This is a genomic window from Streptomyces sp. NPDC004435, assembly GCF_042873895.1.
GTDB lineage: Bacteria > Actinomycetota > Actinomycetes > Streptomycetales > Streptomycetaceae > Streptomyces.
Genome location: NZ_JBIAMB010000025.1, coordinates 59522 through 116730 on the forward strand (window position 1 = coordinate 59522; position 57209 = coordinate 116730).

Here is a 57209-nt window from a genome sequence, read left to right on the forward strand (position 1 = left end):
CCTGGAGGGGGGCCTCCTCGTCGTACACCGGGGCCGGGACGTGCTCCAGGATCGTGGAGAAGAACGGCTCCAGGTTCTCGGAGTCCTGCGGGACCGTGCCGTCCTCCGGCTTGGTCAGCGAGGCGACGCCGTCGCGGCCGCAGGCGTAGACGATCGGGAACTCGATCTGGTCCTCGTCGGCGTCCAGGTCGAGGAAGAGGTCGTAGGTCTCGTTGACGACCTCGTCGATCCGGGAGTCAGGGCGGTCCGTCTTGTTGATGCAGAGGATGACCGGCTTGCGCTGCTGGAGGGCCTTGCGCAGCACGAAGCGGGTCTGCGGGAGCGGACCCTCGGAGGCGTCCACCAGGAGGACGACGGCGTCGACCATCGACAGACCGCGCTCGACCTCGCCACCGAAGTCGGCGTGGCCGGGGGTGTCGATGATGTTGATCGTGATCGGGGCCCCGCCGTCCTTGGGGTGATACTTCACCGCCGTGTTCTTGGCGAGGATCGTGATGCCCTTCTCACGCTCCAGGTCGTTCGAGTCCATCATGCGGTCGTCGAGCTGCTGGTGGGCGGCGAAGGCACCGGCCTGCTTGAGCATGGCGTCGACGATGGTCGTCTTGCCGTGGTCGACGTGGGCGACGATGGCGACGTTACGGATGTCGTGGCGCGTGGGCATGGGTGGCTTGCGCTTCTCTCGGATCGTGGGAATCGGCGTCAGTTCCTCTTACGCCCGCCGGGCGGACGCGCCACGGCTATGTCCTATGGTACGGGGCTGCCGCGCAAGGGGCTTCCCCGGATCGATCCGAGAGGGTCTACTGGGACGTTTCAGGGTGGGTCACAGGGTGTGGGGAAAGTCATGCGGTCCGGGTCAAGGGGCCGACGCGATCCTGCCCGCCGGGGTCACCGGCGGGCAAGGAACTTGAGCTGCTTCTGAGGTTGTGACCTGTTGTTTCAGCGGTTCGACGGGCTACCCTTGGTCGTTTCGCTCTTCTTGAAACCGATGTCCTGGTACTGGGGGGCGGCGAAGCCCCAGGCGCCGGCGTTCACCACGTCCTCCCTGGCGGCCACCAGCTGGGGGCGCTGGTAGAGCGGGATGGATCCGGCCGCGGCCCAGATCCGGGCGTCGGCCTGGCGGATCAGATCACCCGCCTCCTCCTCGTCGAGGGTGCCCGCGGCCTGGTCGAAGAGCTGGTCGATCCGGTCCGTGCCGACGCGCGAGTAGTTCTGCTCGACCAGCAGGGAGCCGTCCGAGGCGGGCTCGGGCTTGGCGAAGATCGGCCGGGCGTCGGTCGCCGGGTAGGCGGAGGCGGGCCAGGAGTAGAGGGCCAGGTCGTAGTCGCCGGAGGCGATGTGGTCCTTGAAGAAGCTCTCGTCGGAGACCTTGGTGACCTCGGTACGGATCCCGACCGCGTCGAGCATCCGGACGATCTTGTCGCCGACCGCGCGCAGCGTCTCCGAGCCGGGCCCCGAGGGCAGGACGAAGCGGAGGCTGAGGGCCTTGCCGTCCTTGCCGAGGGCCTGCGAGGCGGCGGGTACGGCGGCCGGGGCGGCGCTGCCCATGGGGGCGTAGGCGCCGGCGACGCCCTGGTCCGGCTTGGTGTTGCCGGGGCGGGCGGCGCGGGCGCCGGTGTCGAGGGCCTCGGCGCGGGCGAGGAGGGCGGCGCTCTCCCGGGCCGCGGCGGGAGCCGGGGCGAGCACCCGGGTGCCGCTCTCGGGGCCGCCGGGGGCGGCGGGGACCTCGCCGGGCTTGTCGTCGCCGACGATGTAGAGGCCCTCGTCGGACGCCTTGTCCTCGGTGCCGGCGGTCTTCTTCGCGGTGTCGGCCTGCTTCTCGGCCGCCGCGTCCTCCTCCGGCTTCTTCTTTCCGGTCCCGGAGCCGGTTTCGGCGTCGGAGCCGGTCCCGGAGTCCTTGCCGGCCTCGGAGCCGGCCTTCTCCGCCTCGGAGCCGGCCTTCTTCTCCGCCTCGGAGCCGGCCTTGGTGCCGGCCGGCTTCTTCTGGGCGCCGCCGGGGACCCAGCCGGCGTCGGCGAGGAGGGCGCGGGCCTCCTTGGTGTCCTGGTCGCCGAGGGCGTCGCTGCTGTCGGCGTAGGCGGCCTGTCCGGCCAGGGCGAGGTGGCTGCCGGGCGGCTCGGCCGGGAGTCCGAGCGGCTTGAGCACGGATTCGGCCAGTTCCCTGCGGTCGATGGCGCGGGCGACCGCGCGCCGGACCCGCTCGTCGGCGAGCGGCCCGGACTCGCCGTTCAGGGAGAGCTGGGTGTAGGCGGGCTCCAGGGACTTGCGGACGTCATAGCCGGCGAGGGTGTCCTGGTCCTTGGCGTAGCGGGCGACGGCGGCCTTGTTCTCGGCGCGGGCGGCCCGGACCTCCTCGGCCAGCTCCTCGTCCTCGCCGTGGGCCAGCGCCCAGGAGCCGAGGGCCTTGCCGGGGGTGATCGAGGAGCCGGGGCCGTGCAGCCGGGCGGCCTCGGCGCCGCTGCGGCCGGCGTCGGCGTCCTTGACCGCGAGGGCGATGCGCTCGGCGGTGGAGCGGTCGATCTCGGCGAGGTCGAGCTTCCCGCCGGCCAGGGCGGCCTCGCGGCCGGCGCGGGGCACCGCCCGCAGGACGAGGCTGTCGAGCTTGGCGGCCCGGCCCCACCAGCGGGGGTTGCGGGTGAGGGTGAGGTCGCCGGTCTTCCGGTCCGTCTTGCCGAGGAGGAACGGTCCGGCGGTGGCCTTGAGGGTGGTGCGGGCCCCGTCGTTGAAGGAGTTCGGGGAGCCCATCACCTGCTTCGGGTAGAGCGGGGTGAAGAGGGAGCGCCAGTCGGCGTAGGGCTTGGCGAAGGTGACCCGCACCTCCAGGTCGTTCTTGCCCTTCTCGATCTTCTCGATCCGCTCGTACCCGGCGTTCCTGGCCGTCCAGTAGGCGGTGTCCCGCCCGCTGAGGGCCCGCCACTGGGCGACGAAGTCGGCGGCGCCGATCTCGCGCCCGTCGCTCCACACGGCCTGCTGGTTGAGCTTGTAGAGGACGACCTGCCGGGGCTCGGTGTCGACGACCTCGGCGCTCTCCAGGTAGTCGGGGTTGATCCGGGGCCTGCCGCGCTCGTCCAGGGTGTAGAGGGCGGGCAGGACGGCGCCCGCGACGCGGCCCGTGGTGGCGTCGGCGTCGGCCTGGAAGGCGTTGAGGGTGGAGGGCAGCGCGTCCACCGCCCAGCGCAGGGTGCCTCCGTCGTCGACCAGGGCGCGCGCGGTGGGCGCGTTGTCCTGGGCGGCGGCCGGGGCGGCGTCGTCCTCGTCGGAGCTGCATCCGGCGAGGACGGTGACGGCGAGGACCGCGCTGGTGAGGGTGGCGACGGAGCGGAGTGTCCGGGAGCGGGGACTCCTGGACGGACCGGCCCATGTCCTCCCCCGGGGGGCGCCGACCTGGGACATGACTTTTACCCCTTCGTCCGGTTTCGTGCCATGTGGAGATGATCAGACTCTCTTACTCATCCCACTGAACGGCACCCGGCGGACGCGGCCCTTCCGACACGGCGGCGGAGCCCGGCAAACCCACTCGTGCGGCCCAACAGACCCGCGCCGGAGCGGTCTTGCGCGGCTCCCCGCGCCCGCCGCCTCAGCCGGTGCGGGCCCAGCCGGCGCGGTAGGCGGCCCAGTCGCCCGGTTCCTCCGCGAAGTCCACGTAGAGGGCGACGCCGAAGCGCTCGCGGCCGGGGTCGGTGCGGCCGAGGCCGAGCCGGACGCCCCGCACGCCGGCGGCGACGGTCTCGGCGCTCTCGTGGTGGCCCAGGTCGTCCTCGTGGAAGAAGGGCAGCCCCATGAGCAGGTCGGTGCTCTCCGGGGTCACCTCCAGGGCGAGCGCGGTCTGCTGGGCGACGTAGCCGCCGTACAGGGACTCCAGCGGCATCCAGGTGTCGTACGACATCACGGCGATCTGGTCCACCCGCCGGGCCACCTCGCCGAAGTACTCCTGCGACCACCACTTGCCGTTGTCCCCGAAGAGCAGCAGCGCGGAGTGGGCCCCCGGGAGCGGGTCGATCTGGTGGGCGGCGACGGAGAGCAGGGCCTTGCGGGCCGTCGTCGTACGCCGCAGGTCGTCGAGGAGCGTCAGGTAGTCGGCGTCGCCGGACTGGAGCGGCTCCAGGTCGAAGTGGACCCCGTCGAAGCCGGCGTCGAGGATCTGCCCGGCGGAGGCCGTGACGGCCGCGCGGGAGGCGGCGTCGGAGAGCCGCAGGCCGACCGGGCCGTCGTTGGCGAGGATGTCGCCGAGCCACGCCTGGACCCGGACGCCGGGCAGCGTCCGGTGGACGCCGTCGATCAGCCACTTCGCGCGCGGGTACCGGGCGGTCGGCAGGGTGCCGTCGTGTTCGAGCGGGCCCGCGTGGACGTAGAGGTCCTTGATCCCGGTGCCCTTCAGCCGTTCGGCGAGGGCCTTCAGGTCGGCGTCCCGCTTCCTGCCGTCCACCCACGCGTGCCCGATCCAGTACGCGTCCTTGCCGCGCGTGCGGGCGTCGTCGCGCAGGTCGCCCGCGTAGCTGACGCGCAGGGCGAGCGCGCCGAAGAGCGGCGGCACGATCAGCACCAGCACCAGGCCCAGCACCCACCAGCGCCCCTTGCGCCACATCCGTTTCAGTCGTCCGTCCACCCGTGCCCCCCGGAGCGTCGTGGGTCTCCCCGTCGCGCGGAGACCACCGTAGAGATCAGCTCTGACAGGGACGCCCGCGCCTCGGTGATCGGTTTCCGAAGCCCCTCCCTCCGGTCGCGCGGAGGTTCCGTCCGGTCGCGAGGGTGCATACCAGTACATAACCTCCCCTTTGTGACCGGAATAGCCACCCGAGCCCTGCTCGCGATGCTGGTGGCGGCGTGGTGGCTCGTGGCGCCCGCCGCGGCCGGCGCCCGCGCCGACGACCCCGTCGTCCTCCCCTCCGACGGGCAGATCCTCGACCGCGTGGGCGCCCTGCGCGACCGCAGGCCCGAGGTCGAGGCGGCCCTCGACCGGCTCTACGAGGACCGGCGGATCCAGCTCTTCGTGGTCTACGTACGGGACTTCTCCGGCCGGGACGGGCAGGACTGGGCCGACGCGACCGCCGAGCGCAACGGGCTCGGCCTGGACGACGTGCTGCTCGCCGTCGCCACCCACGACCGGCGGTACGGCTACTCCGCCGACCCCGACTCGCGCCTCGGCCAGGCCCAGCTCGACGACGTGGCCCGGACGGCGATCGAGCCGGCGCTCCGGGAGGACGACTGGGCCGGCGCGGCGATCGGCGCCGCCGACGGCTACTCCGCCGTCCTCGCCGGGCTGCCCGTGCCCGTCCCGTCGATCACCCCGGGACCGGCGGACCCGGGCGGACCCGGCGCCGTCTCCGGGACCGACCTGATCCTTCCGGTGGCTCTCGTCGGCGGCGCCGGGGTGGCGGCGGTGTGGGCGTACACCCGCCGGCGCCGGCGGGCCACCACCCGCACCACGCCCGGCGGCGGCCAGGGCTGGGGCCGGCCCGCACCGCCCTCCCTGGAGGAGCTGGACGGCGAGGCCCGACGGGCCCTGGTCGCCACCGACGACGCCGTCCGCACCAGCCAGGAGGAACTGGGCTTCGCCACCGCCCAGTTCGGCGAGGAGGCGGCCCGCCCCTTCGAGGAGGCGGTGGCCTTCGCCAAGGAGCGGCTGACCGCCTCCTTCAGGCTGCGGCAGAAGCTCGACGACTCCTTTCCCGAGGACGACGCCACCCGGCGCGCGATGCTCGACGAGATCCTGCGGCACTGCGCCGAGGCCGACGCGCGGCTCGACGCGGAGACCGAGGACTTCGACCGGCTGCGGGCGCTGGAGCGGACCGCCCCAGAGGCGCTGGCCGCGGTGGAGAGCGCCTTCCGCGAGCAGACCGGCCGGGTCTCCGGTGCCGAGGCGGCGCTGGCCGAGATGCGCGAGCGGTACGCCGGGACGGCGGCCTCGCCGGTCGCCGGCGACGTCGAGCAGGCCAAGGACCGGCTGGTCTTCGCCACCACCCACGTCAACCAGGCCCGCCAGTCCGTCGACGCCGGCGACACCGGCTCTGCGGCCGTCCACGTACGGGCCGCAGAGGGCGCGGTGGACCAGGCGGCCCGGCTGATCGAGGCGGTGGACCGGCGGGCGCGGGAGCTGGCCGAGGCGGCGGGCAGGCTGCCGGGCGCGCTCACCGAGACCGACGCCGACCTGGCCGAGGCGCGGGGGCTCCTGGAAGGGGCCGCCGAGGGCGACCCGACGGGTGAGCTGCGCGGCCGGATCGCCCGCGCGGAGGCGGTCGCGGCGGAGGTGCGGGGGGCCGTGGAGGCGGGGCGGTACGACCCGCTGGACGCGCTGCGCCGGGTCGAGGAGGCGGACACGGCGCTCGACGCGGCGCTGGCGGGCGCGCGGGAGCGGGAGTCCGGCGACCGGCGCGCCCGGGACCTGCTCGACCAGGCGCTCCTGACGGCGCGTTCGGAGCTGGGGGCGGCCTCCGACTACGTCCAGACCCATCGGGGCGCGGTGGGGAGCGAGGCCAGGACCCGCCTGGCGGAGGCACAGCGGCGTCTGGAGCGGGCGCGGGCGCTGGCCGCGGACGAGCCGCAGGAGGCGCTGGCGGAGGCACAGCGCGCGGACGGGCTCGCGCGGCGCGCGCAGGAGCTCGCGGAGCAGGACGTGCGCCGCTACGGGAACCCGAACGGGCTCGGCGGTGTATCAGGGAGGGGAGGGAGCGGTGGCGGGCTCGGCGGGGCCGTGCTCGGCGGCATCATCCTCGGCGGGCTGTTCGGCGGGGGTTCCGGCGGAGGAGGGGGCGGGCGTGGGGGCGGTTTCGGGGGTGGCTTCGGGGGCGGAGGTTTCGGCGGCGGGCCGGGCAGCTTCGGCGGCAGCGGCACGCGCGGCCGGCGGGGCGGCGGCGGCCGCTTCTGAGTTCCACGTCCACGACACCCTGCAAGGAGCGGTGCATGAGCAAGCAGACCATCCTCGGCCGCGTCACCCAGCTGGCGAAGGCGAACATCAACGCCCTGATCGACCAGGCGGAGGATCCGCAGAAGATGCTGGACCAGCTGATCCGCGACTACTCGGGCAACATCACGGAGGCCGAGGAGGCGGTGGCGGCGACCATCGGCAATCTGCGGCTGATGGAGCAGGACCACGCGGAGGACGTGGCCGCGGCGGCCGAGTGGGGCGGGAAGGCCCTGGCGGCCAGCCGGAAGGCGGACGAGCTGCGGGCGGACGGACGGGCGGCGGAGGCGGACCGCTTCGACAACCTGGCGAAGGTCGCGCTGGGCCGCCAGCTCCAGTCGGAGAAGGAGGCACGGACGGCCGAGCCGACGATCGCCGCGCAGACGGAGGTGGTGGACAAGCTGACCTCCGGCCTGGACCGGATGAAGGCCAAGCTGGTCGAGCTCCGGGCCAAGCGGGACGAGCTCGTGGCGCGCTCCCGCTCGGCGCAGGCGCAGAACACGATGATGGACGCGGTGAAGAACATCGACGTACTGGACCCGACGAGCGAGCTGAGCCGCTTCGAGGACAAGGTGCGCCGGGAGGAGGCGCGGGCGCTGGGCAAGCAGGAGCTGGCCGCGTCCTCGCTGGACACCCAGTTCGAGCAGCTGGACGCGCTCGGGGACGAGGCGGAGATCGCGGCCCGGCTGGCCGCGCTCAAGGCGGCCTGACGGGCCCGGGCGCGGCGTCCGGGACCACGCGCGCGGGCCCGGACCCCGCTCAGAACATGCTGAGGAGCTGGTCCACGGTGGGTTCCGCCGTGGGCCCGCCGTCGGGCAGGGCCAGCTCGAACCAGACGGTCTTGCCGCGCGGGGTGCGGCGCGAGCCCCAGGACGCGGAGAGCAGTCCGACGAGCTGGAGGCCGCGGCCGCCCTCGTCGGTGTCCTTGGCCCGGCGTCGCCGGGGCTGGACGAGGCCGGCGTCCCACACCTCGCAGACGAGGGTCCGGTCGCGCAGTAGCCGGAGCCGTATCTCGCCCTCGCCGTACCGCAGCGCGTTGGTGACGAGTTCGCTGACGAGGAGTTCGACGGTGTCGACGAGCGCGTCGAGGCCCCAGGCGGCGAGCCGGCCGCGGGCGAGCTCCCTGGCCCGCCCGACGGAGCGGGGCTCGCGGGGCAGCCGCCAGTCCCCCACCGCGTCGGCGGGCAGTCCCCGGATCCGGGCCATCAGGAGGGCGATGTCGTCCTCGCCGTGGCCGGTGTCGAGGGTGGTGAGGACCCGGTCGCAGACGTCCTCCAGGGGGCGCTCCCGGTCGGCGAGGGCGCGCCGGAAGGCGCTGAGGCCCTCGTCGAGGGGGTGGTCGCGGGATTCGACGAGTCCGTCGGTGTAGAGGGCGAGGAGGGAGCCCTCGGGGAGTTCGACCTCGACCTCCTCGAAGGGCTCGCCGCCGACGCCCAGCGGCATCCCGGGCGGCACGTCGAGGAGCAGCGCCTCCTCGCCGGGTTCGACCAGGACGGGCGGGAGGTGGCCGGCGTTGGCGAAGGTGCAGCGCCGGGTCACCGGGTCGTAGACGGCGTAGACGCAGGTGGCGAGGTAGACCTCGGCGAGCTCGGGGCCGCGGTTCTTGTGCGAGCGGGACTGCTGGGCGCCGATGGGGGCGCCGAGGCCGCGGGCGATCTCGTCGAGGTGGGAGAGGACCTCGGCGGGTTCGAGGTCGAGCTGGGCGAGGGTGCGGACGGCGGTGCGCAGTTCGCCCATGGCGACGGCGGCGCGCAGGCCGCGGCCCATGACGTCGCCGATGACCAGGGCGGTGCGGTGGCCGGGGAGTTCGATGACGTCGAACCAGTCGCCGCCGACCTCGGCGGCGTCGGTGCCGGGGAGGTAGCGACAGGCGATGTCGAGTCCGGCGGCCTCGGGGTCTCCGGGCGGGAGGAGGCTGCGCTGGAGGATGAGGGCCCGCTCGTGCTCGCGGCGGTAGAGCCGGGCGTTGTCGATGCAGACGGCGGCGCGGGCGGCGAGTTCGACGGCGAGGGCCCGGTCGCGTTCGCCGAAGGGTTCGCTGCCCTTGGCGCGGGAGAACTGCGCGAGGCCGACGACGGTGTCGTGGGCGAGCATCGGGACGACCAGGGTGGAGTGGACGAGCTCGCCCTCGCCGCCGGGCACGGTCCGGACGCGGCCGGTGCGCAGGGCTCCGGCGCACGGGGAGTTGAAGGGGTAGCGGTGGACGGCGCCGACCTCGATGGGGGCGGGTCCGCCGGGGTCGCCGGCCGGTCCGTGGCCCTCGTCGGTCCTGAGCGGGGTGTCGGAGACGGCGCTCGCGAAGGCGACTCTGCGGAGTTCGGCGCTGCCGGCGCCGTAGCCGACGTCGCGGGAGCTGCCCCAGCGGCCGGGCGGGGCCTCGTCGCCGGTGAGGAGGCCCTGGTAGAGGTCGACGGAGGCGAGGTCGCAGAAGCCGGGGACGGCGACGTCGAGGAGTTCGCGGGCGGTGGCCTCCAGGTCGAGGGAGTTCCCTATGCGGGCTCCGGCCTCGTTGAGGAGGGCGAGGTTGCGGCGGGCGCTGGCGGCCTCGCGGGCGGCGTTCTGCCGGCGGGTGACGTCGATGCCGAGGCCGGCGACGCCGATGGGGCGGCCGGAGCCGCTGTGCACCCGGTAGAGGTTGATGGACCAGTGGCGGCGGATCCGGGCGCCGGGGGCCGCGCCGGTGATCCGGAGGTCGGTGACGGACTCTCCGGTCTCCAGGACGCGCCGGAGGGCGGTGGTCATCCGGTCGGCCTCGGGCTTGGCGAGGTAGTCGTGGACGCTCCGGCCGCGGTGGTCGTCGGCCTCGCCGCCGAAGACGGCGGCGAAGCGCTGGTTGGCGCGCTTGACGGTGAGGTCGGTGCCGAAGAGGAGGAAGCCGAAGGGTGATTGGCCGAAAATCGCCTGGGAAGCGGCGAGGTCGGTCTCGATCCGCCGGAGCGCCCGGACGTCGACGACGATGCAGAGCGCGGCCCGCTCGCCGGTGTCGGTCTCGGTCGGCATCACGTACATCTCGGCGATGCCGTGCGGGCGGTCCCGTCCGGGGGTGCCGGTGGGGTGCGGGATGCCGGAGGCGGCGGGGATACGGAAGGGGACCAGGCCGGTCCACTCGCGTCCGTCGAGGATCTCCTTGACCCGCTGGTGGCCACGATCGCGCAGCTCGGCGGGCATGAACGCCTCGACGGGGTCCTTGCCGCGGGCTTCCTGGGCGGACACCCCGAAGAGGTCGGCCGCCCGGCGGCTCCACTGGTCGACGCGTCCGTCGGGCCCGAGGGAGAAGGAGGCGACCCGGATGTAGTCGTAGATCGAACCGGGCGGGCTGCTCTGCCACACGACGCCGCCCGTCGTCTCGGATATCTCGCTCACGCGACCGTCCCCTCCAGCTCACCGCACCGGACCGGCCATGCCCGCAGTATTCAGCACCGCGGGCTCCGGCGGCACGACGTCCACGATCACAGGGTGGTCTCGGTCGGCTCGTGACCCGCTCCCGTGATCGTCGTCCCTCTCTCTTTACTCACCAGGGAGAGCCAGCTCGAACCATACGGTTTTCCCGGTGCTGCCCTGCCGGGTCCCCCAGCGGCGCGCGGAGCAGGCCACGAGACCGAGCCCGCGGCCCCCCTCGTCGTCGGGTCCCGCGGGCCGCTCGGTGGGCGGATCCGGAAGCGGATCGGAGACCTCCACGAGGAGGGCGGAGTGCCGGGGCGGGTCGGCGGAGGGGCCGTCGGCCCGCAGGATCCGCACGCCGATCGGCCCGGAGGCGTACCGCAGCGAGTTGGTGACCAGCTCGCTGACCAGCAGGACGGCCACGTCTCCCACGGCCGGGTCGATCTCCCAGGAGCGGAGGGTCTCGCGGACCGCGTGGCGGGCGGTGCGCACGGCGTCGGCCTCCGCCGGGAAGTTCCACTCGGCGCGGACGCCGTCGGTGTCGATCACACGCGATCACTTCCCCAACCGTGGTGCGGCAGGAAGAGGATCACCCTCTCCCGAGGGACCAATGGGGACATACCCCCAATCAAGGGCGAAATATCCCTTCGGGGGCGGCTACCGGCGCACGGTGGCACGAACGGCGTAGGCGGCGGCCCGTACGCGGGGATCAGGGGCGCGCGGCGGGGAGCCTGAGCGCCGCTTCCGCGACGGCGGGGCGGTCCTGGTCGAGCCAGTCCACGGCGTCGAGTTCATGGCGGGAGAGCCAGCGCAGTTCGTCGTGGTCCTCCAGCGGGCGGGGCTCGCCGGAGAGGAGCCGGGCGGTCCAGACCCTCAGGACGTAGCCGGGCTTGAGGGGCCATTCGCCGGGGATCCGCTCGCCGGGCTCGGCCTCGACGCCGAGTTCCTCGCGCAGTTCGCGGACGAGGGCGTCCTCCGGGCGCTCGCCGGGCTCGACCTTGCCGCCGGGCAGCTCCCAGCGGCCGGCGAGGTCGGCGGGGGCGCTGCGGCGGGCGGCGAGCAGCCGGCCCCGGTCGAGGAGGGCGGCCGCGACGACGACCACGGCACCGGTCCCGTGCTCGGGTCCGGTGCCGTGGTGTGTGGTGCTTTCGGTCATGCCCGCGAGGGTAGCCGGGGCATCAGGGGGTGGGCGCGACGCGTTCGACCCAGTAGATCTGCTTGTGGCCGCGGGAGTCGAGCGTGTCCGCGATCTTCTGGGCTTCGTCCTGGGTGGCGTAGCGCCCCACCCGGTAGCGGTTGCCGTTGTCGTCCTGCCGTATCACGAGCCACGGTTGGACGGCGCCGCTGTCGGTCATCAGGCTTCTCCCTCCGCCGGGCCAGACAACACCATGGATCTCCCGGAAACCTCGATCCGCATATGCCTGAGCTTACGCCTGACCTTCACACAGCGGATACGGCTTTTCACCAAGAGATACGGATCGGCCGGGAACCGACGCATGGCGACCGAAGCGGCCCGTACCGGACACCGGGAACCGGCCCGGAAACGCGGAGCCGCCCCGGCCGGTGTCGTCGGCGGGGCGGCGGGCGGGGAACAGGTCCTAGCGGACCGGGAGGTGGTACGAGAGGCGGTAGCGGTCGGCGGGGACGACGATGTCGGCGGTCTCGACGGCGCGGCCCGAGGCGTAGAAGGTGCGCTCGACGACCATCACCACGTGACCGGGTACGCCACCGAGGACGAGCAGTTCCTCGGCGAGGCCGGGACGGGCGCCGACCTCCTCGACGACGTTGTCCACGACGAGGTCGATCGCCGCCATCCGCTCGACCACGCCGCAGCCGCCGAGCGGCCCCTCCTCGGGGAGCATGACCGGGGTGCGGCCGGTGACGGCGAGCGGCTCCCAGGAGGTGGCGATCATCATGGCCTCGCCGCCGTCCCGGTAGACGTACCGGGTGCGCATCACCCGGTCGCCGGGCTCGATGGACAGGCGGGCGGCGATCTCGCGGTCGGCCGGCTCCTGCTCGCTGCGCGCGTCCCAGGTGCCGCGCGCGCCCTCGGCGGCCTGCTCCTGCCGGAAGGGGGTGGCCCCGGAGGCGGGGCGGTAGCCGGAGCGGGCGACGCGGCGGGGCACCGGGCGCTCGCGCACATACGTCCCCGAGCCGGAGCGGCCCTCGACGAGCCCCTCGGCCATCAGCACCTTGCGGGCCTCCAGCGCGACGGTGTCCGACACCCCGTACTCCTCGCGGATGCGTGCCTGCGAGGGGAGACGGGTATGGGGCGGGAGCGAGCCGTTCGCGATCTTCTCCCGCAGATCGCTCGCCACGCGCAGATAGGCGGGCTGCTCACCGAACGTCAATGGACACTCCCCTCAGGTTGACGGACAGCTACAGCGTGGCAACCGAATGTCGCCATCCGCAAGCATGGGCCAGAGTTTCACTCGAAGTGATGAAGGTGAACCTTCTCCCCTCAACCCCTTGACCCCTATTGGTCTGGACCAATAACTTCCTGCCTGCGCGTCCACGCTCCATCCCGCCTCGCACAGGAACGAGCCCATGCGTCCCAGAGTCCTGACCAAGCTGACCCTCGGCACGGCCGCGGCGGCCGCCCTCGGCCTCCTCGCCACACTGGCCCCCGCCGCCGACGCACACCCGCACCACCCCACCCCCCGGCCGCCCGCCGCCGAACACGCCCTCAAGCGGATCGGCTACTTCACCCAATGGGGCATCTACGGGCGGAACTTCCAGGTCAAGGACCTGGACACGAGCGGCTCCGCGGCCAAGCTGAGCCACATCAACTACGCCTTCGGCATCGTCGACAAGGCCGGCAAGTGCGTCATCGGCCCCGTGCCCGGCTCCGACCCCTGGGCCGACTACGTGCGCCCGGTCGACGCGGCCACGTCGGTGGACGGCGCCGCCGACACCGCCGAGCAGCCGCTCGCCGGCAACTTCAACCAGCTGCGCGAGCTGAAGGCGAAGCACCCGAAGCTCAAGGTCATGATCTCGCTGGGCGGCTGGAGCGGATCGGCGTACTTCTCCGACGCCGTGCGCACCCCGGCCTCCCGCAAGGCGCTGGTCTCCTCCTGCATCGACCTGTACATCAAGGGCAACCTCCCGCAGGACGGCGCCCGCGGCGGCGCCGGGGCGGCCGCCGGCGTCTTCGACGGCATCGACCTCGACTGGGAGTGGCCGGGCTCCGAGGGCAACCCGGGCAACATCATCCGGCCCGAGGACAAGGTCAACTTCACCGCGCTGGTCCGGGAGTTCCGCACCCAGCTGGACGCGTACGGACGCTCGCTGCCGAAGCGGAAGCACTACGAGCTCAGCGCGTACGTGCCCACCGCTCCCGCCAAGATCGACGCGGGCTTCGAAGTCGCCAAGATCATGCGGGACTTCGACTTCGTGAACCTCCAGGGCTACGACTTCCACGTCTCCGGCGAGACGACCGCCAACCAGCAGTCCGCGCTCTTCGCCAGGAACGACTGGAGCGTCGAGGGGACCGTCAAGTCCTGGCTGCGGCGCGGCGCCCCGGCGCACAAGCTGGTGGTCGGCATGCCGTTCTACGGCCAGGGCTGGACCGGCGTGACCGGTGGCGGCGACGGCCTCGGCCAGCCCGCCGCGGGCCCCGCCCCGGCGACCTGGGCGCCCGGCTCCGAGGACTACAAGAACCTCAAGAAGCTGGCGGAGTCGGGGACGTACAAGCTCCACCGGGGTTACCGCAACGGCCACGCCTGGCTCTTCGACGGCACGACCCTGTGGACCTACGACGACCCGTCCGTGCTGCGCACCAAGTCCGCGTGGGTCCGCACCCACGGGCTCGGCGGCGCGATGATCTGGTCGCTCGACGGCGACACCGCCGACGGCGAGCTGATCAGCGCCATCGACCGCGGCCTCACCCGCCGCTGAACCATCCCGCTCCCCCGGGACCGCCCGCCGGCGGCTCCCGCGGGGCCGCGGACCGGTCCGCCGGCGACGGCGTCGCCGGGGCACGGGACGGCGGCTGGTCACGGGCCGCCGTCCCCCGCCCCCGCGTAGCCGCCGCCCGGCACCGGGGCCGGTCCGCGCACGACGGGGCCGGGTCTCTCGCGCGGAGACCCGGCCCCGTCCGCGTGCGCCCGGGTCCGCGGACCGGTCAGGCGGAGCCGTGGCCGCCCGGGGCCGCCGGGGGCGTGGCCGCCAGGCCCAGGGCCTTGCGGACCTCGCCGCTGCCGTCCTCCGGCAGCAGCTCCCAGGCGCGGTCGTACTGCTCCCAGAACGCGTCCGCGTCCTTCGCCGCGGCCAGCTTCGCCCACTGCCGGGAGGCGGCGTCCAGGCTCGTCACGTACGCGGCCATGGGGGCGCGCGCGGACTGCGGCCAGGTACGGGCCTTCAGCCCGGTGCGGGCCCGGTCGATCGCTTCGCGCACCTCGGCCGCCCAGGCGCGGTCCGTCTCGATCCCGTCCTCGGGCTCGGTGTCCGGCTGCGCGAGGACGGCGTCCTCGATCGGGTTGGCGTGGGTCAGGAAGGCCAGCTGGTCGGGGGTGAGCGTGGTGCGGTCGGAGCGCAGCGAGCCCTTCGTCCGCTCCTCGCCGCCGAGGCCGCAGGCGATGCGGTGCTCGCCCTCCGCCCACGACCGCCGGTCCGGGAAGTAGGAGAGGCTCCACACCTCCTCACCGAGCGTCCAGGTGTCCAGGGCGTACGCGGCGCCCATGGTGTCGCACCGCTCCTGGCCGATCCGCTCCAGCTCCTTCTCGCCCGGCCAGCGGTCGAAGCCGGTGACCTCGAAGCGGCCGGTGATCTCGCCGTCGTGGGGCGCGGCGCAGTCGACGACCCTGACGCCGAGGGTGTACTCGCCCTCCTCGGCCTCGTCGAGGAAGCACTGCCCGGTGCGCAGGTCCATGGGCATGCGGGCGGACGCGGCCTCCCGCATGCCGTCGTTGAACGCCTTGAACGCCTCCTGTATCTGGCCGGTGAGCAGGCCGAGGAGGACGAGCAGGGTGCTGACGGAGGAGAGGACGATGCCGGCGACGGCGAGCCCCTTGCCGTTCTGCCCGCGCTTCCTGATCTGCCGCAGCGAGAAGACGCCGAGGACCAGGCCGAGCGGCGGGAGGCAGCAGACGATGCCGCTGACGAGCGAGCCGATCGCGAGGCCGTTGGTCGTCGCCGGGGGCTGCCCGTACGGCCCGTAGGGGCTCGGGGGACCGGCGTAGGGCATGCCCGGGGACGTGTACGGGCCGGGGGCCGCGTACGGGCCGGCGGCCGGGTACGCGCCCGGAGCGGGCGTGCCGGGCGGCACCGGCTCGGACGGCTGGGGCGGCGGGGTCGGCTCCACGGACACGTGCTCCTGTTGGGGCGGGACGAACAGACGATCGGGCGCGCGCATCGTACGTCGTCGGGCCGGGGCGGCCTCGACGCGGGGCACGGCGAAGGGGCGGCCACCGGGTGGTGGCCGCCCCTCGTGAGGATGTCGCTCAGGGACTCATTCCCGGGCGGGGGTCCGTGCCCGGGCGGGGACGCGTGCCCGGGTCAGAACTGGAGCGCCCAGGAGTCGATCTTGCCGGTGTCCGCGTTCGCGTTGTCGGTGACGCGGAGCTTCCAGGTGCCGTTCGCGACCTCGGAGGAGGCGTTCACCGTGTAGGTGGTGTTGATGTTGTCCGAGCTGCCGCCGGTGCCGAAGGCCTTCAGCGTGTAGGCGGTGCCGTCGGGGGCGATCAGCTGGACCTGGAGGTCACCGATGTAGGTGTGGACGATGTTCACCGGGACCTGGAGGGCGGACGGGGCGTTGCCGGCGACGCCGCTGACGGTGACCGGGGACTCGACGGTCGCGTTGTCGGCGATGGCGTAGTCGGCGGTGTTCTCGAACTTCTTGCCGGGCGGCGGGGTGGTGCCGCCGCCGCCGACGAAGAGCAGGCGGTTCGGGGAGCCGGTGCCCGGGTTGGTCACCACGTTGGGCGTGGCGTTGTTCACCAGGGCGGTCCCGACCTGGGCCGGGGTGGCCGTCGGGTTGTCCCCGAGGTAGAGCGCGGCGGCGCCGGCGACGTGCGGGGACGCCATCGACGTGCCGGAGATGGTGTTGGTGGCGCTGTCGCCGGTGTGCCAGGCCGAGGTGATGGAGGAGCCCGGGGCGAAGATGTCGACGACGGAGCCGTAGTTCGAGAAGCTGGAGCGGGCGTCCGTGTTGGTCGTGGAACCGACCGTGAGGGCCTCCGACACGCGGGCCGGGGAGTAGTTCGACGCGTTGGCGTTGCTGTTGCCGGCCGCGACGGCGTAGGTGACGCCGGAGGCGATCGAGTTGCGGACGGCCGCGTCGAGGGTGGCGTCGGCGCCGCCGCCGAGGCTCATGTTGGCGACGGCCGGCTTGACGGCGTTGCGGGTCACCCAGTCGATGCCCGCGACGACGCCGGCGGTGGTGCCGGAACCGTTGTTGTCGAGCACCCGGACGCCGACGATCTTGGCCTTCTTGGCCACGCCGTAGGCGGAGCCCGCGACGGTGCCGGCGACGTGGGTGCCGTGGCCGTTGCCGTCCTGGGAGACGTTGTCGTTGTCCACGGCGTCGAAGCCGTTGAAGGCGCGTCCGCCGAAGTCGGCGTGGGAGATCCGTACACCGGTGTCGATGATGTAGGCGGTGACGCCCTGACCCGCGGTGTCCGGGTAGGTGTAGCTCTGGTTCAGCGGGAGGGCCCGCTGGTCGATCCGGTCCAGGCCCCAGGACGGCGGGTTCGGCTGGGTGGCGTTGATCGTGAAGACGCGGTTCTGCGCCACGGACTTCACGGCGGGGTCGGCCGCGAGCTTCTTGGCCTGGGCCTCGGAGAGCTCGACGCTGTAGCCGTTGAGGGCCGAGGTGTACGTCTTCTTGATCTTCGCGCCGTACTCGGCGGCGACGGCGCGGCCCTCGGCGGTCTCGGCCTGCGCCGACTCCTCCAGGGTGACGATGTAGCTGCCCGCGATGGCGCCTGCGGCCCCGGCGTTCTGGATGACGCCCTCCGGGGCCGCCGGCGCGGCGACGGCCGGGAGGGCGGAGAGGGATCCGAGAGCGACGGCGGCGACGGCTATGGCCGCGGCGGTGGAGATTCTGCGGCGCGAGTCACGCATCACTGACATGCGAGGTGTCCTCCTCGTGGGGGGTGCTCCTGTGGGGACGGAGCCCGAGTGACCTTCACTCAAGACAGGGACATGACAAAGCTGTGGCGGGGGGTCGACGTGCGCCCCGCAGCTTCCGGCAGCCCTGCCGTCGACCGAAAGATTGACCGATCCATAGGAATCACACAAGGGCGCGCACACGACCGCAACACCAGTGCCACAGAGGCGACATGATTGATCGTCAGCTATTGGGGGACGACTCGCCGCGTTCACCTGCGGGATTCCGCACCGGCCGGAGCGTGCCCGACTCCCGCTCCGCGGGGGCGAATTCACAGACCCGAAACGCGCCGGCGGGCCCGTCCCCGATCCCCGGGAGACGGACCCGCCGATCCCGCACGACTCAGAACTCGTCGGCTCCGTTGCGGAGTTCGTGCGTCCAGTAGCCGGTCTTCGCGGCCTTCTCGTCGACGGCGATCCCGCCCGCCGGAGCCGCGACCACGATGCTGCCCTCGGCCGGGCCGTCGGCGGCGAAGAGGTTCACGAGGAACTCCTTCACCACCTTGTTGTCCTCGTGGACGCCGCCGAGGGAGACCCGCACGTTGGCGTACGCGGGGGCGCCCGGGTCCAGGACCACGGGGGCCGCCGGCTCGCTCGCGGCGACGGGCGGCACGTCCTTCGCCGTCTGGATCTCGCCGAAGGCGATCAGCGGGTGGCCGAGGAGCCGGCAGGCGCTGCCGGAGGTGTTGGTGGCGGTCAGCACGATGTGCTCGGTGGGCACCTCGTCGGCCTTCGCCGCGGTGACCTTCACGTCGTCGTGGGCGCAGACGGGCGCCTTGGCGTCGGCGGCGGTGCCGCCCGCCCCCTCGCCCTTGGCGGCGGCCGGGGCGGCGGACGCGGACGCGGTCGCCTCCCCCGACCCGCCGGTGGCGCCGGACCCTCCCGCGGTGCCGGTGGTGCCGGTGGTGCCGGTGGTGCCCGTGGCGCTCTCCCCGGAGCCGGTCGTGGCCGAGGCGGCCGGAGCGGCGGTCGTGGTCCGCGGCGCCGTCGACCCGGTCGCCGCCGCGCTGCCGGCGTCCTTCGCGCCCGCGTCCCCTCCCCCGCAGGCCGTCAGCGAGAGCGAGGCCGCGGCGAGGGCGGCGAGGAGAAGGGGCGTCCTGGTCGGGCGGTGAGTGGTACGCATGCGGTGTTTCCCCCGTGAGGCGTGAAGCGGTCGGTCGTTGCCGAGTACAGACTCCGCCCCGGCCCTGCCGTTCCGCTTGCGTACCGCTAACGCCCCGCCGCCAGCCGCGCGAGCCGCTCCGCCGCCCGCGCCGAGCCCTCCGTGAAGCCGGCCGCCTCGGAGTCGGCGGCGGCCCGTTCCAGCTGGTGGGCCGCCTCTTCGAGCCGCCCGATGCCGGCCAGCGCCTCGCCCCGCACGATCCGCAGCTGCGCCTGGACGACCACCGCGCCGGGCGCGACGAGTTCCCCGGCGCGAAGGACGTGCGCCAGCGCCTGCTCGTACTCCCCCGCGTTCAGGCAGTGCGCGGCCAGGTGCTGGAGGGTGAGCACCTGCGTCGACGGGTGCCCGGTGCGGTCGGCGAGCGCGACCGCCTCCGTCATCAGGGCACGGGCCCGCGCGCACTCCCCCGTGGCGTCGAGGACGGCGGCGTGGTTGACGACGGCGATGGCCTCGCTGATGGGATCACCGGCCAGCGCGGCGAGCCCCGGCGCCCGTTCGAGGTGGACGAGCGCCTCCGCGTGCCGCCCCTCCTCGTGCAGGATCCAGCCGAGCAGCGCCCGCGTCCGGGACTCCGCGTCGGGGTCGCCCGCCGCCACCGCCGAGGCGAGCCCCGCCTCCAGGAGCGGGGTCCAGCCGTCCTGGAGCCGCATCAGCATCAGCGGCCAGGCCACCAGCGCCAGCCGCCAGGCCCGGTCGTGCAGCCCGAGGGCGGCGGAGGCGGCCACCGCCCCCTCCAGGGCGGGGCGCTCGGCCGCGTACCAGTCGAGCGCCGCCGACCGCCCCTCGAACTCCGGGACCGCGGCGGGCCGGCGCACGTCGGCGGGCAGCGCGTAGCAGGGCTGCGAGCCGGGTTCGGCCGCCGCGTCGGCCGCGAGCCCCGCGTACAGGTAGTGGTCGACGAGCCGGCGCAGCCCCTCGGGGTCGGCCTGCGGCGCGAGGCCACGGGCGTAGAGGCGTACGAGGTCGTGCGGGGTCCAGCGGCCGGGCACCGCCTCCGTCAGCAGGTGCGCGGCGGCCAGCCGCTCCAGGTCGGCCGTGGCCCGCGCCGGGGTGGTGCCGGTGAGCGCGGCGGCGGCGAAGTGGTCCAGGTCGGAGCCGGTGTGCAGGCCGAGGGCGCGGAAGGCGCGGGCGGCGGACTCGGGGAGCTGCTGGACGGTGAGCCGCAGGGCGGCGGAGACGCCGACGTCCTCGACGTCGAGGAGGGCCAGCCGGCCCTGCTCGTCGGCGAGTTCGCCGGCCATCGCGCCGAGGAGGCGGCCCGGCCGCTCGGCGAGCCGGGCGGCCGTCACCCGCAGCGCGAGCGGCAGCCCGTCGCAGAGCCCGGCGAGCCGGACCGCCGCGTCCGGCTCGGCGGCGACCCGCGCCTCGCCGAGCACGGTCGCGAGGAGCGCCGTCGCCGCGTCCGGCGGCAGCTGGCCGAGCGGCACCGGGCGGGCCGCGTCGGAGGCGATGAGGCCGCCGAGCCGGTCCCGGCTGGTCACCACGGTCACGCACGCCTCGCCGCCCGGCAGCAGCGGCCTGACCTGCTCCGAGGAGCGGGCGTTGTCGAGGACGACGAGCATCCGGCGGCCCGCGGTGAGGCTGCGGAAGAGCGCCCCGCGTCCCGGCGCGGTCTCCGGCACCCGCTGCTGCGGCACGCCGAGGGCGAGCAGGAACTCCCGCAGGACGACGCCCGTCTCCGGCGCCGGGGTGTCGCTGAAGCCGCGCAGGTCGGCGAAGAGCCGTCCGTCGGGGAAGGCGTCCGCGCGCCGGTGCGCCCAGTGCACGGCGAAGGCCGTCTTGCCGACCCCGGCGGGACCGGTCACCAGGCAGACGGGGCCCTCGCCCGCGCCGGCCGCCCGGTCGAGCAGCCGGGTCTCGGCCTCCCGCCCGGTGAAGCCGCGCGGCGCCCGCGGCAGCAGTTCGGGCACGACGGAGGGTTCCCGGGCGGGCGGCTCGGGGACCGGCTCCGGCACCGGGGCGAGGACCGTCCCCTGGTCGCGGAGCAGCCCCGCGTACGTCTCGCTCAGCGCCCCGCCCGGGTCGACGCCCAGCTCCTCGGCGAGCAGCCGGCGGGTGCGGTGGTACCAGTCGAGCGCGTCGGAGCGGCGGCCCGCCCGGGCCAGCGCCGTCATGAGCGCGGCGGCCAGCGACTCGCGCAGCGGGTGCGCGACGGCCTCGGTCCGGAGCACGGCGGCGGCCCTGCCGTGCTCGCCCAGCTTCCCGTACGCCTCCGCCAGCGCCTCCACCGAGGAGAGCCGCAGCTCCTCCAGCGCGGTGGCGGCCGCCTCCAGCGGACCGCTCGGCACGGTGCCGGTGAGCGCGGGGCCCTGCCAGTACGACAGCGCCTCGCGCAGCATCCGTACGGCGTCGGCGGCGTGCCGCTGCGCGCCGGCGAGGCCCACCAGCTCCTCGAACCGGTGCGCGTCGACCAGCGATTCCGGCATCCGCAGCAGATACGCCGAGCCCTGCGTGGTGAGCTCGACCCCGTACGCCTCCGCGCCGTGCGCGGCGAGCAGCGCCCGCAGCCGCGAGACGTGCCCCTGGAGCACCGTCTTGGCGTGCGTCGGGGGCTCGTCCTCCCACAGCGCGTCCATCAGCGCGGTCACGTGCACGGACGTGTTGGGGCGCAGCAGCAGCGCGGCCAGCAGGCTGGTGCGCTTCGCCGGCCCGGGGGCGACGTCGCCGCCCTCCGTCACGACCGCGACGGACCCGAGCAGCCGGAACTCCACCCGTACCTCCGCGTTCCCTGTCCCCCGCCCCCGGCAGCCGAGAATACGCTGCGTTCCCGTCCCGACCTGCACCGATCCCGCCGCCGTCTCGGGATCCGGCCGAAACGGGACGTTCGGTCAGCCGGCGTCGGGGGGCGCCGCCCGGCTCAGCTCGCGCTCCAAGGCGCGCTCCACCTCCGTCAGGGGGACCTCGGGGCAGAGGCGTTCGGGGTGGCCGTCGGGCGGCGGGCGCAGGGGCTCGGGCGGCGGGGACGGGGGCGGGAGCCAGGGCGGCGGCGGGCCCGTCCCCGCGAGCCCGAGCCACATCCAGCCCGCCGCGGACAGGGCCCGGCCGACCGCGGCGAGCAGACGGCGGACAGCGGTCACGCGGGAACCGCCAGGGTCGCGGGCGTGCGTGCCCGGTCGGCGGACCAGCTCCACAGGCCGGACACCGCGCGCATGTCCAGGTCGTGTCCCTCGGTCCAGATACGGGCCGCCGCCGTGAGGACCGACTGGCGGTCGGCCTCCCGCGTGCCCGGGCGGGCGGGCAGCAGCGGAGTCGCGGCACTGGCGCCGAGGCGCACCGCGCGGTGGCGGCGGGCGAAGGCGGTGAGGGTCTGCCGGGGTCCCGCCTCGATCAGCAGGACGTCCTCGATCGCGAGGAGTTCCTCCAGGGCCTCCTTGAAGCGGACGGTGTCGGTGATCTGGCGGGCCCAGAAGCGCGGGTCGAGCGCCTGCTCCGCGCCCATCAGGGTCCCGGTGTAGCCGGAGTAGAGGGGCAGGACGGGCTCGCGCAGCGGGATGCGGCGGTAGTCGGCCTCGACCCGCTCGGCGGCCGGTGCCATGGCGGGCGAGTGGAACGGGCTGGAGGCGGGGACCTCGACGACGGTGTGCCCGTCGGCCCTGAGCCGGCCGCGGACCTCGGCCAGCGGCGCCGCCGGGCCGGCGAGCATGACCTGCTGGGCGGTGTTGACCGCGGCGACGACCACGTCGCCGGTCAGATAGGGCGCCACCCGCTCCTCGCTCGCGGCGACCGCGAGCATGCCGCCCTCGGGGATCCTGACCGCCTCGCGGACCCGGGACATCACCATGGAGACGGCGTCGCCCAGGGAGACCACCCCGGCGAGCGTCGCGGCGACCAGCTCACCCGCGCTGTGTCCGAGCAGCGCGGCCGGGCGCACCCCCCAACTCAGCACGAGCCTGCCGAGGGCGTAGTCGACGGCGAACAGCAGCGGCTGGGCGCGCCGTACGTCGTCCACGGGGATCCGGGGGCGGCCGGGGGTCAGCCAGTCCTCGCGCACCCGTCGGCCCTCGTCCCCCATGTGGGCGAAGACGGCGTCGACGGCCGCGGTGAAGACCGGGTCGCGGCCGTACAGGCCGGTGGCCATGCCGGTGTGCTGGGATCCCTGGCCGGGGAAGAGGAGGGCGACCGGGCGGGGCCGGCCCGCTCGCCCGGCCCGCGCCTTGTGGACGCTCGCGGCGGCCAGCGCGGACACGGTCACGGCGGCCCCGCGCACCGGGCCCGCCGGGACACCGCAGGGCACGGCGGTGGGCAGGGCGGGAAAGGCCTCGCTGTGCGATCCGTCCAGCAGGGCGAGCAGTTCGCCGCGCACCCGGGCCTCGTCCTCCTCGTCGCGGCCCGACCACAGGAGCAGGCGGTGGCGGTCGGGCCCGGTCTCGCGGCGGCCGTGGACGAGGGGGCGGACGGGCGGGAGGTCGTCCTCGGCGCCCGCCGTCAGATCGAGCACGCCGACGATCCGCTCGGAGTCGGCGACCGCCTCGGCGGCGCGGCGGACGGCGTGCACGGTGACGGTGCCGGGGTCGGGTTCGCCGAAGCCCGCGACGACGGCGAGGTCGGTGGTCCCGTCGTGCAGTTCGCGTGCCGCGCGGCGCAGGGCGCGGCCCGCGCTCGGCTCGGTGCGGACGGTGAAGCCCTCGTGCACGGAGGGCAGTTCACCGAGGGGGCAGCCGATGTAGACGGTGGTGCGCACCGGCAGCCGGTCGAGCGGGCGGCCGAAGGCGCGCAGCACGGCGGAGAGGGCGGCGGGAGTGGCGACGAGCCGCTGCGGCTCGGCTTGCGGGTGGGTGTGACCGGTGCTGACGATCAGCCTCCGGACGACCGCGCTGGACGAGGTGAGCGACATGGTCCCTCCTGCGGGCGCATGGTCCTGGTGAACGGGGAGGTGCGGCGGCCGGCCCGCCCGAGGGGGGATGCCCGGGCGGGCCGGCCGGATCGGGAGCCGGTCAGGCCGCGGCGGCCTGCCCGGCGTTGACGAGGGCGAGGAGCGCCCTCGGGGTCTCGGCGTCGACCACGGCGTCGTCCGGTATCTCGATGCCGTAGTCGCGCTGGATCTGGCCGATCACCTGGAGCAGGGCCAGCGAGTCGTAGCCGAGCTCCATGAACGGGGTGTCGATGACGTCGCCGTCCAGGTCGACGCCCTCCTCCTCGCCCGCGCTCTCCCGCAGCATGCGGGTCAGGTCGGCGAGGGTGACGGCCGTGGTGGTCGTGGAGGCGTTCATGGTGGGTCCTTTCGTCTGATGGTCGGCGTGCCGGGTGTGCGGTGCGGTGCGGTGCGGTGGGTGCGGGTTCCGGGGTGGGTGCGGGTGGGGGCGGGGCGGTCAGGGCCGGCGTACGACGAGCGCCGAGTTGAATCCGCCGTGCCCCCGGGCGAGCACCAGGGCGGTGCGCAGCGGGGCCTCGCGGGCCTCGGTGACCAGGTCGACCCCGTGCTCGGGGGCGGCCTCCGTGACGTTGGCGGTCGGCGGGACGACCCCGTCGCGCAGGGCGAGGAGGGCCGTGGCGACGTCGAGGGCCGCGCCGCCGGCCAGGAGACGGCCCGTCATCGTCTTGGGGGCGGTGACGGGTACGGCTCCGGGGCCGAAGATGCCGGCGAGGGCCGCCGACTCCGCGCGGTCGGCTGCCGGGTCGCCCGAGGCGTCGGCGAAGACCACGTCGACGTCCTCGGGGCGGACGCCCGCGTCGGCGAGGGCGCTCTCCGCGGCGCGGCGCAGCCCCGGAGGGCGGCCCGAGCCCGGCGCCGGGTCGAGGGTGGCGGCGTATCCGGCGATCTCGCCGTACACCTGGGGCACTGCGCGTTCGCGGGCCGAGCCGGCCTCCTCGATCAGCAGGATCGCCCCGCCCTCGCCGGGGACGTATCCGGCCGCGTGCGAGGAGAACGGCAGGTAGGCGCGGTCCGGGTCGTGCACCGTGCTCATGAGGCCGGAGGCGATCTGCGGCACCCAGCCCCAGGGGCAGAGCGGTGCGTCGACCCCGCCGGCGATGGCCGCGGGGAAGCCCTTGCGGATGTAGCGGCGGGCCTGGCCGATCGAGTCGATGCCGCCGGCCTGCTCGGTCAGCAGGACGCCGCTGGGGCCGCGCAGCTTGTTGCGGATGGAGATCTGGCCGGTGTTGACCGCGTAGAACCAGGCGAAGGACTGGTAGGCGCTGACGTACTCCTTGCCCTTGCTCCACAGGTTCTGGAGCTCGCGCTGGCCGAACTCGACCGCGCCCCCGGAGGCCGAGGTGACACATCCGACGCCGTACTCGGGGAGTTCGGCGGGGTCCATGCCGGCGTCGGCGAGCGCCCAGTCCGCGGCGGTCAGCGCGAGTCGCGTCATGTGGTCGGTCTGCGGGATGAGCCGGCTGGGGAGGTGCTCCTCGGCGACGTATCCGGGGACCTCCCCGGCGATCCGGGAGGGGTAGCCGGAGGCGTCGAAGCGGGTGACGGGGCCGAGCCCGGACTCGCCCGCCAGCGTGGCCTTCCAGTACTCCTCGGTGCCGAGGCCGTTGGGCGCGGTGATGCCGAGGCCGGTCACCACGGCGGGGCCGCTCATACGTTTCTCCTCTCCGGGCGGGCGAGCACCATGGCGCTCTGGAAGCCGCCGAAGCCGCTGCCGACGCTGAGCACCGCGTCGGGTCGCGCCTCACGTGCCGTCAACGGGATGTAGTCGAGGTCGAGTTCGGGGTCCGGCTCGTGGAGGTTCGCGGTGGGCGGCAGGATCCCGTGCTCCATCGCGAGGGCGCAGGCGGCGATCTCCAGGGCGCCGATCGCGCCGAGCGAGTGCCCGATCATCGACTTGATGGAGCTGATGGGGGTGCGGTACGCGTGGTCCCCGAGGCTCCGCTTGAAGGCGCCGGTCTCGTGGCGGTCGTTCATCTTGGTGCCGGAGCCGTGCGCGTTGATGTAGCCGATGGCGTCCGGCGCGAGCCGGGACTCGCGCAGCGCCACGTCGATGGCCTCGGACATCTCGCGCCCGTCGGGCTTCAGCCCGGTCATGTGGTAGGCGTTGCAGCGCGAGGCGAAGCCCGCGATCTCGGCGTAGATGTGCGCGCCGCGCCGGCGCGCGCTCTCCAGCTCCTCCAGGACCAGGACGGCCGCGCCCTCGCCGAGCACCAGACCGCTGCGGGTCCGGTCGAACGGCCGGCAGGCGCTCTCCGGGGTGTCGTTGCGGGGGGTGGTGGCGTGGATGGCGTCGAAGCAGGCGGAGGTGATGGGCGAGATGGGCGCCTCCGTGGCGCCCGCGATCATCACGTCGGCGGTGCCCTCGCGGATGAGTTCGACGGCGTGGCCGAGGGAGTCGAGGCCGGAGGTGCAGCCGGTGGACACGACGGCGGCGGGGCCCTCGGCGCCCGCGGCGCGTCCGACCTCGGCGGCCATGGAGCTGGGCACGAAGTGCCGGTAGAGCTCGGGCACGGCGTAGGTGTGGTCGACCGTCCAGTCGCGGCCGCCGTTGCTGACGACGGCGTACTCCCGCTCCAGGCTGGTGGTGCAGCCGACCGCGCTGCCGAGCGAGGTGCCGATGCGCCCGGGGTCGAGCGCGGAGGTGTCGAGACCGCTGTCGGCGAGGGCCTCGCGGGTGGAGACCACCGCGAACTGCGCCGCCCGGTCGAGCCGGCGGATCTCCTGCGGGGTGAGCCCCGCGGCGGCGGGGTCGAAGTCGCATTCCGCGGCGACCTGGGAGCGGAAGGGCGAGGGGTCGTAGAAGGAGATCCTGCGGGTGGCGGTGCGTCCCGAGGTGAGCAGGTCCCAGTACTCCTTGACACCCACCCCGCCCGGCGCCACGGCGCCCAGGCCGGTGATGGCGACTCTGCGCACGGCTACCTCGCCTCCGACGGGGCCGGGTGCGCCGCTGCGCACCGGCCGAATGGAACTGTGGGGGTCACTGTCGATCCCTTCGTCCGTGACACTCCTGAATCGATGCGGCGACCGGGATGGTTCAGGGTCAGGGCCTCCCCGTCCCGGCCGGCCGGGTACCGGTCCGGCCGTGCGCTCGTGGCGCGCCGCCGTCCCCGGTGCAGTCATGGAACGGCGGGGCTCTCGACCGAGGCTCGCGTGCGCGTGGACCTGCCGGGACCCGGTGCCGCCGAGCCGCTTCCACGGCCTACGTGGGGACGTTGCCGTGTTTGCGGGCGGGCACCTCGGCCTTCTTCGTCCGCAGCATCGCCAGGGAGCGGATGAGCACGCTTCTCGTCTCGCCCGGTTCCACGACGTCGTCCACGAGTCCGCGCTCGGCCGCGTGGTACGGGTGCATGAGTTCGCTGCGGTACTCCTTGATGCGCTGCTCGCGCACCGCCCCGGGGTCGTCCGCGGCGGCGATCTCGCGGCGGAAGATGACGTTGGCGGCGCCCTCCGCGCCCATCACCGCGATCTCGTTCGTGGGCCAGGCGAAGGAGAGGTCGGCTCCGATGGACCGGGAGTCCATGACGATGTACGCGCCGCCGTAGGCCTTGCGCAGCACGAGGGAGACGCGGGGCACGGTCGCGTTGCAGTAGGCGTAGAGCAGCTTGGCCCCGTGCCGGATGATGCCGTTGTGCTCCTGGTCGACGCCGGGGAGGAAGCCCGGGACGTCGACGAGGGTGACGAGCGGGATGTTGAAGGAGTCGCAGGTGGAGACGAAGCGGGCGGCCTTCTCGGAGGCGTTGATGTCGAGGACGCCGGCGAGCGAGGCGGGCTGGTTGGCGACGATGCCGATGGGCTGCCCGTCGAGGCGGGCGAGCGCGCACACCACGTTCGTCGCCCAGGCCTCGTGGATCTCCAGGTACTCGCCGTCGTCCACGATCTCCTCGATCACCCCGCGGATGTCGTAGGAGCGGCCCGGGTCGGCCGGGACGAGGGCGGTGAGCGCGTCGGTGCGCCGGTCGGCGGGGTCGTCGCCGCGGGCGGTGGGGGGCAGTTCCCTGTTGTTGGCGGGCAGCAGCGCCAGCAGGAAGCGCACGTCCTCCAGGCAGGACGCCTCGTCGTCGTGGACGAAGTGGCTGACGCCGGAGGTCGCCGCGTGCACGTCGGCGCCGCCGAGGCCGTTGTGGGTGATCCGCTCGCCGGTGACGGCCTGGACGACGTCGGGGCCGGTGATGAACATCTGCGCCGTGTCGCGCACCATGAAGACGAAGTCGGTCAGGGCGGGCGAGTAGGCGGCGCCGCCGGCGCAGGGGCCGAGCATGACGCTGATCTGGGGGATCACGCCCGAGGCCGCCACGTTGCGCCGGAAGATGCCGCCGTATCCGGCGAGCGCCGTGACGCCCTCCTGGATCCGGGCGCCCGCGCCGTCGTTGAGGCTGACCAGGGGGGCGCCGGACGCCTCGGCGAGGTCCATGATCTTGTGCACCTTGGCGGCGTGCGCCTCTCCCAGCGCTCCGGCGAAGACCCGGAAGTCATGGGCGTACGCGAAGACCGTGCGTCCGTGGACCAGGCCCCAGCCGATGACGACGCCGTCTCCGTGCGGCTTGCGCTCCTCCAGGCCGAAGCCGGTGGCGCGGTGCCGCCGCAGGGGTTCGATCTCGGTGAACGTCCCCTCGTCGAAGAGGAGTTCGAGACGTTCGTGGGCGGTCAGCTTGTTCTTGGCGTGCTGCCGGACGGTGGCCGCGGGGTCGGGCCCGCGGCTCACCTCCTCCTTGAGGCGGCGCAGTTCGTCCGAGGCGCGCGCCAGGTCGGGGGCGGCCGGGGTCACCGTGAGCTCGTCGAGGATCGTCATTGACCGAACGTAGGAACGTCACCTCAAGGCACGGTGGAGCACTCCGCCACCCCCGGGCGGCGGCTCGCGCGGAGCACGGGGGCTCCGGGCGGTGCCGAGGACGCAGGGCGGCTCCGGGCGTGCCGGGCGCACCGGGGCTCAGCCGGCGGTGACCTCCAGGTCGAGCGCGGGGTCCGCGGCGAGGACGGCCTGGTGCAGGCGCTGGAGGCGCGGCGAGGGCTCCAGGCCCAGCTCGTCGATGAGCGTGGTGCGCAGCCGCTGGAAGGACTCCAGGGCCCGCCAGGAACTGCCCGCGCGGTGCTGGGCGGTCATGAGGTGGGCGCAGAAGTTCTCGTGCATGGGGTTCCTGGCCACCAGGACCCGGAGCTCGGGGACGATCTCGCGGTGCCGGCCGAGATGCAGGTCCGCGTCGATGCGCCGCTCCAGCGCGGCCATCCGGTCCTCCTCCAGGCCCAGCACCTCCAGTTCGAGGACCCGGCCGACGCGGACGTCGACCAGCGCCGGTCCCTGCCACAGTTCGATCGACCGCCGGAGCAGTTCGGAGGCGGTGCGGTAGTCGCCGGCCTCGTGGGCGTCGCGTCCCGAGGCGGCGAGCCGGAGGAACTCCTGGGCGTCGACCCGGCCGGGCTGCACCTGGAGCAGGTACCCGCCGTGCTGGGTGACGAGCACCTCCTTGGCCTGCCGGTGCGGGTCCTCCGCGAGGGCGGTGGCCAGCTTGCGCCGCAGTTGCAGGATGTACGTCTGCAGGGTGGTCGCCGCGCTGCGCGGGATCTCCTCGCCCCAGATCTCCTCCATGAGCGTGGGCACGGTCACGACCCGGTCCGCCTGAAGGGCCAGCAGCGCGAGGATCTGGCGAGGCTTGCCCGCTGTGGGGACCACGGAGACTCCGTGCTCCGTGGCGGTGAGCGGCCCCAGTACATTGATCTCCATCGTCCGTCATCTCCTCCGCGTCGGCTCCCCGTCGCACGAGCGCCTGGCATGTGGCGCTCAGCGTCCTAGGAGCCTCGCATCCCCGGTGCCCCGCGCCCCAGTGAGCGGATCACGAAGGGGAACGTGAAAATGTCATGCCGGGTTGATGAACACGGCACTGGGCCTCGCCGGGAGCGCATCGCAGAATCCTGTCTCACGCAACGTCGAACGCGGACGTGGAGGGGCCGCCGGCCAAGACCGGCCCATGACGCCCCGGGACACAGTGTCCGACCGGCTCAGGAGGGGAACCCGTGATCGGCTCGACCACCATCGCTCCCGCACCTCACCAGCACCCCGGCACCGCGGACCCGCAGCGGACCGCCGAACGGCTCGCCCTGCTCACCGCCCGCACGGGCCTGGAGCCCGAGCTGGCGCAGCGCTACATCAGCAACCCGATGTCCGTCCTCGTCGAGTTCGGCCTGGCCGCCGAGCCGGTCTACATGGAGATGACGGCCGGCGGGCCCGCGGGCCTGTCCCTGGAGGACCTCGACGGCGCGACGGCCGTCGAGGCCTCGTTCTGCAACTTCACCCACTCGCCCTCCGTGGCGACGTCGTTCTGCAACTTCACCCACTCACCGGCCGCGGCGGCCTCCTTCTGCCACTTCACCCACGTGCCGGACGCCCCGGCGGGGCGCTCGTGACGGTCACCGATCGGGCGCCCGCCGCGCTCCCGGTGGGGTTCAAGCGCCATCTGCGGGTCGAGACGGTCAGCGGGGAGGCGGTCTACCTCCTGTCGGAGCGCGGGACGACCGCCCTGCGGGGCACTCAGGTGGAGATGCTGGCCCCGCTCCTGGACGGCACGCGGACGCTGTCCGCGGTGATCTCCGAGGCGGCCTCGATGGTGTCGGCCACCGACGCGGGGCAGCTCATCGCCGCTCTCGCGCGCGCCGGTCTGGTCGGCTACCGCGACCCGCGGGCGGACTCCGCCGCGGCGGCGTACTGGGAGCTCGCGGGTCTCGGCAGCACCGACGTCGACGCCGCACTGGGGGCGACGCCGGTGCACGTGGTGGCGCTGGGCCGTACCGACGGCGACGCGGCCCGGGCCGAGTGCGCCGCGGCGGGCCTCGCGCTCGCGCCGGACGTGGAGAGCGCCGGCTTCGGCCTGGTGCTGTGCGACGACTACCTGGAGCCCGGCCTCGCCGGGACGGACGCCCGGTTCAGGACCGCCGGACTGCCCTGGCTGCTGGCCCGGCCGGGTGGGCCCGAGGTGTGGGTGGGGCCGGTGTTCGGCACCCCGGACGGGCCCTGCTGGTCGTGCCTGGCGCAGCGGATGCGGGGCCACCGCTCGTCCCAGGCCCCCGTGCGCCACGCGCTGGGGCTGCGGGGGCCGGTGCCGCTGCCGGAGGCGTCGCTGACGGCGGTCCGCATGATGGGGCTGCACTCGGCGGTCCTGGAGACCCTCAAGTGGGTGGCCGCGCTGCGGTACGAGGGTCAGGGCGCCGTGTGCAGGCTCGACACCTGGACGCTGCGCAGCACCCATCATCCGGTGACGCGGCGGCCCCAGTGCCCGCAGTGCGGCGATCCGGGGCTGGTGGCCGCGCGGGGCAGGCGCCCCGTGGTGCCGGAGTCGCGGCCCAAGGCCGCGGCGGAGGGCGGAAACCACCGGGCGCTGCCCGCGGCCGAGGTGCTCGCCCGGTACCGGCACCTGGTCGATCCCGTGACCGGCATCGTCGCCGGGCTGAGCCCGGCCCCGGGCACTCCCGACGGCCTCGACCGCTGGGTGTCGGGGCGGAACCTCGCCTGGCGGGGCCACGCGGCCGAGGGGCTGCGGAGCCACAGCGGCGGGAAGGGCGTCACTCCGCAGGAGGCCGAGGCGGGTGCCCTCTGCGAGGCGGTGGAACGTTACTGCGGCACCCGGCAGGGCGATGAGGCGGTGGTCGAGGAGTCGTTCACCGGACTCGGGGACGCCGCCGTGCACCCCGACACCGTGCAGCTCTTCTCCGACCGGCAGTACCGCGACCGCAACGCCTGGAACGCCACCCACGGGGCGATGCACGCGGTGCCGCCGCGCTTCGACGGGCGGGCGATGCGCGAATGGACCCCGCTGTGGTCGCTGACCGGGCAGCGGGAGCGGCTGCTGCCCACGTCGATGCTGTACTTCGGCCAGGGGCCGGACGGCGTCGAGCGCGCGCCCTGGGCCGACTCCAACGGCAACGCGGCCGGCTCCAGCCGGGAGGACGCCATCGTCCAGGGCTTCCTGGAGCTGGTGGAGCGGGACGCGGTGGCGCTGTGGTGGTACAACCGGCTGCGCCGCCCGGGGCTCGACCTGGACGCCTTCGACGAGCCGTGGCTGGCGCGGACCAGGGCGGTGTACGAGAGGAACGGGCGGTCCCTGTGGGCCCTCGACCTGACCTCGGACCTCGGCATCCCGGTGGTGGCCGCGATCTCCCGGGTCGAGGGGGACGGCGAACAGCGGATCTCTTTCGGATTCGGGGCGCATTTCGATCCCCGTCTGGCCCTGCGCCGCGCGGTCACGGAGATGGCCCAGCTTCTTCCGCCCCCCACGTCATCAGGAGAATCCCTGGACGCGCGGGCGGAACTGCCGGCGGAACTGCGGAACTGGTGGTGCGACCGGACCGTACAGAATCAGCCATATCTCCTTCCCGACCCCTCGGAGTCGTCGCGGGTGCCGTCGAACTATCGCTGCATTCCCCGCCCGGACCTCAAGGCGGACGTGGAGGCGGCGGAGGCGGTGGTCCGTGCTCACGGCATGGAGATGCTCGTGCTGGACCAGACGCGTCCCGATGTGGAGCTACCGGTCGTGAAGGTCGTCGTGCCGGGGCTCCGGCATTTTTGGGCCAGATTCGGCGAGGGTCGTCTCTTCGATGTTCCGGTGCGCATGGGATGGTTGCGGAAACCGACGCCCTACGCCGAGTTGAATCCGGTGTTCCTCTTTGTCTGATTCTCGGATTCTCACCGTCATCTGTGGTTAGCGGTGGTCTGCGGCCATTAGCATGCTGATTCCCGCAGATACTGGGCCAGGAGACTCGATGCCGGACCGGATCCGTACCGCGCCCGATCCCTCCCTCGCGGAGGGGAGCCGCCAGACCGACCTGCCGGCCCCCCTGCTGGCCCGGGCGATCACGGTCACCGCGCTCGTCTGCTACGCCGCGGTGACGATCCTCAACGTGCTGCGGTGGGGCGAGGCGAGCACCGTGCGCCTCGCCGTCTGCATCGGACTCGTCCTGCTGGTCTTCAGCGTCCAGTACGCGGTCTCCGCGCCCTCCGCCCGGTCCTGGGGGACGCGGCGGCGGATGGGGGTGCTGGGGCTCCAGGTCGCGCTCACCTATCTGCCCCTGTTCTGGTACGGGATCTCCTGGGGCAGCATGGAGGGGCCGCTGGCGGCCTCGGTGCTGCTGACCCTGAAGCCCGCCGTGGCGTGGCCGGTGTACGCGCTGGTGGTGTCGAGCATCCCGGCGTACTCGCTCGCGCTCGGCCACCCGGTCGCCCAGGCGGCCTACTTCCTGATCGCGGGCATGCTCTGCGGCATCGTGATCTACGGGCTCAGCCGGCTGACGGATCTGGTCCACGAGGTCCACGAGACCCGCGAGAACCTGGCCCGGATGGCGGTCGGCCGGGAGCGGCTGCGGTTCGCCCGCGATCTGCACGACCTGCTCGGCTACAGCCTCTCGGCCATCGCGCTGAAGGGCGAGCTGGTCCACCGGCTCATCGACGCGCGCCCCGAGCGCGCCCGGACCGAGACCGAGGAGCTGCTGGTGGTGGCGCGTCAGGCGCTCGCCGACGTACGGCTGGTGTCCAGCGGGTACCGGGACATGTCCCTGCGGGACGAGGCGACGTCGGCGGCGGCGATCCTGGCGGCGGCCGACATCCAGGCCGACGTGGCCATCGACTGCGGCCGGCTGCACCCGGTCGTCGACACGGTGCTCGCCACGGCGCTGCGCGAGGGCGTGACGAACATCCTGCGCCACAGCAAGGTCCGACGGTGCAGCATCTCCGCGACCGTCGACGAGGAAACGGTCCTGCTGAGCATGGTCAACGACGGTGCCGGCCGGCCCGGCCCCAGACCCGCCGGCCGGACCACGCGCAGCAGCGGGCTGCACAACCTGGAGGCGCGTTTCACGGAGATCGGCGGTGGACTCACCGTCGGCCTGCGGGAGACGGGCCGTTTTCATCTCGAGGCGTACGCTCCCCTCAGACCGCCGACGGTCGAGGCCGGTGCGCACGACGGCTTCCGCACCGACCACAGGGTCGCCCGTAGGAGCCGACCCATCCGACAGAAGTGAAGAGCCCGGGGGAACACGTTGGCGCGCTTGAAGGTGCTCATCGCCGAGGACATGCACATGATCCGGGGAGCGCTCGTGGCGCTGCTCGAACTGGAGCCCGACTTCGAGGTCGTGGCGTCCGTGGACCGGGGGGACACCATCGTGAAGGCGGCGCTCGCCACCCCGCCGGACGTGGCGATCATCGACATCGACCTGCCCGGCACGGACGGGCTCACCGCGGCCGTCGACCTGCATGAGCAGCTGCCCAGCTGCCGCACCCTCATCCTCACCAGCCTCGGCCGCCCCGGCACCCTGCGGCGCGCGCTGTCCGCGCAGGTCACCGGCTTCCTGCTGAAGGACTCGCCCCCGCAGCAGCTCGCGGACGCCGTGCGGGCGGTGGCGGCGGGCCGCCGGGTGATCGACCCCCAGCTCGCGCTCAGCGCCTGGGACTCGCCTCAGAACCCGCTCTCGCCCCGGGAGCTGGAGGTCCTCAGACTCGCGGCCCAGGGGGCCGACGCCGCGGAGATCGCCGGCTGCCTCTTCCTGTCACAGGGGACCGTCCGCAACTACCTCACCGCCATCGTGGCCAAGCTCGGCGCGCGCAACCGGATCGACGCCATCCGGATCTCCGAGGAGGCCGGCTGGATCCCCTGACGGAGTCCGGTGCCGGGGCCGCCCCGGGCGACCCGCCGCGCCGGCGAGCAGGGTGTCCAGCAGTCCCTCGTCGAACATGGTCATCACCGACACGTCCGCGAGACCCCCGAACCCGGTGTCCTGGACCGCCGCGCTGACCACGTAGCGCTCCCCCACCGCGAACGTGCCGAACGTCCAGTCGCCCGCCGCGGCGGGCGAGCCGTCGGGACGGACCAGCCGCGCCGCCGCGCCGTCCAGGTCGAACCCGAACTCGGTGAACCGGAACCGCAGTCCCTGTCCGCACGCCTTCGTGTACGCCTCCTTCAGCGTCCACAGCCGCACCATCGAACTGTTGCGCGCCGCCTCGCCACCCGCGTCCAGCCGCTCCTTCTCGTACGGGGTGCAGGCCTGGAGCTCGGAGCCGGTGCGGGCGATCCTGCGGTCCGCCCGCTCCACGTCGACACCGATCCGGCCGCGCCGGGTGACCGCGACGACCATCATCTCCTCGGTGTGGCTCAGGCTCACGTCGATCTGGTCGCAGCCCCGGACGTAGGGCCGGCCGCCCGGCTGGTACGAGAGGTCCACCAGGTCCGGGGTGGTGTCCAGGACGGCGGCCGCCGTGTAGCGCAGGAACAGCCGGGACGCGACGAACCGGTCCCGCATCCGGGGGCGGTCCAGGCTCTCGTAACGCCCCCAGTCACGGCCGAGCAGCCGGCGCACCACGTCCTGGTCGCTCCGGGGCAGCCAGCCCGGCATCGTGCCGTACACCAGGACGCTGCCGGTGGCCGCGAGGGCGCTCCCGACCGGGTCCCACGGTCCCCCGGGCCCCAGCGCGGGCACCGGCCGGCCGATCGCGGCGGCCACTCAGGCCCCCGCCGGCTCGGCGGCGAGCGGGCCGGCGTCCAGGGCGGAGATGACACCCGCCAGGTCCACCGCGTCGCAGTCCGCCCGCGGGCACACCGGGATGCAGCGGGGACTGCCGAGACGGCGCAGATACGGGGTGAGCACCGGCCGCGGGCCGACCTCGACGACATGGGTCGGTTCCTGCTGGCCCAGCATGGCGCGCGCCGCGTCGGCGAAGCGGATCGGCGAGGTGAGCTGCCGCGACCAGTGCGGTGCGTACAGCGGTCCGCTGACGAGGCCGCCGTCCACGGTGGAGTACAGGGGCAGCCGCGGGCTGCCGCCCGGCACCCGGCGCGCGGCCGCCTCGAACTTCGGTACCACCGGGGCCATCCGGGGGGAGTTGAAGGCATGGGTCACCGGGAGGTGGCGGCACCTGATGCCCCGGGCCGCCAGGTCCGCCTCGATCCGGTGGAGTCCGGCGATGTCGCCCGAGAGCACGGTGGACCGGGCGGCGTTGAGCACGCCGACGTCCACGCCCGGCTCCCGGGCCACCAGGGGCGCCACCTCGTCCGGCGAGGCGGAGGCCGCCATCATCCCGCCGCCGGGCGGCAGGTACTCCGTGAACGCGGCGCGCAGGGCGATCAGCCGGGCCGCGTCGGACAGCGCCAGCGCCCCGGCCACCGTCGCCGCGGCGAACTCGCCGATGCCGTGCCCGAGGACCGCCACCGGCACCACGCCGGAAGCCTCCAGGGTGCGGGCGAGCGCGTACTCGACGGCGAACAGCGACACCTGGGCGTACGCGGTGTCGTGGATCCGCGGGTCCTCGCGCAGGATCAGGTCGACGACCGAGGTCTTCAGCAGCGGGAGCAGGGCGTCGCTCACCTCGTCCAGGTGGCCCCGGTAGGTCGCCGAGTCCAGGTAGAGCCCCGCCGTCATGCCCGGGTACTGGCAGCCCTGGCCGGTGAAGACGAAGGCGGCCCGCACCTGGCGGGGGAAGCGCCGCATGTCCCGGTAGGCCATGTGCCGGGCCAGGTCGCCGATCGTCCGGTGCGACCAGATGTCGTCCAGGTCGATGATCGGCCCGAACTCCTCCTCGATGTCGCCGTACAGGCTGAGCGCGGCCACCGAGTCCAGCTCGAAGCCGACGAGCGGGTCCGTCGCCTCCACCGCCCGGCCGAGGTAGTGGGCGAGCCGCTCCAGCAGCCATTCACGGTGGGCCGCACCCTGACGGCCGGGTCCTTCAGCGGACATGAGTTGTTCTCCTTCGGAGGGGACCGCGGCGAGCGGGGGCTCTCAGGCGAGGGGGGACGCGTACAGGTCGTAGCTGCGCCGGCCGCGCAGGCGGGCGAGCACCTCGGCGAGGGCGCGCTGCTCTGCGGCGGCCGGTCGGTCCGGGAGCGCCAGGCCCAGCCTCCGGCCCAGCCGGTAGAGGACCGCCGAGGGCCACGCCGTGTCGGAGAGGAACGGGTCGGCGAAGGCCCCCGCGTTCTGCTGCTCCCGCCATACGCCGAGGCAGGCGGCGGCCGCGAGGACGAGGGTGTAGCGGTCGGCGAGGCCGAGGCTGTGCGGGCTGGCGAGCCACCGGCGGTCGCTGAAGCCCACGTCGCCGAACGCCTTGCGCAGGTCGTCCAGTTCGATGGTGAACGCGCGGATGAGGAAGCGCAGGACGTGCGCGTCGCGGCCACGGCGGGGCAGGCCGGTCTCCTCGAACAGGTCGGTGCTGGCCACCAGTGTCGCCGCGAGCGGGTCGCCGTCCCCGAGGAGGGCGGGCTGCGACAGGTCGAGCGGGGGCAGTCCGTCGTGCAGCCGGAAGAGCTCGGCGGGCGCCTCCGGGTCGGCGAACCAGGCGTGCTGGGCGAAGAACGGCAGCTGCGGCAGGATGCTGACCTGCCGGCCGGCGCTGCCGGAGTGCCCGAGCGAGGTGACCGGCAGGTCCCGGAGCTGCTTCTGGAACATCCCGTACGCGCCCTCCTCGGCGAAGGTCGCCTCGCCGAGCACCGCCGACATCTCGTCCATCGCCTCGGCGGTGAGCTTGGGCGCGAGATAGGCGGCCGCGGCCGCGTACACGCTCATCTGCCGGGGCAGCAGGTGCAGGGCCCTGGTCGCCACCAGCGCCAGGCAGTCGATGATCAGCAGGTCGAGCAGGGCCCCGGTCAGCACGTCCCGCACGTGCTGGACGTCGAGGGAGGAGCGGCCGCCCGGGCGGGGCCTCGCGGCGAACGCGGCGACGGTCCGCAGCGCGGTGTCGGCGCCGGCGAGCACGATCGAGGGGATGAGGCCGCGGATGACCAGGGAGGAGCGCAGGGACAGCTCGTAGCCGTCGCCCTCGGCTCCGACCAGGGCGTGGTCCGGGACCGGGCACGCGCGCAGGCGCAGACCGCCGAACTCCGCGCTGCGCATACCGCTGGTGGCGCGCCGGTCCAGGTCGCTCACCCGGTCCGGCGGGAGGGCCGCCCGGTCGAGCAGGAGCACGCTGTGGGCGCGGGGGTGGCCGGGCTCGCCCGTGCGCGCGAAGACGACGAGTCCGCGGGCCCGGGAGGCGTTGGCGATGCCCGTCTTGCTGCCGTCGAGCAGCAGGCCGCCGTCCGGCGCGGCCCTGGCGGTGAACTCGTCGCGGACGAAGTCGTTGCCGTGCGCGACGCCGTGGCGGGCGACGGCGATGCGGTCCCCGCCGAGCAGCAGGCCGGCGGCGAGCCGGCGCTGCCGCTCGTCGCCGGCGGTCCACACGGGGGTGGCGGCGAAGAAGCAGTTGAGCCCGTACCCGAAGCCGAGGGAGGCGTCGCGGCGGAAGACCGGACGCAGCAGACGGCCGAGTTCGTCCATGCGGCGCAGCCGTCCCCCGAGCTCCGCGGGGACGAACTCGGCGTTCAGCGCGTGGGCGTCGAGCACCCCCTCGGCGGCGGGCAGCACCTCCCCGGCCGTGTCGGCGGCGACGAACGCCCCGCCGCCCAGCGGGTTGGCCGGGTCGTCGAGCGGTCCGAAGGCGCTCTCCAGCGCGTCGATGCGGTCGGCCACGGTGGTCATGCACGGACCCCCGCGGTCAGGAGCCGCTCGACCCCGGCGTCGAGGCGCTGGTACAGGGGGCGCAGTTCGCCGTTCAGGAACATCCGGCGCATCGCGGCGCGCTCCACCTTTCCGCTGGTCGTCCGGCGGACCGTGCCGGGGCTGACGAACAGGAGGCCGGCGGTGTGCACCTCGTGCTCGTCGCCGACGCGGGCCGCGACCTCCGCCGCGAGCGCGGCGAAGTCGACCTGGTAGTGGCTGCGGGCCCGGACCTCCTGGACGAGCACGACGTGCTCCCGCTCCCCCGGTACGGCGAAGACGGACGCGGGGCCGAACATGCCGCTGACCTGCTGGACGGTCCGTTCGACGTCGTGCGGGTGGACGTTGCGGCCGGCGATCACCATGACGTCCTTGAGGCGTCCGGTGATCCGCAGGCGGCCCGCCCCGTCGAGCGTGCCGAGGTCGCCGGTGCGCAGGAATCCGGAAGGCCCGCCGGTGACCCGGGCGTTGAAGGCGGCGGCGGTCTCGGCGGGGCGGCGCCAGTAGCCGCGGGCGACGCTGTCGCCGCGCACCCAGACCTCCCCGGTCCGCCCCGGGGCGCACTCGGTCCCGTCGTCCGGGTCGACGATCCGCACCTCGGCGTCCACGGGCGCGCCGCAGGCTCCCGGGGCGCCGGGGTCGTCCGGGCGGGCCGCGGAGACCAGCAGGGTGGCCTCCGCCAGTCCGTAGGCGGGGACGAGGGCGCCGGGGCGCAGGCCCGCGGCGGCGAAGCGGTCGGCGAAGGCGGTGGCGGTGGCGGGGTCGACGGGCTCGCCGCCGTCGACGGCGGTGCGCCAGGCGGTGAGGTCGAGGCCGGCGATCTGGAGGTCGTTGACGCGGCGCAGGCACAGCTCGTAGCCGAAGTGCGGGCCCCCGCTGACCGTCAGGCCGTAGCGGGAGACGGTGTCGAGCCAGCGCAGGGGCGCTCTGACGAACGCCTGCGGGGTCAGCATCACCGTGGTGGCGCCGAGCCAGAGCGGGTGCAGGAGCTGGCCCACCAGGCCCATGTCGTGGTGGAGGGGCAGCCAGCCGCCGAAGCGGGAGGCGGGGCCGGTGTCCAGGGCGCGCTGGATCGCCGTCTGGTTGGCGACGAGGTTGCGCTGGGTCACCATCACGCCGCGGGGCTCGCGGGTGGAGCCGGAGGTGTACTGGAGGTACGCGACGTCGTCGGGCCCGACCGGCGCGGGCTCCGGGCCGGCCGCGTCCGCCGGCTCCGGCTCGTGGTCGGCGAGCAGGCAGGTGACGTCCGTGAAGCCGGCGCCGGCCAGGAGCCGGGACGCCTCGGCGGCGTGCGCGCCGCCGGTGAGGACGCAGCTCGCCGCGGCGTCCTTGACGATGCCCGCGATCCGTTCGTCGTGGTGTCCGCGCCCGCCCGGGGGCGCCACGGGGACGGCGACGCGCCCGGCGTGGAGGCACGCCAGGAACGAGGCCGCGAACAGCCGGCGGGAGGACTGGAGGACGAGGACCCGGTCGCCGGGGGCGGTGTAGGCGCCGATGCGCCCGGCGAGCCGCCGTACCTGGCCGGCGAGCTCGCCGTAGCCGACGGCCTCGGGGACGAGGCGGCCCTCGCTCTCGGACAGCAGCACGAGCGCGTCGCGTTCCGGTGCTTCGGCGGCCCTGGTGTGGAAGGTGTCGATGAACGCGCGGAAGCCTGTCACTGCGGTCCCCTCCCGGGTCGGGCGGACCAGGACACCGGGCCCCGGCCGCCGGTGTCCTTGACGATCCAGTCGGCGCGTGCGGCCGGCGCGGGGGTGTCGGGGGGCGCGCCCCGGTCGCGGAGGAGCGCCATCAGCACGGCGGTCACCGCCGCGATCTCCACCGCGTCCGGCCGGCCGCGCACCACGGTGATGCCAGTCTCGTCTGCCATGGGGGTAGAGTGCGCCCCTCCGCTCGAGGGCCCCTGGGTCCCTCTCTCGGATCGCGCTCGACCCGGGAGGAGGGGGCCCAGGGGCCTCGGCGTTCACACGTTCCGCGCCGGCACGACGCGCTCGTAGGCCAGGTGGCGGCTGCGCTCGCACCGGACCTGGGCGGGCCCGTCGAGCGCGGCGAGCGCGCGGCGGCCCTCGGCGGAGCCGAGCGCCCGGTCGCAGTGCTCCTCGTCGCGCCACCACAGCACGCCGGTGTACCGGGAGGGGCGTACGGTCGAGCGGAGCAGGTCGCTCCCGCCGAAGCCGCGTCCCTCCACGTGGATCCGGCAGAGCTCCGCGTACGCCTTCTCGAACTGGGCGTGGTCCTCGCGCACCTCGGCGGAGAGCAGGACGACGCTGCTGTCGCCGGGGGCCGCGTCCTCGCTGAGGACGCGGTCGACGCTGAGCGCCTGGTCGGCCTCGGTGCGGACGAGCCGGCCCACCCGGTGCACGTGCCCGGTGAAGGTGTCGTCGTGCACGGTGTCGAGCCAGCCGCTCAGCCGCTGCCAGTGGGCCAGGTGGACGTAGACATGGGGTCGTTCCACCAGCCGCACCGTGACCAGGAAGTCGAATCCGGGCCGCCGGCGCAGGAACTGGCTGTGGGCGGAGAACTCCCGCTCGAAATCGGCGAGTCCGCCCGTGACCTCGAACCGGTTGATGACGGTCACCGGTCGGGTCGGGTCTCTGTCGGTCACGCGTGGTCCTCCGCGTAGTTCTTGGCGTGTCGCAGGGTGGTGGAGCTGTTGGTGCCGAGCGCCTTGCGCACCAGGGCGCGGGCCTCGGCGAGGGTGGCGTCCGGTCCGAGGGCGGTGCGCACGCCCTCGGGGTCGAGGGTCACGGTGTGCCAGGAGGTGGCCCTCACGGTGCCGTCGTCCTGCGGTTCGACGGTCCAGCGGCCGGTGTGGCTGCTCAGGGCGGCGGGGACCTTGAGCTGCTTGTAGACGATGCTGTGGCGCTCCTCGAAGCAGACCCGGATCGAGGTGGTGTTGTGCAGCGAGCCGTCCGGGCTGCGGGTGTCCATGTCCATCCGCTGGACGCCGTTCTCCTCCTCGACGAGGTCGAGGCGGGCGACGTGCGGGAGGCGCTCGGGCCACAGGTCGGCGCGGTCGAGGAAGCCGTAGACGTCGCCGGCGGCACCGGCGATGGTCAGCGAGTCGTGGAAGCTGAAGTGGAGTTCGGCGCGGTCGGGTCCCTGCTCGGCGGCGTGCTTCAGGGCGGTGAGTTCGGCGCGGCTGTTGCGGTCGACGGCCTGCTCGATGAGCTCCTCGGCGGCCGGGTCGTCGCCCACCGCGCGGTAGTCGTGCAGGAGGACGACCCGGGTCGTGCCGTCGCCGGCGGGTTCGACGCGCCACTCCCCGCCCATGGAGGCCACCGGGGCGGCGGTGACGACCTGGCGGAAGCGGACGGTGCGGGCCACGGGGTCGAGGGTCCGGCGGGAGGTCCAGGTGCGGACCTGTCCGTTGGCGATGGCCCAGATCCGCAGGTGCTGCTCGCCGCCGCCGGGCGGGGCCTCGTCGAGCACCTCGACGTGGACCGTGGGTCCGAAGACCTGCGGCCAGGCGGAGACGTCGGCGATGAGGTCGTAGACGGCCGCCGCGGGGGCGCCGACCGTGACGGTGTGCTCGGTGAGGCGGTCCCTCGCGGTCGAGGGGGTCGTAGCGGGCGCCACGGCGTACCTTCCTTTCGGCGGCCGTGAGAACGGCCGCACCAGAGTGGCAGGGATGGGCTCGAAGAGGACTTGAGCGGTGGTGGACCGCGGTCAGCGGGCGCCGGCCCAGTCGGGCCGGTCGGTGATCTCGACGACGGCGCAGCCCCAGCTGTATCCGGCGCCGACGCTCACGAGGACGCAGCGGTCCCCGGGCGCGGCCCGGCCGGTGGTCACCAGGTGGTCGAGGCCGGCGAACTGGTCGCCGGCGCCGAGGTGTCCGACGGTCCGGCTGAACTCCCAGGTGGTGCGCTCGGGTTCGATGCCGAAGGGCGTGTAGTAGATGGAGGTGAGCCGGCGGCGGCCGAAGTGCGGCAGGACGATCCACCGCGCCTCGTCCAGCTCGATCTCCGCGTCGGCCAGGGCCTGCTTGATGACGGTCTGCTGGCCGGCGTGCGCCCGGGTGATGGCGTACGAGAGGCCGTGGCGCTGGACGAAGGTGCGCTTGGCCGCGTCGAAGTCGACGGGTATGCGGTGCCCGAACGGGGCGTCGGTGAAGGGCTCGTCGCCGCGGTGCAGGGGTTCGAGTTCGGGGTCGGCGTGCAGGGCCAGCGAGAGCAGCCGGGCGAAGCCGCCGCGCCGGGAGAGCACGAGGGCGGTGGCACCGTCGGCGTACGGGGTGCCGGGGTCGGTGCGCCAGCGGTCGATGCCCGGGGCGCAGAAGCGGTCGGCCGTGGTCAGCAGGGCGTCGCGGCTCCCGTGCCCGGCGGCCAGGTAGGCGGTGGCGAGGTCGAGGGCGGCGAGGCCGCCGTTGGACATCTGGCGGATCTCCAGGGCCGGGCAGGAGTTGCCGAGGGCCGCGCGCTGGATGTACGACGCGACGGGCCACAGGTCCTGCCCCTGGTGGTAGGTGTCGGCGTGCAGGACGAGGTCGACGTCCCCGGCTGTGGACCCGGCGCGTTCCAGCACGGTGCGGGCCGCCGCGGCCGCCATCTCGGCGGCCGACTCGTCGGGCGAGACGGCGACCGACACCGCGCCGGTCTGTGCGGCGGTCCCCGGCGGGCACTCCCCGGCGGCGACGGCGTCGGCCACCGCGAGCGTGCGGGGCAGCCGCACCGCCGTCCCGCGCAGGTAGGTGTTCTCCACTCGCACAGCTACTCCCTCGTGGTCACGGGCGGTTCAGCCGGCCGAGGCGATCGTCAGGGGGACCTCGGACCGGTCGGGGGCGACGTCTTCGTCGCGGAGCACGTAGCGGACGGCGTCCAGCAGGGCGCGCCAGCTGGCGGTGACGGTGTTCCCGTCGACGCCGACGGTTCCCCAGCGCCGCTCGCCGTCGTGGTAGCCGATCAGGACCCGGGCGCGGGCGCCGCTGCCCGTGTCGCCGGTGAGCACCCGCACCCGGTAGTCCACCAGTTCGAGACGGGCGAGCTGGGGGAAGAACGGGTCGAGCGCCTGGTGCAGGGCCCGGTCGAGGGCGTTGACGGGGCCGTTCCCGCTGCCGGTGGCGGCGAGCGGAACACCGTCGATCCGCAGCCGCACGGCGGCCTCGGTCCGCTCGGAGCCGTCCCGCCGGCGGGCCACGGACACCTGCCAGGACTCGACGTCGAACGGGGCGGGCTCGGGCCCGCCCGCGAGCTCCTCGCGCAGCAGCAGCTCGAAGGAGGCGTCGGCGGACTCGAAGCTGTAGCCCTCGTTCTCCAGCTCCTTGATCCGCGCGGCGGCGCGGGCGACCTCGCCGGAGCCGGCGGCGACCTCGTAGCCGAGTTCGCGCGCCTTGAGCTCCACCGAGGAGCGGCCGCCCATGTCGGAGACCAGGGTGCGCATGGCGTTGCCGACCCGGTCCGGATCGATGTGCTGGTACAGGTCGGGGTCGACGCGGAGCGCGGCCGCGTGCAGCCCGGCCTTGTGGGTGAAGGCGGCGGCGCCCACGTAGGGGGCCGAGGAACGGGGCGGGAGTCCGGTGATCTCGGCGATCGCGCGCCCGGTGTCGGCGAGCCGGGCGAGCTGTTCGGGAGTGAGGATCTCCCGGCCCTGTTTGAGGGCGAGGTTCCCGATGAGGGTGAACAGGTCGGCGTTGCCGCAGCGTTCGCCGTACCCGTGGGCGGTGCCCTGGACGTGGACGGCTCCGGCGTCGAGGGCGGCCATGGAGTTGGCCACGGCGCACCCGGTGTCGTCGTGGCAGTGGATGCCGAGGGCGGCGCCGGTCCCGGCGAGGGTGTCGGCGACGGTCGCGGCGACCTCGTGGGGCAGCGATCCGCCGTTGGTGTCGCAGAGCACGACCGCCTCGGCCCCGGCCTCCGCGGCGGTCCGCACGACCTCCAGGGCGTAGTCGCGGTTGAGCCGGTGTCCGTCGAAGTAGTGCTCGGCGTCGAGGAAGACCCGCCGGCCGGCGTGCACGAGGTACCGCACGGTGCTGCCGATCATCGCGAGGTTCTCGGCGAGCGTGGTGCGCAGGGCCCGCTCGACGTGGCCGACGTGGCTCTTGCCGACCAGGGTGATCACCGGGGCGCCGGAGACCAGGAGGGCGCGCACCTGGGGGTCGACGGTCACCGGGACCTCCGGCCGCCGGGTCGCCCCGAAGGCCGCGAGCCGCGCGTTCCGCAGCCGGAGCTCCTTCTTCGCGCGGGCGAAGAACTCGGTGTCCCGGGGCACCGCCCCCGGCCAGCCGCCCTCGATGAATCCGACCCCGAGGGCGTCCAGGTGGCCGGCGACGGCGAGCTTGTCGTCCACCGTCAGGGCCATGCCCTCCTGCTGGCAGCCGTCGCGCAGGGTCGTGTCGTACAGCTGAGGTCTCGCCTCGGCCATGGCCCCTCCTCCTTCGCACCGCGCGCGCCCGTCGCGGCGCGGTTCTGGGCGGTCACCGTCCGGTGACCGGCTCGGGCAGAGCTGGAGTACCGGTCGACGTCGCGGGGGTGCCGGCGCCGCCCGCGCCGGCGCCGGAAGGCCCCCACCAGTGCGGATGGTCCCGGTACCAGGCGACGGTGTCCGCGAGGCCCCGGTCGAAGGGCACGCGGGGCGCGTAGCCGAGCTCGTCGCGGATCTTGCGGTCGTCCAGGGCGTACCGCAGGTCGTGCGCCTTGCGGTCCGGGGCCGTGCGCACCAGCGCCGGATCGGCGCCGCACAGCTCGACGAGCCGGTCGGCCAGCCGCCGGTTGGTCGTCTCGTTGCCCCGGCCGATGTTGTAGATCTCGCCGGCCCGCCCCCGGGTGAGGACGGTGTGCACGGCCCGGCAGTGGTCGTCGACGTGCAGCCATTCGCGGACGTTGCTCCCGTCGCCGTACAGGCCCACCGGGAGTCCGCGGAGCAGGCGGGTGACGAAGAGCGGGATCAGCTTCTCGACGTACTGGCGGGGCCCGTAGTTGTTGGAACAGCGGGTGACGGAGAGGTCGAGGCCGTGACTGCGCCAGGCGGCGCGGGCCAGCAGGTCGGAGGCCGCCTTGGAGGCCGCGTACGGCGAGTTCGGCAGCAGCGGCCGGTCCTCGTCCCAGGAGCCGTGCTCGATGGAGCCGTAGACCTCGTCCGTCGAGACGTGCACCACGCGCGGCACCCGCGCCGCGACGCACGCGTCCAGGAGCGTCTGGGTGCCGAGGACGTTGGTCCGGACGAACTCCGACGCCCCGGTCAGCGACCGGTCCACGTGGGACTCGGCCGCGAAGTGCACGACCGCGTCGTGCCCGGGCAGCAGCTCCCGGAGGAGGTCCCGGTCGCAGACGTCGCCGCGGACGAAGGTGAGCCGGGGCCCGTCGGCCGGCAGGTTGGCCCGGTTGCCCGCGTAGGTGAGCTTGTCGAGGACGGTCACCCGGGCGCCCTCGGAGCCCGGGTGACCGTCGGCGAGGAGCGTACGGACGTAGTGCGAGCCGATGAAGCCCGCGCCGCCGGTGACGCAGATCCTCATGCCGCCACCTCGACGCTCGCGTGGTCGCCCACGAGGAGCCGGTGCCAGCCGGGCACCCCGCCGGCGGTGACGGTGGCCTGCCGGCCGATGACCGAGCCGCGCACCGAACCGACCCCTGCCACCTGCGCCCCGTCCAGGACGAGGCTGTGCTCGATCACCGAGGAGCGCACCTCGCAGTCCTGCCCGATGGTCGTGCACGGGCCGACGCCGCTGTCCTCGATCACCGATCCGGCGCCCACGATCACCGGCCCCACGAGGCGGGAGCGGACGATCCGGGCGCCGGGTTCGACGACGACGGCGCCGATCAGTTCGCTGTCGGCGTCGACCTCGCCGCGGACGGAGGGGACGAGGTCCTTGAGGAGTTCGCTGTTGCACTCCAGGACGTCCTCGACCCGCCCGGTGTCCCGCCAGAAGCCCTCGTAGACCCGGGCGCGGACGTCCTCGCCCCGCTCGACGAGCCACTGGATGGCGTCGGTGATCTCCAGTTCGCCGCGGGCGCTGGGCCGGATCGCGTCCACCGCCGCGTGGATGGCCGCGGTGAAGAAGTACACGCCGATCACGGCCAGGTCGCCGCACGGTTCGCGCGGCTTCTCCACGAGCCGCAGCACCCGGCCCTCGGCGTCCACCTCGGCGACGCCGAACTCGCTGGGGTGCGCGACCTTGTGGACGACGATCTGGGCGGCGGGCCGCCGGAGGACGAAGTCCCGGGCGATGTCCTGGACGCCGTCGGTGAGCATGTTGTCGCCGAGGTACATCACGAAGTCGTCGTCGCCGAGGAAGGGGCGGGCGATGGCGACGGCGTGGGCGAGCCCGCGCGGCGCCTCCTGCGGGATGTAGGTGAGCCGTACGCCGAACCGGGCGCCGCTGCCGAGCGCTCCCTCGATCTTCCCGCTCCGGTCGCCGACGACGACACCGATCTCGGTGGCCCCCAGATCCCGCAGGGCCTCGACGACGTGGACCAGCACCGGCTTGTTCGCGATCGGGATCAGCTGCTTGGGCATCGAGTGGCTGAAGGGCCTGAGCCTGCTGCCCAGTCCCCCGGCCAGAATCAGTGCTTTCATGCGGAGCCTCCTCAGAACTCCCCGAGGACGTCGCGCAGGGCCGAGATCACCCTGTCCTGCACGTCCACGGGGAGTGACGGGTACATGGGGAGCGAGAAGATCTCGCCCGCGGCGGCCTCGGTGGCCGGGAGCGCGCCCGGGGCGTAGCCGAGGTGGGCGAAGCCGGTCATGGTGTGGACCGGCCAGGGGTAGCTGATGTTGAGCGCGATGTCGTGGCGCTTCAGGCGCTCGATGATCTCGTCGCGCCGGGGGTGGCGCACGACGTAGACGTAGTAGACGTGCTCGTTGCCCGGGTTGGTGACGGGCAGCCGGAGGCCGTCCGGCGCGACCAGGTCGCCGAGGCCCTCCTCGTAGCGCCGGGCGACGGCGCGGCGGCCCTCGACGTAGGAGTCGAGCCGGGTCAGCTTGCGCCGCAGGATCTCGGCCTGCACCTCGTCCAGGCGGCTGTTGTGGCCCGGGGACTGGACCACGTAGTAGACCTTCTCCATCCCGTAGTAGCGCAGCCGGCGCAGGGCCGCGTCGGTGCCGTCGTCGTTCGTGACGACCGCCCCGCCGTCTCCGTACGCGCCGAGGACCTTGGTCGGGTAGAAGGAGAAGGCCGCCGCGTCGCCCATCGTGCCGGCGAGCCGTCCGTGGTGCCGGGCGCCGTGCGCCTGGGCGCAGTCCTCGACGACGGCGAGGCCGTGCCGGGAGGCGATCCGCTCCAGCGGGGCCATGTCGACGCACTGGCCGTAGAGGTGCACCGGGAGCAGCGCCTTGGTGCGGCGGGTGACGGCCGCCTCGACCTGCGCGGTGTCCATGAGGAAGTCGGACTCGTCGATGTCGACGAAGACGGCGCGGGCGCCGGTGCCCTCGATGGCGACGACGGTCGGCGCGGCGGTGTTGGAGACGGTGATGACCTCGTCGCCGGGGCCGACGCCGAGCGCCTGGAGCGCCAGCTTGACGGCGTTGGTCCCGTTGTCGACGCCCGTGCAGTGCCGGACGCCGTTGTAGGCGGCGAACTCCTCTTCGAAGCCGCGCACGCTCTTGCCGAGCACGAGCTGGCCGGAGGAGAACACGGTCTCCACCGCGTCCAGCAGATCCGCGCGCTCCTTCTCGTACTCCGGCAGGTAGTCCCAGACGTGGGTGGTCATGGACGGATCAGCCTCCATCGGTCTCTCCGGTCGAATGGAGGGGAGGTTGAGCCAGGGTGGTCGCGCCTCGCTCAAGCCGTGGTGTCGCGCCGCGCCCGGGTCGTGGCGCGCGGGCCGCTCAGGCCTTGGGGCAGCGGGGGGCGAGCGGCTCGTCGTGGGCCGCTCAGGCCGTGGTGCGGTGGGGGGGGCGAGCGGCTCCTCGTGGGCCGCTCAGACCGTGGTGCGGTGGGGGGCGAGCGGCTCCTCGTGGGCCGCCAGGGCGGCGCCGCGGGCGATCAGGGCGTCGATCTCCGAGGGGGTGAGCCCGCTCTCCGACAGCACCTGGCGGGTGTGCTCGCCCGGGGTCGGCGCGGGCCCCGGGTCCGGCGCGGGGGTCCGGTCGAAGCGGGGCGCGGGGGCGGGCTCGGTCCCCGTACCGGTGTCGATGTAGGTACCGCGCGCGCTCAGCTGCGGGTGGCCTGCGGCCTCCGGCAGGGTGAGCACGGGGGTGACGCAGGCCTGGGTGCCGGCGAAGGCCTCCGTCCAGGCGTCCCGGCTCCTGGTCGCGAACCGGGCGGCGAACGCCTCGCGCAGGGCGGGCCATCGGGTGCGGTCCGCGCGGTCGGGCAGGGAGTGGGCCGGGAGGCCGAGTCCGGCGATCAGGTCGGCGTAGAAGCGCTCCTCCAGAGCGCCGACGGCCACGTGGCCGCCGTCCGCGCACGGGTAGGTGGTGTAAAAGGGGGCTCCTCCGTCGAGCAGGTTGGCTCCGCGCGGGCCGTCCCAGGACCCCTCGTCGCGCATGGCGAGGAGCATCCCGAGGAGCGAGGCGGTGCCGTCGACGATGGCGGTGTCGACCGTCTGCCCGAGCCCCGACCTCCGGCGTTCGTGGAGCGCCGCGAGAATGCCGCAGACCAGCAGCATCCCGCCGCCGGCGAAGTCCCCGAGCAGATTGACGGGGGGCACCGGCGCGCCGCCGTCGGTGCCGATCGCGTCCAGCGCCCCGGTCAGCGCGATGTAGTTGATGTCGTGGCCGGGCGCGCTCGCCAGCGGTCCGTCCTGGCCCCAGCCCGTCATCCGGGCGTAGACCAGGGCGGGGTTGCGGTCCCGGCAGGCCTCGGGCCCGATCCCGAGCCGCTCGGCGACTCCGGGCCGGAAGCCCTCGACGACCACGTCGGCACGGTCGGCGAGGCGCAGCACCGCGGCGACGCCCTCGGGGTCCTTGAGGTCCAGGGCCACCGAGCGGCGGCCCCGGTCGAGCACCCGGTGCCAGCCGCCGAACGGCCGTCGGCCGTCTGCCCGGTCGACCCGGATCACCTCGGCACCGAGGTCGGCCAGCATCATGCAGGCGAACGGCACCGGGCCGATCCCCGCGAGTTCGACGATCCGCAGCCCGGCCAGCGGTCCGCGTCGCGGACCGGTCTCTCCCGTCGGCGGGCCCGTGGGCCGCGGGCCGCGGAAGCTCGTCCTTGTCGTCTCCATGGCCGGGGACGGTAGGAGCCGCGGCTATGAGCGGGCTCGAGCCGACTTCGAGCCCGGGGTGGCACCTTCCGGCCCACTCGCATCCCCGGTTCCACGATCAGAAGGAGTCCGCTCATGAGCGACCCGACCCGCGCGACGGAGACCAGCGCGGCCACGTGCCGCATCTGCGACGGCGAGGTGACCGAGTTCCTCGACCTGGGGCGGCAGCCCCTGTCGGACGCCTTCCCCGAACCGGCGCGCACCGAGGGCGAGTTCTTCTACCGGCTGGCCGTCGGCGTGTGCGCCGACTGCGCCATGGTCCAGCTCACCGAGGAGGTGCCCCGGGAGAAGATGTTCCACGAGGACTACCCGTACCACTCCTCGGGTTCCTCGGTCATGCGCGAGCACTTCTCCGCCACCGCCCGCGGCTTCATCGAGAAGGAGCTGACGTCGGCGGACCCCTTCGTCGTCGAGATCGGCTGCAACGACGGCATCATGCTCCGCACCGTCAGCGAGGCCGGCGTCCGGCACCTGGGCGTCGAGCCGTCCGGCGGTGTGGCCAAGGTCGCGGCCGCCTCGGGCATCCGGGTGCGCAACGACTTCTTCGAGGAGCGGACGGCCGCCGAGATCCGCGCGGAGGACGGCCCGGCCGACGTGATCTTCGCGGCCAACACCCTGTGCCACATCCCCTACATGGACTCCGTCCTGCGGGGCGTCGGCGCCCTGCTCGGCCCTGACGGCGTGTTCGTGTTCGAGGACCCGTACCTGGGCGACATCGTGGAGAAGACGTCCTTCGACCAGATCTACGACGAGCACTACTACTTCTTCACGGCCCGCTCGGTGTCCGCGATGGCCGCCCGCTTCGGCCTCGAACTCGTCGACGTCGAGCGGCTCACCGTGCACGGCGGCGAGGTGCGCTACACCCTCGCCCGGTCCGGCGCCCGCACCCCCTCGCCCGCGGTCGCCGCGCTGGTCGCCGAGGAGGCCGGGCGCGGCCTCGGCTCCCTGCCGACGCTGAAGGCCTTCGCCGCGAACGTCAAGCGGATCCGCACGGAGCTGGTCGCCCTGCTGTCCCGGCTGCGCGCCGAGGGCCGCACGGTCGCCGCGTACGGGGCGACCGCCAAGAGCGCCACCGTCACCAACTTCTGCGGGATCGGGCCGGACCTCGTGGACTACGTCTGCGACACCACGCCCGCCAAGCAGGACCGGCTCACCCCCGGGGCGCACATCCCGGTCGTGCCCGCGGAGCGGTTCTCGGGCGACTACCCCGACTACGCGCTCCTCTTCGCCTGGAACCACGCCGAGGAGATCATGCGCAAGGAGCGGGGCTTCCAGGAGAGCGGCGGCAAGTGGATCTTCTACGTCCCCACGGTCCACGTCGTCTGACCCGGCCACCGCAGCGGAGGAGGTAGCCCCACCATGCCCGAGAAGACCTTCGAAGGCCGGACCGTGGTCGTCACCGGCGGCGGCACCGGCATCGGCCGCGCGGCCGCGCTGGCGTTCGCCGGACTGGGGGCGGCCGCGGTGATCGTCACCGGTCGCCGCAAGGAGCGGCTGGACGAGGTGGCCGCGCTGAGTCCGGCCGTCGTCCCGGTCGTCGCCGACGTGACCACCCAGGAAGGGGCGCGCGCCGTCGCCGAGGCGGTCGGCACCCACGGCGGCGGGACGCTGGACGTCCTGGTGCACAACGCCGGCGTCTTCCGGTTCACCCCGCTGGCGGCGCTGGATCCCGGCACCGCGCGGGAGGTCCTGGACACCAACGTGCTCGGACCGGTGCTGCTCACCGCCGAGCTGCTGCCGTTGCTGCGCTCCCCCGGCGGCACCCTGGTGCTGGTCTCCAGCCGGGGCGGGCACAACCCGGGGGTGGACAGTTCGCTGTACTCGGCGAGCAAGGCCGCCGTGGACAGCTTCACCCGGAGCTGGGCCGCCGAGCTGGCTCCGCGCGGCATCCGCGTCAACGCCGTCGCGCCGGGCTTCGTCCGTACGGAGGCGTACGCGGCGAACGGTCTCGGCCCCGAGCAGGTGGAGGGGCTGTTCGCCGGGGTCGCGGGGACGATCCCGCTCGGCCGGGTCGCGGAGGCCGACGAGGTGGCACGCTGGCTGACCTTCCTCGCCGACCCGGCGAACGCGCTGGTCACGGGCCAGGTCGTCACGATCGACGGCGGGCTGGACATCGCCGGCGGCTGAACAGCGACCGGCAGGCGGGTGGGCGCCGTCCGAAGCGGAACGACCGCTCCGGACGGCGCCCGCACATGCGTTCCCGTGGACACTCGTTCCGGCGCGTCGTGTCCGCGTTCCGCCGGAGCGGCCCACGCGTCGATGAGACTGACCCGGCTACCCGTCAGTCCGTGTCGGCCGTGACGCCGGCTCCCAGCGCAGGAGACGAACATGAGGATTCTGGTGACAGGCGCGACCGGCGGCGTCGGCCGGTACGTGGTCGACCAGCTGCTCTCGGCAGGGGTCCAGGTGCGGGCGCTGACCCGCGATCCGGCGAGGGCCTCGCTGCCGCCGGGCGTGGAGGTCGTCCAGGGGGACCTCTCCGTTCCGGACGGACTCGCCCCCGCCTTCAAGGACGTCGACGGGCTGCACCTGTTCCCGGTCGAGGAGACCGCCCGGGAGGTCGTCGACCTGGCCCGCGAGGCCGGGGTGCGTCGCGTCGCGGACCTCTCCGCGGCGGCCGTCACGATCGGGCTGTACGAGAGCCCGACCGAGAAGGCGATCGAGGAGTCGGGGCTGGAGTGGACCCACGTCCGCCCCGCCGAGTTCATGACGAACCGCCTGCACCTGTGGGGGCCGGACATCCGCGCCGAGCGGGTGGTCCGCTACCCCTTCCCCGACGAGACGGGCGTGCCGGTGCACGAGGCGGACATCGCCGCCGTCTCCGTCGCCGCGCTGCTGGAGGACCGGCTCCTCGGCAGGGCGCTCACCCTGACGGGGCCCGCGCCGATCAGCGCGCGCGAGCAGGTGCGGGCGATCGGGGACGCGCTGGGCGAGGACGTGCGGCTGGAGGAGGTGAGCCGGGAGGAGGCGCTGCGGCTGATGCGGGCGCAGGGCGGATTCGCCGCCGAGAACGCCGAGTTCCTGCTCGGCTACCAGGACTACACGGGCGAGGACGGCGCGGGCGAGGACGGCCTGTCCGACCAGGACTACTCCGCTCTGCTGCGCCCCTGGCCCGACGTCGAGGAGGCGACCGGGCGGCCGGCGCTGGACTTCGCCCGGTGGGCGCGGGACCACGCGGACGACTTCCGCTGAACGCCGCCGGCCCGATGCCCCAGCCGGTGGGCGGGACATCGGGCCGCGTGGGGGGCGGGGCGGTCAGCGGCCGGCCAGTTCCTCCAGCTTGCGCACGATCGCGGAGGTGCTCGGCAGCGCGGCGATCTCCTCGGCCAGGGCGCGGGCCCGCTCCCGGTACAAGGGGTCGGTGAGGATCGCGCGGCCCGCCTCCTCGATCCGCTCCGGGGGCTCGACCAGGTTGAGCGTGATCGAGGCGCCGTACGCGTCGAAGCGGCGCATCGGGATGGCCGAGGCCAGCATGTCGGGGAAGACCAGCTGGGGCACGCCGGCGGCGGCCGCGTACATGCAGGTCTGGCCTCCGCCGTGGTGGATCAGCAGGTCGCAGGAGGGGACGACGGTGTCGAGCGGCACGTAACCCGCCCGGATGCCGGGCCACTCGGCGCGCAGCGCCTCGGCGACCGGCTCCTGGGTGGCGACGATCAGCTCCACGTCCTGGAAGACGGGGTTCTCCAGGATCGGCCGGAAGAACGCGACGCCGAGCGTGTCGATCATGGCCGCCCGCGAGCCGGAGGTCACCAGGACCCGCTTGCGCTCGGTACGCCGGTAGACCCAGGGCTCCAGCGGAAGCTGGGTGGAGCCGGGCGTCCACCGCATGTACTGCGCGGGCTCGGCGCCCTCGGGCCGGAGCGACGCCGGGGTGATGTGGACGTACAGGTCCTCCCTGGGGAAGGTGTCCAGACCGAGCTTCGCCAGCTCCGGACGGAGCTCGTCGGCCACGTACTCCAGGTCCTGCGGGTCCCGCTCCAGGGCGTCCCAGGCCTGGCAGACGTAGGGGACCTTGGCGTGGTGGGCGATCAGCGCGGCACCGTAGTTGCGGGTGCCGCCGACGACCAGGTCCGGACGCCAGTGGTCCGCCAGGTCGGCCAGCCGCTCGAAGCTGTCCGCCGCCATCCGGGCGAAGCCGCGGCTGGCGAACTCGCACTCGGCGGCCTCGCCCCGGGGACGGTCCAGCTTGTTGCCGTCCCGGTCCCAGAACATGGCCTTGAAGACGCCCATCTCCGACATCGCGAAGGCGGGCAGGCCGTGCTCGGTGACGGCGGCGACGTCCTCCTGCGGCGCGGCCACGATCACCTCGTGGCCCTCGGTGCGACACGCGGACGCGAGGGGCAGCAGGGCGTGGACCGTCGCTCGGCCTCCACCGGTGAAGAACAGGATGCGCACGATGACTCCTTACGGATTGGCTGGGCTGACGCGCAGGGCTTCGGCCTCGACCTCGACGCTCGCGGTCACCCGGTCGTCGGGGTCGCGGACCGTGGAGACCCCGCTGCTGGTGAAGGTGTCGCCGGTCAGGACCGCGTGGTGGTCGATGTCCACCCAGCCGAGGTAGGCGCCCTGCTCGTCGACCAGGCGCTCGGCTATCCGGTAGGAGAACCGGCCCTCCCCGGTCGCGGTCCAGGTGCCCGCGCCGCCGCCGCCCGGCGCCGGGCCGGCCAGGATGAAGGCCCGGCCCTCGGGGGTGAGGTGCAAGGTGCTGACGAACTCCTTGCCCTCCAGGCGGAACCGCTCCGTCCAGGTGCCTTCCGGTCCCGGCGTGCTCGCTGCCGACTCGTCCACTCTGCTCCTCCCCTTGCCCATGGCTGGTCCGGCGACGCTAGGCCGCCCGCCTCGACGCCCGCTCGAACCGTCGGGGGGCCCCCCGGGGCCCCGGGGGCGCCCCCCCGGGGGGCGGGGGGGGGCCGGGGGGGGGGGCCGGCCGCCCCCCCCCCCCCCCCGCCCCCCCCCGCCCCCCCCCCCCCGGGGCGCCCCCCCCCGGGTCCGCGCGGGGGTGGACAGGCTGGGGGCACGTCCTTCCCGACCTCCCGCCGTGACCGCCAAGGAGCACCATGACCACCGACGCCAGCACGCCCGCGATCCCGGAGACGGCCCGCGAGGTCCGGCTCGCCCGCCATCTCGACGGCGCGATCACCCCCGGCCACTTCGACATCGCCGAGGTCCAGGTCAGGGAGCCCGGCCCCGGCGAGGTCCTGGTCCGCACCGACCACGTCTTCGTGGCCGCGGCCTACCAGGACCTGATGCGCCCCGACTGCCCGCTGCCCGTGCCGCCGTACCAGGTGGGCGGCCGGATCGGCGGCGGCGAGGTGGGGACGGTCGTGCGGTCCGCCGACCCCGGCCTGGCCGTCGGCGACGTCGTCCAGATGATGGCGGGCTGGGGCGAGTACACGACCGCGCCCGCCGACCGGTTCCACCGGCTCGACGCCGGACTCTTCCCCAGCTCGTCGTACTTCCTGAGCCAGGGGCCCACCGCCTACTACGGGATGGCCACCCTGGCGCAGGCGGGCCCGGGCGACGTGGTCTTCGTGTCGGGAGCGGCCGGCGGGGTGGGCTCGCTCGCCGGGCAGATCGCGAAGTGCCGGGGCGCCTCCAAGGTGATCGGCAGCGCCGGCAGCAAGGAGAAGGTCGCCTACCTCGTCGACGAGCTGGGCTACGACGCCGCCTTCGACTACCACGACGGCCCGGTCCTCGACCAGCTGCGCGAGCTCGCGCCGAGCGGCATCGACGTGTTCTTCGACAACGTGGGCGGCGAGCAGTTCGAGGCCGCGGTGCAGGCGGCGGCCCCGCACGCCCGGTTCGCGCTCTGCGGTGCCCTGTCCGGGCAGATCGGCGGGACGGGCGGCCGGCCGCGCTTCGACCTCCTGACCGCCATCACCCGCCACATCGAGCTGCGGCCCTTCGCCACGTACCACACGCCCGAGCAGATCCAGGCGTGGACCGAGCACCTCGCACGGTGGCTCTCCGAGGGCCGCTTCGTCTTCCCCCAGACCGTCGTCGAGGGGGGCATCGAGCAGGCGCCGGGCGCGCTCCTCGACCTGCTCGCCGGCCGGCACCGGGGCAACGTCGCCGTGCGGTTCGCGGGCTGACGGGCCCGGTCGGCGGAGACCCGGTGGCGGAGACCCGGTACGGGGCCGTACCGGGTCTCCGTCCCCGGGGGGGCCGTCCCCGGGGGGCCGTCAGCGCGCGGGCGGCAGGGTGGTCGCCTCGACGCGGACCCGCAGCCGGCGGACCACCCGGTCCGCCGCGTCGTGGACCGTCGAGACGCCTTCGCCCGTGAAGGCGCGGCCGGTCAGCACCGCCGTCTGCGCGATCACCACCCGCCCCGCGCCGCGGCCATCGTCCCCGGCCAGCGGCTCCACCACGCGGAAGCCGAAGCGTCCGGCGCCGAGGTCCCACCAGACGCCCGTGCCCGTCCCGCCCTCCAGCAGCAGCGCCGTCCCGTCGGCGGCGAAGCGGAAGACACTCGTCGTCCACCGCCCCCGGCGTTCCACCCGAACGCTCCAACGCCCCACCGGCCCCGGCTCCGTCACGGGCCCCGGCTTCGTCTCCGACCGCGTCTCCGGTCCCGGTCCCGGCTCCGACCCCGGTCCCGGCTTCGGCCCGCTCTCCGTCATCCGGCCAGGGTCGGCCGCCCCGCTCGGGGCCGGCTCGACCGGCCCGCCGGGGCACGGACCGGGGCCTGCTCCGTCCCGGACGGCCGTGGCGCCGCTCGGGCCCCGGTCAAGCGCCGCTCGAGCCGCGCCCGGCACGGTGGTCCCATGAGAGTGCTCAGTCTGCGGACACTGAACCGGACCCTGCTGGAGCGGCAGTTCCTGCTGGAGCGGACCTCCCTCCCCGCGATCGACATCGTCCGGCACCTGGTCGCGATGCAGGCGCAGGAGCCCAACTGGCCCTATGTGGGCCTGTGGACACGGGCCGAGGGCTTCGCCCACAAGGAGCTGACCGACCTGTACGAGGACCGTGCCGTGGTGCGCGGCACCATGGTGCGGCGTACGCAGCACCTGGCGGCCGCCGAGGACTTCGCGTGGCTGCGGCCCACCGTGCAGCCCGTCGTGCGCGGCGCTCTCGCCCACGGCTACTTCGCCCCCCACGTCGAGGGGCTGGACACGGAGGAGCTCGCCGCGGCGGGACGCGAGCTCATCCGCGGCGGCGATCTGACCCGCGCCGCACTGGGCCGGCAGCTCGGCGAACGCTTCGCCGGCCGTCACGGCGCCCGGCTCGCCTCCGTGGTGGAACTCCTGGAGCCCGTCGTGTACCCGCCGCCGAACGGCGTCTGGGGCGCCTGGGGCAACCGCACCACGACACCGCTGGCTCTCGCCCACGACTGGACCGGCGTCCCGACGGCCACCCGGCCGGATCCGCGCACCATGGTCACGCGCTACCTGGCCGCCTTCGGCCCGGCCGGCATCCTGGACGTCCAGGCGTGGTCGGGGCTGACCCGGCTGCGCGAGGTCGTCGAGTCCCTGCCGCTGCGGATGTTCCGCACCGTGGACGGCAAGGAGCTGTACGACCTCCCGGACGCGCCGGTCGCCGACGCCGAGACCCCGGCACCGGTGCGCTTCCTGCCCGCGTTCGACAACGCGGCGCTCGGGCACAAGGACCGCACCCGGCTGATCAGTGACGCCGACCGGCGGCGGATCGCCCCGGTCGCGGCGCTCGGCGTGCCGCTCCTCCTGGTGGACGGCTTCGTGCGGGGCTCCTGGTCGTTCAAGGACGGCGCCCTGCGGATCACCCCCTTCCGGCCGCTGGGCCGCGCCGAGGAGGACGCGGTGCTCGGCGAGGCGCGGTCGCTCTTCGGCTTCGTCGCCGGCACCGGGGCGCCGGAGGACATCGCGGTCGAGGCCTGAGCCGTTCTCCATGGGCGGTCCAGCGGCGCGGGACAGCATCGGGGGTGCGCCGACCGGGCTCCACCGGGCGGACACCTCCGGAAAGGGATCCGATGAGCAGAGAAAGTCTCGGCCAGATCTACACCCGTGCCGAGATCTACGAGGCCGTGTACCGGGCACGCCGCAAGGACTACCGGGCCGAGGCCGCCGAAGCGGAGTCCATCGCCCGCGAGTTCGGCACCGACCCCAAGTCCCTGCTGGACGTGGCCTGCGGCAACGGTCCTCACCTGCGGTACTTCCGCCAGAGCTTCGACGATGT

48 protein-coding genes (2 of these 48 running past the window's edge) are annotated in these 57209 nt (G+C 74.2%); 13 read left to right on the forward strand and 35 right to left on the reverse strand.

Annotated elements, in window-relative coordinates:
* From typA to ACFYT9_RS33900, 3 genes are all read right to left on the reverse strand, one after another.
* Positions 1–661, reverse strand: the 5' portion of a protein-coding gene (typA, locus tag ACFYT9_RS33890; RefSeq protein ID WP_387278108.1) for a translational GTPase TypA. It extends 1241 nt beyond the left edge of the window; 661 of the gene's 1902 nt are visible here — the first part of the coding sequence; it begins with the start codon at positions 659–661; its stop codon lies beyond the left edge, outside the window.
* A 275-nt stretch (positions 662–936) separates the two neighbouring features.
* Positions 937–3390: an ABC transporter substrate-binding protein gene (locus tag ACFYT9_RS33895; protein ID WP_389169801.1), complete on the reverse strand. Its 2454-nt coding sequence runs from the start codon at positions 3388–3390 to the stop codon at positions 937–939.
* Positions 3391–3574: 184 nt separating this feature from the next.
* The gene (locus tag ACFYT9_RS33900; RefSeq protein WP_389169804.1) at positions 3575–4762 is read right to left on the reverse strand and encodes a hypothetical protein; all 1188 of its coding nucleotides are present in this window, start codon (positions 4760–4762) and stop codon (positions 3575–3577) included.
* A gap of 45 nt (positions 4763–4807) precedes the next feature.
* Here ACFYT9_RS33900 and ACFYT9_RS33905 point away from each other — a divergent pair, with 45 nt between their 5' ends.
* Positions 4808–6862, forward strand: coding sequence for a TPM domain-containing protein (locus ACFYT9_RS33905; protein ID WP_389169896.1), 2055 nt, complete (start codon positions 4808–4810; stop codon positions 6860–6862).
* Between the two features lie 35 nt (positions 6863–6897).
* Positions 6898–7608: a PspA/IM30 family protein gene (locus ACFYT9_RS33910; protein ID WP_376602819.1), complete on the forward strand. Its 711-nt coding sequence runs from the start codon at positions 6898–6900 to the stop codon at positions 7606–7608.
* Positions 7609–7657: 49 nt separating this feature from the next.
* Here the strand turns inward: ACFYT9_RS33910 and ACFYT9_RS33915 are convergent, their stop codons facing one another.
* The 5 genes from ACFYT9_RS33915 to ACFYT9_RS33935 form a co-directional block, all read right to left on the reverse strand.
* The gene (locus ACFYT9_RS33915) at positions 7658–10261 is read right to left on the reverse strand and encodes a SpoIIE family protein phosphatase (protein WP_387278114.1); all 2604 of its coding nucleotides are present in this window, start codon (positions 10259–10261) and stop codon (positions 7658–7660) included.
* A 144-nt stretch (positions 10262–10405) separates the two neighbouring features.
* Positions 10406–10828, reverse strand: coding sequence for an ATP-binding protein (locus tag ACFYT9_RS33920; protein WP_387278116.1), 423 nt, complete (start codon positions 10826–10828; stop codon positions 10406–10408).
* A gap of 160 nt (positions 10829–10988) precedes the next feature.
* Positions 10989–11435, reverse strand: a complete 447-nt coding sequence (locus ACFYT9_RS33925) for a (deoxy)nucleoside triphosphate pyrophosphohydrolase (RefSeq protein WP_387278118.1) — start codon at positions 11433–11435, stop codon at positions 10989–10991.
* Between the two features lie 22 nt (positions 11436–11457).
* The gene (locus ACFYT9_RS33930) at positions 11458–11634 is read right to left on the reverse strand and encodes an SPOR domain-containing protein (RefSeq protein ID WP_360314372.1); all 177 of its coding nucleotides are present in this window, start codon (positions 11632–11634) and stop codon (positions 11458–11460) included.
* A 243-nt stretch (positions 11635–11877) separates the two neighbouring features.
* Entirely contained in the window at positions 11878–12630 is a 753-nt protein-coding gene (locus tag ACFYT9_RS33935; RefSeq protein ID WP_376602815.1) for a GntR family transcriptional regulator, read from the reverse strand.
* Between the two features lie 196 nt (positions 12631–12826).
* Here ACFYT9_RS33935 and ACFYT9_RS33940 point away from each other — a divergent pair, with 196 nt between their 5' ends.
* Positions 12827–14176 (forward strand): glycoside hydrolase family 18 protein, encoded by a 1350-nt coding sequence (locus ACFYT9_RS33940; RefSeq protein WP_376602814.1) that lies wholly within the window; start codon positions 12827–12829, stop codon positions 14174–14176.
* Between the two features lie 226 nt (positions 14177–14402).
* Here ACFYT9_RS33940 and ACFYT9_RS33945 read toward each other — a convergent pair whose 3' ends face one another.
* From ACFYT9_RS33945 to ACFYT9_RS33995, 11 genes are all read right to left on the reverse strand, one after another.
* Positions 14403–15587: a DUF4190 domain-containing protein gene (locus ACFYT9_RS33945; protein ID WP_389169810.1), complete on the reverse strand. Its 1185-nt coding sequence runs from the start codon at positions 15585–15587 to the stop codon at positions 14403–14405.
* A 188-nt stretch (positions 15588–15775) separates the two neighbouring features.
* Complete coding sequence (locus ACFYT9_RS33950) at positions 15776–17350, reverse strand: S8 family peptidase (protein WP_387278123.1); 1575 nt, start codon at positions 17348–17350, stop codon at positions 15776–15778.
* Between the two features lie 379 nt (positions 17351–17729).
* The gene (locus tag ACFYT9_RS33955; protein WP_389169813.1) at positions 17730–18509 is read right to left on the reverse strand and encodes a DUF4232 domain-containing protein; all 780 of its coding nucleotides are present in this window, start codon (positions 18507–18509) and stop codon (positions 17730–17732) included.
* 86 nt (positions 18510–18595) lie between these two features.
* Positions 18596–21259 (reverse strand): BTAD domain-containing putative transcriptional regulator, encoded by a 2664-nt coding sequence (locus tag ACFYT9_RS33960; RefSeq protein ID WP_389169815.1) that lies wholly within the window; start codon positions 21257–21259, stop codon positions 18596–18598.
* Positions 21260–21376: 117 nt separating this feature from the next.
* On the reverse strand, positions 21377–21625 hold the full coding sequence (locus tag ACFYT9_RS33965; RefSeq protein WP_389169818.1) for a DUF6059 family protein: 249 nt from the start codon (positions 21623–21625) through the stop codon (positions 21377–21379).
* Complete coding sequence (locus ACFYT9_RS33970; protein ID WP_387278131.1) at positions 21622–23382, reverse strand: acyltransferase domain-containing protein; 1761 nt, start codon at positions 23380–23382, stop codon at positions 21622–21624. The genes ACFYT9_RS33965 and ACFYT9_RS33970 overlap by 4 nt, the downstream gene beginning before the upstream one ends.
* A gap of 100 nt (positions 23383–23482) precedes the next feature.
* Positions 23483–23758, reverse strand: a complete 276-nt coding sequence (locus tag ACFYT9_RS33975; protein ID WP_387278177.1) for an acyl carrier protein — start codon at positions 23756–23758, stop codon at positions 23483–23485.
* Positions 23759–23857: 99 nt separating this feature from the next.
* Entirely contained in the window at positions 23858–25072 is a 1215-nt protein-coding gene (locus tag ACFYT9_RS33980) for a ketosynthase chain-length factor (protein WP_387278179.1), read from the reverse strand.
* A complete protein-coding gene (locus ACFYT9_RS33985; RefSeq protein WP_387278181.1) occupies positions 25069–26334 on the reverse strand; it encodes a beta-ketoacyl-[acyl-carrier-protein] synthase family protein in 1266 nt (421 codons plus the stop codon). Before ACFYT9_RS33985 ends, ACFYT9_RS33980 begins: the two co-directional genes overlap by 4 nt.
* Before the next feature lie 286 nt (positions 26335–26620).
* On the reverse strand, positions 26621–28210 hold the full coding sequence (locus ACFYT9_RS33990) for an acyl-CoA carboxylase subunit beta (protein ID WP_387278183.1): 1590 nt from the start codon (positions 28208–28210) through the stop codon (positions 26621–26623).
* Between the two features lie 138 nt (positions 28211–28348).
* On the reverse strand, positions 28349–29140 hold the full coding sequence (locus ACFYT9_RS33995; RefSeq protein WP_387278185.1) for a BTAD domain-containing putative transcriptional regulator: 792 nt from the start codon (positions 29138–29140) through the stop codon (positions 28349–28351).
* Between the two features lie 290 nt (positions 29141–29430).
* Here ACFYT9_RS33995 and ACFYT9_RS34000 point away from each other — a divergent pair, with 290 nt between their 5' ends.
* The 4 genes from ACFYT9_RS34000 to ACFYT9_RS34015 all read left to right on the forward strand — a co-directional run bounded on the left by ACFYT9_RS34000 (position 29431) and on the right by ACFYT9_RS34015 (position 34056).
* On the forward strand, positions 29431–29820 hold the full coding sequence (locus tag ACFYT9_RS34000; protein WP_387278187.1) for a hypothetical protein: 390 nt from the start codon (positions 29431–29433) through the stop codon (positions 29818–29820).
* Entirely contained in the window at positions 29817–32081 is a 2265-nt protein-coding gene (locus ACFYT9_RS34005) for a TOMM precursor leader peptide-binding protein (RefSeq protein ID WP_389169824.1), read from the forward strand. The genes ACFYT9_RS34000 and ACFYT9_RS34005 overlap by 4 nt, the downstream gene beginning before the upstream one ends.
* Positions 32082–32169: 88 nt before the next feature.
* The gene (locus ACFYT9_RS34010) at positions 32170–33423 is read left to right on the forward strand and encodes a sensor histidine kinase (RefSeq protein ID WP_387278191.1); all 1254 of its coding nucleotides are present in this window, start codon (positions 32170–32172) and stop codon (positions 33421–33423) included.
* A gap of 18 nt (positions 33424–33441) precedes the next feature.
* Positions 33442–34056 carry a DNA-binding response regulator gene (locus ACFYT9_RS34015; protein WP_387278193.1) on the forward strand — a complete coding sequence of 205 codons (615 nt, stop codon included), beginning with the start codon at positions 33442–33444 and terminating at the stop codon, positions 34054–34056.
* Here the strand turns inward: ACFYT9_RS34015 and ACFYT9_RS34020 are convergent.
* The 13 genes from ACFYT9_RS34020 to ACFYT9_RS34080 form a co-directional block, all read right to left on the reverse strand.
* Positions 33949–34899: a 4'-phosphopantetheinyl transferase family protein gene (locus ACFYT9_RS34020; RefSeq protein WP_389169828.1), complete on the reverse strand. Its 951-nt coding sequence runs from the start codon at positions 34897–34899 to the stop codon at positions 33949–33951. The two genes, ACFYT9_RS34015 and ACFYT9_RS34020, sit on opposite strands and share 108 nt — an antisense overlap.
* Positions 34900–36129 (reverse strand): acyltransferase domain-containing protein, encoded by a 1230-nt coding sequence (locus ACFYT9_RS34025; protein WP_387278197.1) that lies wholly within the window; start codon positions 36127–36129, stop codon positions 34900–34902. It abuts the gene before it with no gap.
* Between the two features lie 42 nt (positions 36130–36171).
* Entirely contained in the window at positions 36172–37902 is a 1731-nt protein-coding gene (locus tag ACFYT9_RS34030) for an acyl-CoA dehydrogenase family protein (protein ID WP_389169831.1), read from the reverse strand.
* Positions 37899–39578: a fatty acyl-AMP ligase gene (locus ACFYT9_RS34035; RefSeq protein WP_389169834.1), complete on the reverse strand. Its 1680-nt coding sequence runs from the start codon at positions 39576–39578 to the stop codon at positions 37899–37901. Before ACFYT9_RS34035 ends, ACFYT9_RS34030 begins: the two co-directional genes overlap by 4 nt.
* Positions 39575–39787 (reverse strand): acyl-CoA carboxylase subunit epsilon, encoded by a 213-nt coding sequence (locus ACFYT9_RS34040; protein WP_387278202.1) that lies wholly within the window; start codon positions 39785–39787, stop codon positions 39575–39577. Before ACFYT9_RS34040 ends, ACFYT9_RS34035 begins: the two co-directional genes overlap by 4 nt.
* A 93-nt stretch (positions 39788–39880) precedes the next feature.
* Positions 39881–40522 (reverse strand): antibiotic biosynthesis monooxygenase family protein, encoded by a 642-nt coding sequence (locus tag ACFYT9_RS34045; RefSeq protein WP_389169837.1) that lies wholly within the window; start codon positions 40520–40522, stop codon positions 39881–39883.
* Complete coding sequence (locus ACFYT9_RS34050; protein ID WP_389169840.1) at positions 40519–41496, reverse strand: aromatase/cyclase; 978 nt, start codon at positions 41494–41496, stop codon at positions 40519–40521. The genes ACFYT9_RS34045 and ACFYT9_RS34050 overlap by 4 nt, the downstream gene beginning before the upstream one ends.
* A 90-nt stretch (positions 41497–41586) precedes the next feature.
* A complete protein-coding gene (locus tag ACFYT9_RS34055; protein ID WP_389169842.1) occupies positions 41587–42624 on the reverse strand; it encodes a ketoacyl-ACP synthase III family protein in 1038 nt (345 codons plus the stop codon).
* 27 nt (positions 42625–42651) lie between these two features.
* Positions 42652–44277 carry a citramalate synthase gene (gene cimA, locus ACFYT9_RS34060; RefSeq protein WP_389169845.1) on the reverse strand — a complete coding sequence of 542 codons (1626 nt, stop codon included), beginning with the start codon at positions 44275–44277 and terminating at the stop codon, positions 42652–42654.
* 52 nt (positions 44278–44329) lie between these two features.
* A complete protein-coding gene (gene rfbB / locus ACFYT9_RS34065) occupies positions 44330–45367 on the reverse strand; it encodes a dTDP-glucose 4,6-dehydratase (RefSeq protein WP_389169848.1) in 1038 nt (345 codons plus the stop codon).
* Complete coding sequence (locus ACFYT9_RS34070; RefSeq protein ID WP_387278214.1) at positions 45364–46428, reverse strand: glucose-1-phosphate thymidylyltransferase; 1065 nt, start codon at positions 46426–46428, stop codon at positions 45364–45366. The genes rfbB and ACFYT9_RS34070 overlap by 4 nt, the downstream gene beginning before the upstream one ends.
* A gap of 11 nt (positions 46429–46439) precedes the next feature.
* Entirely contained in the window at positions 46440–47561 is a 1122-nt protein-coding gene (locus ACFYT9_RS34075; RefSeq protein ID WP_387278216.1) for a DegT/DnrJ/EryC1/StrS family aminotransferase, read from the reverse strand.
* Between the two features lie 210 nt (positions 47562–47771).
* Positions 47772–49019: a CaiB/BaiF CoA transferase family protein gene (locus ACFYT9_RS34080; protein ID WP_389169851.1), complete on the reverse strand. Its 1248-nt coding sequence runs from the start codon at positions 49017–49019 to the stop codon at positions 47772–47774.
* 114 nt (positions 49020–49133) lie between these two features.
* Here ACFYT9_RS34080 and ACFYT9_RS34085 point away from each other — a divergent pair, with 114 nt between their 5' ends.
* From ACFYT9_RS34085 to ACFYT9_RS34095, 3 genes are all read left to right on the forward strand, one after another.
* Positions 49134–50384: a methyltransferase domain-containing protein gene (locus ACFYT9_RS34085; RefSeq protein WP_389169853.1), complete on the forward strand. Its 1251-nt coding sequence runs from the start codon at positions 49134–49136 to the stop codon at positions 50382–50384.
* Positions 50385–50417: 33 nt separating this feature from the next.
* The gene (locus ACFYT9_RS34090; RefSeq protein WP_387278222.1) at positions 50418–51185 is read left to right on the forward strand and encodes an SDR family NAD(P)-dependent oxidoreductase; all 768 of its coding nucleotides are present in this window, start codon (positions 50418–50420) and stop codon (positions 51183–51185) included.
* Positions 51186–51386: 201 nt separating this feature from the next.
* A complete protein-coding gene (locus tag ACFYT9_RS34095) occupies positions 51387–52250 on the forward strand; it encodes an NAD(P)H-binding protein (protein WP_389169856.1) in 864 nt (287 codons plus the stop codon).
* Between the two features lie 63 nt (positions 52251–52313).
* Here ACFYT9_RS34095 and ACFYT9_RS34100 read toward each other — a convergent pair whose 3' ends face one another.
* Both ACFYT9_RS34100 and ACFYT9_RS34105 read right to left on the reverse strand, forming a co-directional pair.
* Positions 52314–53453: a glycosyltransferase gene (locus tag ACFYT9_RS34100; RefSeq protein ID WP_389169859.1), complete on the reverse strand. Its 1140-nt coding sequence runs from the start codon at positions 53451–53453 to the stop codon at positions 52314–52316.
* 9 nt (positions 53454–53462) lie between these two features.
* Complete coding sequence (locus ACFYT9_RS34105) at positions 53463–53846, reverse strand: hypothetical protein (protein ID WP_387278228.1); 384 nt, start codon at positions 53844–53846, stop codon at positions 53463–53465.
* Between the two features lie 269 nt (positions 53847–54115).
* Here ACFYT9_RS34105 and ACFYT9_RS34110 point away from each other — a divergent pair, with 269 nt between their 5' ends.
* Positions 54116–55150, forward strand: a complete 1035-nt coding sequence (locus ACFYT9_RS34110; protein ID WP_389169862.1) for a zinc-binding dehydrogenase — start codon at positions 54116–54118, stop codon at positions 55148–55150.
* Between the two features lie 90 nt (positions 55151–55240).
* On the opposite strand, the gene ACFYT9_RS34115 is transcribed toward ACFYT9_RS34110, so the two are convergent.
* Positions 55241–55555, reverse strand: a complete 315-nt coding sequence (locus tag ACFYT9_RS34115) for a hypothetical protein (protein WP_389169865.1) — start codon at positions 55553–55555, stop codon at positions 55241–55243.
* A gap of 267 nt (positions 55556–55822) precedes the next feature.
* On the opposite strand from ACFYT9_RS34115, the gene ACFYT9_RS34120 reads away from it, so the two are divergent.
* Both ACFYT9_RS34120 and ACFYT9_RS34125 read left to right on the forward strand, forming a co-directional pair.
* Complete coding sequence (locus tag ACFYT9_RS34120; protein ID WP_389169867.1) at positions 55823–56911, forward strand: winged helix DNA-binding domain-containing protein; 1089 nt, start codon at positions 55823–55825, stop codon at positions 56909–56911.
* Between the two features lie 92 nt (positions 56912–57003).
* Positions 57004–57209, forward strand: the start of a protein-coding gene (locus ACFYT9_RS34125) for a class I SAM-dependent methyltransferase (protein WP_389169870.1). 535 nt of this gene lie beyond the right edge of the window; only the first 206 of its 741 coding nucleotides appear in the window; it begins with the start codon at positions 57004–57006; the stop codon falls past the right edge of the window.

What these genes read in the sequence shown, in the direction of transcription:
- ACFYT9_RS33950 (WP_387278123.1), bottom strand. Translation starts at nt 17,350, where the DNA reads ATGTCAGTGATGCGTGACTCGCGCCGCAGAATCTCCACCGCCGCGGCC.
- ACFYT9_RS34030 (WP_389169831.1), bottom strand. Translation starts at nt 37,902, where the DNA reads ATGACCACCGTGGCCGACCGCATCGACGCGCTGGAGAGCGCCTTCGGA.
- ACFYT9_RS34080 (WP_389169851.1), bottom strand. Translation starts at nt 49,019, where the DNA reads ATGGAGACGACAAGGACGAGCTTCCGCGGCCCGCGGCCCACGGGCCCG.
- cimA (WP_389169845.1), bottom strand. Translation starts at nt 44,277, where the DNA reads ATGGCCGAGGCGAGACCTCAGCTGTACGACACGACCCTGCGCGACGGC.
- ACFYT9_RS33990 (WP_387278183.1), bottom strand. Translation starts at nt 28,210, where the DNA reads ATGACGATCCTCGACGAGCTCACGGTGACCCCGGCCGCCCCCGACCTG.
- rfbB (WP_389169848.1), bottom strand. Translation starts at nt 45,367, where the DNA reads ATGAGGATCTGCGTCACCGGCGGCGCGGGCTTCATCGGCTCGCACTAC.
- ACFYT9_RS34120 (WP_389169867.1), top strand. Translation starts at nt 55,823, where the DNA reads ATGAGAGTGCTCAGTCTGCGGACACTGAACCGGACCCTGCTGGAGCGG.
- ACFYT9_RS33995 (WP_387278185.1), bottom strand. Translation starts at nt 29,140, where the DNA reads ATGGAGATCAATGTACTGGGGCCGCTCACCGCCACGGAGCACGGAGTC.
- ACFYT9_RS34010 (WP_387278191.1), top strand. Translation starts at nt 32,170, where the DNA reads ATGCCGGACCGGATCCGTACCGCGCCCGATCCCTCCCTCGCGGAGGGG.
- ACFYT9_RS34075 (WP_387278216.1), bottom strand. Translation starts at nt 47,561, where the DNA reads ATGACCACCCACGTCTGGGACTACCTGCCGGAGTACGAGAAGGAGCGC.
- ACFYT9_RS34040 (WP_387278202.1), bottom strand. Translation starts at nt 39,787, where the DNA reads ATGGCAGACGAGACTGGCATCACCGTGGTGCGCGGCCGGCCGGACGCG.
- ACFYT9_RS33925 (WP_387278118.1), bottom strand. Translation starts at nt 11,435, where the DNA reads ATGACCGAAAGCACCACACACCACGGCACCGGACCCGAGCACGGGACC.
- ACFYT9_RS33955 (WP_389169813.1), bottom strand. Translation starts at nt 18,509, where the DNA reads ATGCGTACCACTCACCGCCCGACCAGGACGCCCCTTCTCCTCGCCGCC.
- ACFYT9_RS34085 (WP_389169853.1), top strand. Translation starts at nt 49,134, where the DNA reads ATGAGCGACCCGACCCGCGCGACGGAGACCAGCGCGGCCACGTGCCGC.
- ACFYT9_RS33900 (WP_389169804.1), bottom strand. Translation starts at nt 4,762, where the DNA reads ATGTACTGGTATGCACCCTCGCGACCGGACGGAACCTCCGCGCGACCG.
- ACFYT9_RS34110 (WP_389169862.1), top strand. Translation starts at nt 54,116, where the DNA reads ATGACCACCGACGCCAGCACGCCCGCGATCCCGGAGACGGCCCGCGAG.
- ACFYT9_RS34025 (WP_387278197.1), bottom strand. Translation starts at nt 36,129, where the DNA reads ATGTCCGCTGAAGGACCCGGCCGTCAGGGTGCGGCCCACCGTGAATGG.
- ACFYT9_RS33905 (WP_389169896.1), top strand. Translation starts at nt 4,808, where the DNA reads ATGCTGGTGGCGGCGTGGTGGCTCGTGGCGCCCGCCGCGGCCGGCGCC.
- ACFYT9_RS33970 (WP_387278131.1), bottom strand. Translation starts at nt 23,382, where the DNA reads ATGTCGCTCACCTCGTCCAGCGCGGTCGTCCGGAGGCTGATCGTCAGC.
- ACFYT9_RS33980 (WP_387278179.1), bottom strand. Translation starts at nt 25,072, where the DNA reads ATGAGCGGCCCCGCCGTGGTGACCGGCCTCGGCATCACCGCGCCCAAC.
- ACFYT9_RS34095 (WP_389169856.1), top strand. Translation starts at nt 51,387, where the DNA reads ATGAGGATTCTGGTGACAGGCGCGACCGGCGGCGTCGGCCGGTACGTG.
- ACFYT9_RS33940 (WP_376602814.1), top strand. Translation starts at nt 12,827, where the DNA reads ATGCGTCCCAGAGTCCTGACCAAGCTGACCCTCGGCACGGCCGCGGCG.
- ACFYT9_RS33930 (WP_360314372.1), bottom strand. Translation starts at nt 11,634, where the DNA reads ATGACCGACAGCGGCGCCGTCCAACCGTGGCTCGTGATACGGCAGGAC.
- ACFYT9_RS34070 (WP_387278214.1), bottom strand. Translation starts at nt 46,428, where the DNA reads ATGAAAGCACTGATTCTGGCCGGGGGACTGGGCAGCAGGCTCAGGCCC.
- ACFYT9_RS34090 (WP_387278222.1), top strand. Translation starts at nt 50,418, where the DNA reads ATGCCCGAGAAGACCTTCGAAGGCCGGACCGTGGTCGTCACCGGCGGC.
- ACFYT9_RS33910 (WP_376602819.1), top strand. Translation starts at nt 6,898, where the DNA reads ATGAGCAAGCAGACCATCCTCGGCCGCGTCACCCAGCTGGCGAAGGCG.
- ACFYT9_RS33975 (WP_387278177.1), bottom strand. Translation starts at nt 23,758, where the DNA reads ATGAACGCCTCCACGACCACCACGGCCGTCACCCTCGCCGACCTGACC.
- ACFYT9_RS33895 (WP_389169801.1), bottom strand. Translation starts at nt 3,390, where the DNA reads ATGTCCCAGGTCGGCGCCCCCCGGGGGAGGACATGGGCCGGTCCGTCC.